General features: G+C 48.9%; 55 protein-coding genes and 1 riboswitch (2 of these 56 cut by a window edge). Of the genes, 25 read left to right on the forward strand and 30 right to left on the reverse strand.

The annotated features are described in order from the left end of the window. Window positions 1-776, forward strand: the 3' portion of a protein-coding gene (locus WCN91_RS07385) for an SLC5/6 family protein (protein ID WP_342677744.1). It extends 481 nt beyond the left edge of the window; the window shows 776 of its 1,257 coding nt (coding positions 482-1,257); the start codon falls outside the window, past its left edge; its stop codon occupies window positions 774-776. 76 nt (window positions 777-852) lie between these two features. Here the strand turns inward: WCN91_RS07385 and WCN91_RS07390 are convergent, their stop codons facing one another. From WCN91_RS07390 to WCN91_RS07430, 9 genes are all read right to left on the reverse strand, one after another. Next, window positions 853-2,853 carry a S8 family serine peptidase gene (locus tag WCN91_RS07390; RefSeq protein WP_342677746.1) on the reverse strand — a complete coding sequence of 667 codons (2,001 nt, stop codon included), beginning with the start codon at window positions 2,851-2,853 and terminating at the stop codon, window positions 853-855. A gap of 251 nt (window positions 2,854-3,104) precedes the next feature. Next, entirely contained in the window at window positions 3,105-3,800 is a 696-nt protein-coding gene (locus tag WCN91_RS07395) for a hypothetical protein (protein ID WP_342677748.1), read from the reverse strand. Window positions 3,801-3,814: 14 nt separating this feature from the next. After that, complete coding sequence (locus WCN91_RS07400; protein WP_342677750.1) at window positions 3,815-4,270, reverse strand: hypothetical protein; 456 nt, start codon at window positions 4,268-4,270, stop codon at window positions 3,815-3,817. A gap of 51 nt (window positions 4,271-4,321) precedes the next feature. Then, a complete protein-coding gene (locus WCN91_RS07405; RefSeq protein WP_342677752.1) occupies window positions 4,322-5,467 on the reverse strand; it encodes a hypothetical protein in 1,146 nt (381 codons plus the stop codon). Between the two features lie 239 nt (window positions 5,468-5,706). Continuing rightward, window positions 5,707-6,051: a hypothetical protein gene (locus WCN91_RS07410; RefSeq protein WP_342677754.1), complete on the reverse strand. Its 345-nt coding sequence runs from the start codon at window positions 6,049-6,051 to the stop codon at window positions 5,707-5,709. Window positions 6,052-6,339: 288 nt separating this feature from the next. Next, entirely contained in the window at window positions 6,340-7,104 is a 765-nt protein-coding gene (locus tag WCN91_RS07415) for a hypothetical protein (protein ID WP_342677756.1), read from the reverse strand. 100 nt (window positions 7,105-7,204) lie between these two features. Continuing rightward, the gene (locus tag WCN91_RS07420; protein WP_342677757.1) at window positions 7,205-8,413 is read right to left on the reverse strand and encodes an ABC transporter permease; all 1,209 of its coding nucleotides are present in this window, start codon (window positions 8,411-8,413) and stop codon (window positions 7,205-7,207) included. Next, the gene (locus WCN91_RS07425) at window positions 8,406-9,197 is read right to left on the reverse strand and encodes an ABC transporter ATP-binding protein (RefSeq protein WP_342677758.1); all 792 of its coding nucleotides are present in this window, start codon (window positions 9,195-9,197) and stop codon (window positions 8,406-8,408) included. Before WCN91_RS07425 ends, WCN91_RS07420 begins: the two co-directional genes overlap by 8 nt. Next, entirely contained in the window at window positions 9,194-10,006 is an 813-nt protein-coding gene (locus WCN91_RS07430) for a DUF3025 domain-containing protein (RefSeq protein WP_342677760.1), read from the reverse strand. Before WCN91_RS07430 ends, WCN91_RS07425 begins: the two co-directional genes overlap by 4 nt. A 107-nt stretch (window positions 10,007-10,113) precedes the next feature. Here WCN91_RS07430 and WCN91_RS07435 point away from each other — a divergent pair, with 107 nt between their 5' ends. Next, the gene (locus WCN91_RS07435) at window positions 10,114-11,742 is read left to right on the forward strand and encodes a M28 family metallopeptidase (protein ID WP_342677761.1); all 1,629 of its coding nucleotides are present in this window, start codon (window positions 10,114-10,116) and stop codon (window positions 11,740-11,742) included. Window positions 11,743-11,809: 67 nt separating this feature from the next. Here the strand turns inward: WCN91_RS07435 and WCN91_RS07440 are convergent, their stop codons facing one another. The 7 genes from WCN91_RS07440 to seqA form a co-directional block, all read right to left on the reverse strand. After that, a complete protein-coding gene (locus WCN91_RS07440; RefSeq protein ID WP_342677763.1) occupies window positions 11,810-12,175 on the reverse strand; it encodes a DUF805 domain-containing protein in 366 nt (121 codons plus the stop codon). A 162-nt stretch (window positions 12,176-12,337) separates the two neighbouring features. Continuing rightward, window positions 12,338-13,909 carry a dihydrolipoyllysine-residue acetyltransferase gene (locus WCN91_RS07445; RefSeq protein WP_342677765.1) on the reverse strand — a complete coding sequence of 524 codons (1,572 nt, stop codon included), beginning with the start codon at window positions 13,907-13,909 and terminating at the stop codon, window positions 12,338-12,340. Between the two features lie 9 nt (window positions 13,910-13,918). Then, the gene (locus tag WCN91_RS07450) at window positions 13,919-14,896 is read right to left on the reverse strand and encodes an alpha-ketoacid dehydrogenase subunit beta (RefSeq protein ID WP_342677767.1); all 978 of its coding nucleotides are present in this window, start codon (window positions 14,894-14,896) and stop codon (window positions 13,919-13,921) included. Continuing rightward, window positions 14,896-16,113, reverse strand: a complete 1,218-nt coding sequence (locus tag WCN91_RS07455; protein WP_342677769.1) for a thiamine pyrophosphate-dependent dehydrogenase E1 component subunit alpha — start codon at window positions 16,111-16,113, stop codon at window positions 14,896-14,898. Before WCN91_RS07455 ends, WCN91_RS07450 begins: the two co-directional genes overlap by 1 nt. A 289-nt stretch (window positions 16,114-16,402) precedes the next feature. Continuing rightward, window positions 16,403-17,437, reverse strand: a complete 1,035-nt coding sequence (astE, locus tag WCN91_RS07460; RefSeq protein WP_342677771.1) for a succinylglutamate desuccinylase — start codon at window positions 17,435-17,437, stop codon at window positions 16,403-16,405. Window positions 17,438-17,529: 92 nt separating this feature from the next. After that, window positions 17,530-19,167 carry a phosphoglucomutase (alpha-D-glucose-1,6-bisphosphate-dependent) gene (pgm, locus tag WCN91_RS07465; RefSeq protein ID WP_342677773.1) on the reverse strand — a complete coding sequence of 546 codons (1,638 nt, stop codon included), beginning with the start codon at window positions 19,165-19,167 and terminating at the stop codon, window positions 17,530-17,532. A gap of 10 nt (window positions 19,168-19,177) precedes the next feature. Then, window positions 19,178-19,744, reverse strand: coding sequence for a replication initiation negative regulator SeqA (gene seqA / locus WCN91_RS07470; protein WP_342677775.1), 567 nt, complete (start codon window positions 19,742-19,744; stop codon window positions 19,178-19,180). A 188-nt stretch (window positions 19,745-19,932) separates the two neighbouring features. Between seqA and WCN91_RS07475 the strand changes: the two genes are divergently transcribed. The 5 genes from WCN91_RS07475 to fur all read left to right on the forward strand — a co-directional run bounded on the left by WCN91_RS07475 (window position 19,933) and on the right by fur (window position 22,458). Further along, the gene (locus tag WCN91_RS07475; RefSeq protein WP_342677777.1) at window positions 19,933-20,709 is read left to right on the forward strand and encodes an alpha/beta fold hydrolase; all 777 of its coding nucleotides are present in this window, start codon (window positions 19,933-19,935) and stop codon (window positions 20,707-20,709) included. Window positions 20,710-20,833: 124 nt separating this feature from the next. Next, window positions 20,834-21,055 (forward strand): DUF2788 domain-containing protein, encoded by a 222-nt coding sequence (locus WCN91_RS07480; RefSeq protein WP_342677779.1) that lies wholly within the window; start codon window positions 20,834-20,836, stop codon window positions 21,053-21,055. A 2-nt stretch (window positions 21,056-21,057) separates the two neighbouring features. Then, window positions 21,058-21,336, forward strand: a complete 279-nt coding sequence (gene ybfE, locus WCN91_RS07485) for a LexA regulated protein (RefSeq protein WP_105199875.1) — start codon at window positions 21,058-21,060, stop codon at window positions 21,334-21,336. Between the two features lie 14 nt (window positions 21,337-21,350). Beyond that, window positions 21,351-21,878, forward strand: a complete 528-nt coding sequence (gene fldA, locus WCN91_RS07490) for a flavodoxin FldA (protein ID WP_342677782.1) — start codon at window positions 21,351-21,353, stop codon at window positions 21,876-21,878. 136 nt (window positions 21,879-22,014) lie between these two features. After that, on the forward strand, window positions 22,015-22,458 hold the full coding sequence (gene fur, locus WCN91_RS07495; RefSeq protein WP_342677784.1) for a ferric iron uptake transcriptional regulator: 444 nt from the start codon (window positions 22,015-22,017) through the stop codon (window positions 22,456-22,458). An 18-nt stretch (window positions 22,459-22,476) separates the two neighbouring features. On the opposite strand, the gene WCN91_RS07500 is transcribed toward fur, so the two are convergent. The 4 genes from WCN91_RS07500 to WCN91_RS07515 form a co-directional block, all read right to left on the reverse strand. Then, window positions 22,477-22,743, reverse strand: coding sequence for a hypothetical protein (locus tag WCN91_RS07500; RefSeq protein WP_342677786.1), 267 nt, complete (start codon window positions 22,741-22,743; stop codon window positions 22,477-22,479). 96 nt (window positions 22,744-22,839) lie between these two features. Continuing rightward, window positions 22,840-23,814 carry a transposase gene (locus tag WCN91_RS07505; protein ID WP_342677788.1) on the reverse strand — a complete coding sequence of 325 codons (975 nt, stop codon included), beginning with the start codon at window positions 23,812-23,814 and terminating at the stop codon, window positions 22,840-22,842. Between the two features lie 156 nt (window positions 23,815-23,970). After that, window positions 23,971-24,162, reverse strand: coding sequence for a hypothetical protein (locus WCN91_RS07510; protein ID WP_342677790.1), 192 nt, complete (start codon window positions 24,160-24,162; stop codon window positions 23,971-23,973). Between the two features lie 4 nt (window positions 24,163-24,166). Continuing rightward, window positions 24,167-24,466 (reverse strand): isoamylase early set domain-containing protein, encoded by a 300-nt coding sequence (locus WCN91_RS07515; RefSeq protein ID WP_342677791.1) that lies wholly within the window; start codon window positions 24,464-24,466, stop codon window positions 24,167-24,169. Between the two features lie 416 nt (window positions 24,467-24,882). On the opposite strand from WCN91_RS07515, the gene WCN91_RS07520 reads away from it, so the two are divergent. Both WCN91_RS07520 and WCN91_RS07525 read left to right on the forward strand, forming a co-directional pair. Beyond that, the gene (locus WCN91_RS07520; RefSeq protein WP_342677793.1) at window positions 24,883-25,581 is read left to right on the forward strand and encodes a lytic transglycosylase domain-containing protein; all 699 of its coding nucleotides are present in this window, start codon (window positions 24,883-24,885) and stop codon (window positions 25,579-25,581) included. 20 nt (window positions 25,582-25,601) lie between these two features. Continuing rightward, window positions 25,602-26,135 carry a DUF2937 family protein gene (locus tag WCN91_RS07525; RefSeq protein WP_342677795.1) on the forward strand — a complete coding sequence of 178 codons (534 nt, stop codon included), beginning with the start codon at window positions 25,602-25,604 and terminating at the stop codon, window positions 26,133-26,135. A gap of 1 nt (window position 26,136) precedes the next feature. On the opposite strand, the gene WCN91_RS07530 is transcribed toward WCN91_RS07525, so the two are convergent. The 3 genes from WCN91_RS07530 to WCN91_RS07540 all read right to left on the reverse strand — a co-directional run bounded on the left by WCN91_RS07530 (window position 26,137) and on the right by WCN91_RS07540 (window position 30,330). Then, window positions 26,137-26,697, reverse strand: coding sequence for a DUF922 domain-containing protein (locus WCN91_RS07530; protein ID WP_342677797.1), 561 nt, complete (start codon window positions 26,695-26,697; stop codon window positions 26,137-26,139). Window positions 26,698-26,807: 110 nt separating this feature from the next. Beyond that, complete coding sequence (locus WCN91_RS07535; protein WP_342677798.1) at window positions 26,808-27,221, reverse strand: GFA family protein; 414 nt, start codon at window positions 27,219-27,221, stop codon at window positions 26,808-26,810. A 193-nt stretch (window positions 27,222-27,414) separates the two neighbouring features. Further along, a complete protein-coding gene (locus WCN91_RS07540) occupies window positions 27,415-30,330 on the reverse strand; it encodes a UvrD-helicase domain-containing protein (RefSeq protein WP_342677799.1) in 2,916 nt (971 codons plus the stop codon). A 221-nt stretch (window positions 30,331-30,551) separates the two neighbouring features. On the opposite strand from WCN91_RS07540, the gene sbcB reads away from it, so the two are divergent. Continuing rightward, window positions 30,552-31,997, forward strand: coding sequence for an exodeoxyribonuclease I (sbcB, locus tag WCN91_RS07545; RefSeq protein ID WP_342677801.1), 1,446 nt, complete (start codon window positions 30,552-30,554; stop codon window positions 31,995-31,997). 31 nt (window positions 31,998-32,028) lie between these two features. Here the strand turns inward: sbcB and WCN91_RS07550 are convergent, their stop codons facing one another. Further along, complete coding sequence (locus WCN91_RS07550) at window positions 32,029-32,913, reverse strand: NAD(P)-dependent oxidoreductase (protein WP_342677803.1); 885 nt, start codon at window positions 32,911-32,913, stop codon at window positions 32,029-32,031. A gap of 95 nt (window positions 32,914-33,008) precedes the next feature. Between WCN91_RS07550 and WCN91_RS07555 the strand changes: the two genes are divergently transcribed. Both WCN91_RS07555 and WCN91_RS07560 read left to right on the forward strand, forming a co-directional pair. After that, window positions 33,009-33,521, forward strand: coding sequence for a glutathione peroxidase (locus WCN91_RS07555; RefSeq protein ID WP_342677805.1), 513 nt, complete (start codon window positions 33,009-33,011; stop codon window positions 33,519-33,521). After that, window positions 33,487-34,467 carry a 2-hydroxyacid dehydrogenase gene (locus tag WCN91_RS07560; RefSeq protein ID WP_342677807.1) on the forward strand — a complete coding sequence of 327 codons (981 nt, stop codon included), beginning with the start codon at window positions 33,487-33,489 and terminating at the stop codon, window positions 34,465-34,467. Before WCN91_RS07555 ends, WCN91_RS07560 begins: the two co-directional genes overlap by 35 nt. A 78-nt stretch (window positions 34,468-34,545) precedes the next feature. Here WCN91_RS07560 and WCN91_RS07565 read toward each other — a convergent pair whose 3' ends face one another. Then, on the reverse strand, window positions 34,546-35,868 hold the full coding sequence (locus tag WCN91_RS07565; RefSeq protein ID WP_342677808.1) for a sodium-dependent transporter: 1,323 nt from the start codon (window positions 35,866-35,868) through the stop codon (window positions 34,546-34,548). A 92-nt stretch (window positions 35,869-35,960) separates the two neighbouring features. Here WCN91_RS07565 and WCN91_RS07570 point away from each other — a divergent pair, with 92 nt between their 5' ends. Beyond that, complete coding sequence (locus WCN91_RS07570; RefSeq protein ID WP_342677810.1) at window positions 35,961-36,665, forward strand: 4'-phosphopantetheinyl transferase family protein; 705 nt, start codon at window positions 35,961-35,963, stop codon at window positions 36,663-36,665. Here the strand turns inward: WCN91_RS07570 and lysC are convergent. From lysC to nhaD, 3 genes are all read right to left on the reverse strand, one after another. Then, a complete protein-coding gene (lysC, locus tag WCN91_RS07575) occupies window positions 36,631-37,986 on the reverse strand; it encodes a lysine-sensitive aspartokinase 3 (RefSeq protein WP_342677811.1) in 1,356 nt (451 codons plus the stop codon). The two genes, WCN91_RS07570 and lysC, sit on opposite strands and share 35 nt — an antisense overlap. Window positions 37,987-38,066: 80 nt before the next feature. Then, window positions 38,067-38,239: riboswitch (Lysine riboswitch) on the reverse strand. 78 nt (window positions 38,240-38,317) lie between these two features. Beyond that, entirely contained in the window at window positions 38,318-39,307 is a 990-nt protein-coding gene (locus WCN91_RS07580; RefSeq protein ID WP_342677812.1) for a 2-dehydropantoate 2-reductase, read from the reverse strand. Between the two features lie 218 nt (window positions 39,308-39,525). Further along, entirely contained in the window at window positions 39,526-40,773 is a 1,248-nt protein-coding gene (gene nhaD, locus WCN91_RS07585) for a sodium:proton antiporter NhaD (protein ID WP_342677814.1), read from the reverse strand. A 492-nt stretch (window positions 40,774-41,265) separates the two neighbouring features. Here nhaD and WCN91_RS07590 point away from each other — a divergent pair, with 492 nt between their 5' ends. The 3 genes from WCN91_RS07590 to WCN91_RS07600 are packed head-to-tail and all read left to right on the forward strand — an operon-like array spanning window position 41,266 to window position 45,887. Further along, window positions 41,266-42,546: a hypothetical protein gene (locus WCN91_RS07590; RefSeq protein WP_342677815.1), complete on the forward strand. Its 1,281-nt coding sequence runs from the start codon at window positions 41,266-41,268 to the stop codon at window positions 42,544-42,546. Next, complete coding sequence (locus WCN91_RS07595) at window positions 42,543-43,097, forward strand: condensin complex protein MksE (RefSeq protein ID WP_342677817.1); 555 nt, start codon at window positions 42,543-42,545, stop codon at window positions 43,095-43,097. Before WCN91_RS07590 ends, WCN91_RS07595 begins: the two co-directional genes overlap by 4 nt. Next, window positions 43,098-45,887 (forward strand): ATPase, encoded by a 2,790-nt coding sequence (locus tag WCN91_RS07600; protein WP_342677819.1) that lies wholly within the window; start codon window positions 43,098-43,100, stop codon window positions 45,885-45,887. Window positions 45,888-45,945: 58 nt separating this feature from the next. On the opposite strand, the gene WCN91_RS07605 is transcribed toward WCN91_RS07600, so the two are convergent. Next, on the reverse strand, window positions 45,946-46,299 hold the full coding sequence (locus WCN91_RS07605) for a DUF1428 domain-containing protein (RefSeq protein WP_342677821.1): 354 nt from the start codon (window positions 46,297-46,299) through the stop codon (window positions 45,946-45,948). 279 nt (window positions 46,300-46,578) lie between these two features. On the opposite strand from WCN91_RS07605, the gene WCN91_RS07610 reads away from it, so the two are divergent. The 3 genes from WCN91_RS07610 (at window position 46,579) to WCN91_RS07620 (ending at window position 49,075) form a co-directional block, all read left to right on the forward strand. Further along, a complete protein-coding gene (locus WCN91_RS07610; RefSeq protein ID WP_342677823.1) occupies window positions 46,579-46,935 on the forward strand; it encodes a hypothetical protein in 357 nt (118 codons plus the stop codon). A gap of 134 nt (window positions 46,936-47,069) precedes the next feature. Further along, a complete protein-coding gene (locus tag WCN91_RS07615) occupies window positions 47,070-47,603 on the forward strand; it encodes a cytochrome b (protein ID WP_342677825.1) in 534 nt (177 codons plus the stop codon). Window positions 47,604-47,788: 185 nt separating this feature from the next. Further along, entirely contained in the window at window positions 47,789-49,075 is a 1,287-nt protein-coding gene (locus WCN91_RS07620) for a Glu/Leu/Phe/Val family dehydrogenase (RefSeq protein WP_342677827.1), read from the forward strand. On the opposite strand, the gene WCN91_RS07625 is transcribed toward WCN91_RS07620, so the two are convergent. Next, on the reverse strand, window positions 49,057-49,647 hold the full coding sequence (locus WCN91_RS07625; protein WP_342677829.1) for a TetR/AcrR family transcriptional regulator: 591 nt from the start codon (window positions 49,645-49,647) through the stop codon (window positions 49,057-49,059). The two genes, WCN91_RS07620 and WCN91_RS07625, sit on opposite strands and share 19 nt — an antisense overlap. Before the next feature lie 287 nt (window positions 49,648-49,934). Between WCN91_RS07625 and WCN91_RS07630 the strand changes: the two genes are divergently transcribed. From WCN91_RS07630 to mfd, 6 genes are all read left to right on the forward strand, one after another. Continuing rightward, complete coding sequence (locus WCN91_RS07630) at window positions 49,935-51,119, forward strand: efflux RND transporter periplasmic adaptor subunit (RefSeq protein ID WP_342677831.1); 1,185 nt, start codon at window positions 49,935-49,937, stop codon at window positions 51,117-51,119. Window positions 51,120-51,126: 7 nt separating this feature from the next. Beyond that, a complete protein-coding gene (locus tag WCN91_RS07635; protein ID WP_342677845.1) occupies window positions 51,127-54,300 on the forward strand; it encodes an efflux RND transporter permease subunit in 3,174 nt (1,057 codons plus the stop codon). A 113-nt stretch (window positions 54,301-54,413) separates the two neighbouring features. Continuing rightward, the gene (locus tag WCN91_RS07640; RefSeq protein WP_342677833.1) at window positions 54,414-54,992 is read left to right on the forward strand and encodes a PilZ domain-containing protein; all 579 of its coding nucleotides are present in this window, start codon (window positions 54,414-54,416) and stop codon (window positions 54,990-54,992) included. Between the two features lie 127 nt (window positions 54,993-55,119). Next, complete coding sequence (locus tag WCN91_RS07645) at window positions 55,120-56,160, forward strand: agmatine deiminase family protein (protein ID WP_342677834.1); 1,041 nt, start codon at window positions 55,120-55,122, stop codon at window positions 56,158-56,160. Further along, on the forward strand, window positions 56,160-57,065 hold the full coding sequence (locus tag WCN91_RS07650) for a carbon-nitrogen hydrolase (RefSeq protein WP_342677835.1): 906 nt from the start codon (window positions 56,160-56,162) through the stop codon (window positions 57,063-57,065). The genes WCN91_RS07645 and WCN91_RS07650 overlap by 1 nt, the downstream gene beginning before the upstream one ends. Before the next feature lie 13 nt (window positions 57,066-57,078). Continuing rightward, a protein-coding gene (gene mfd / locus WCN91_RS07655) for a transcription-repair coupling factor (RefSeq protein WP_342677836.1) crosses the window boundary here: on the forward strand, window positions 57,079-57,671 show its 5' portion. 2,881 nt of this gene lie beyond the right edge of the window; the window shows 593 of its 3,474 coding nt (coding positions 1-593); it begins with the start codon at window positions 57,079-57,081; the stop codon falls past the right edge of the window.

The raw sequence follows: 57,671 nt of genomic DNA on the forward strand, positions 1-57,671 counted from the left end.
TGATGCTGCGCGCCTTCGCATTCTTGGTTTACCCCCTGGTAGCTGTATTATTTGGCTTATCGTTATACTTAATTCCGCACTGGCAAATGCCTTCGATGAATATGGGCAGCGCTCCAGAGCTTGCGAAAAACCTTTGGTTAGCGGTGCCTGTGATCGTTTTTTCATTTAGCCATGCCGCAGCAATTTCCAGCTTCGCCAATGCCCAGCGCCGTCACTATGGCGAGCAGGCACGTAGCAAATCCGACAGAATCTTAAAGTACACCGCCATTATGCTAATAAGCTTTGTGCTGCTATTTGTATTCTCTTGTGTGTTTGCGCTCTCCAGTGAAGAGCTGTTAGCGGCCAAGGAAGCCAATATCTCTGTGCTTTCTTATCTTGCCAACACCTATAACAACCCACTGCTTGCCTATGCTGGCCCGCTGATCGCCTTTGTTGCCATTACCTCTTCTTTCTTTGGCCACTTTTTAGGTGCCCGTGAGAGTTTTAACGGTTTGGTAGTAAAGCATTCGTCACTAAGCTATAGCGGCGCCGATAAACTGGGTGTGGCGCTGATGTTTATAGCTATCTGGGTGTGTGCCATTTATAACCCCAGCATCCTGGGTATGATGGAAGCGATTTCCGGCCCTATTATCGCCATGATCCTCTTTATTATGCCCATGGTTGCCGTGTACAAGGTGCCGGCTCTAGCGCAATACCGAGGTAACCCCAGCACCCTGTTTGTCTTGCTGGTAGGCGCCTTAGCGGTATCGGCCTTGATGTATAGCCTGCTTGGTTAACCGCTAGGAAAATGAGCTTCACATAAAAAATCCACCCAATCATAGGGTGGATTTTTTATTTGAGTGCTGGGTGTAATTAGAAATTCACCGTCACTTCCGCCGAGCAGTTTGACGTGCCTGACTCACACACCTTATAGACAACGGAACCACCACCACCGAAGGAGTCGGTATGAGCGCCATCATTGGCCGTGGAAAAGGTCGCCGTATTACGTTTTTTGCTGCGATACACATCGACATTATTGCCGTTGGCGTTGCTCCAGGTTAAATCTACATAACGCGTACCTTTTGAAGCATAGCCGGATGCCTGTAGGCTAATGTCACTCGTTGAGCCGCCAGTTACTGTCAACACTTCTGTGCTGCTGTGCGAGTCACCATCATTATCGATGACCGTCAAGGTGACGCTATAACTGCCATCTGTGCTGTAATTGTGCGAGGTCGCCTGACCAGTGGCGGTGCTACCATCACCAAACTCCCAGCTGTAACTACTGATGCTGCCATCGCTGTCAGAGCTGGCGCTGGCGTCAAAATCACAACTTAGTTCGGTGCAGCTAAAGCTAAATGCACTGCTTGGTGGTGTATTCGGTGTACCACCTCCCTCATAATCGCCAACAAGCGAAGCACCTGAGAAGCTGTTATAACCCAGTACGGTTACATAATAGGAGCCCGTTTGTGGTGATTCGAAACTACAACTCTCGTTATTTCCTGCTATGTAGGGACGACAGTCATAGTCACTGCCGCTGGGTTTAGAGCCAAACTTCACATAAAGATCCGCATCCCCGAGGCCACTAGACATATTAAATTCCAGATTTGTTGCCCCCGCTGGCACAGCCAGCTTGTAGTCATAGGAGTCGCCACTGGCGCCGGAAAGATTTTCAACCGGCACGCCTTTAACTAAGCTCTCGGGCTCTGGGGGCTCAGGTAAATTGCCCACATCACAACCATCGGCGAACAAGTCAAACATCGCCTTAGCCTTGACTATACCCCAGCCATAGCTGTTATCTCTTCCCGCGCTGCCGCGGTCTTCAGCCGATATCGCCATAGCGGTACGTAGCTGATCATTGCTACAACTTGGATAGTGACTCCATACTAAAGCGGCAACGCCAGCGACATGAGGAGTGGCCATGGAGGTACCGCTCCAGGCCGCGTAACTGTTATTAGGCAAAGTGGAATTAACCGCCACGCCGGGCGCGGCAATTTCCACCTGGCTGTTGTACTGGGAGAAGCTGGCTTTATTGCCGTTAGAGTCCACCGCTGCAACCGAGACCACGGAACCATAAGAAGCCGGATAAGACATGCTGCTGTTACCGTCATTACCCGCCGCGGCGATAGAAAGCAGGCCATTAGCGTGAGCATTATCAAACGCAGCTTGCTCGGCACTGCTTGAGCCGCTGCCGCCAAGGCTCATGCTGATCACCTTGGCGCCGGCCGCCATACATTGATCGACCGCAGCAACCAGATCCGAGCCATACGCCCAGTTGCCGCTACTGTCGAACACCTTAACCATATGCAGGCTTAAATTACCGCTGGGGTTCACCCCCACCACGCCGGTGCCGTTTCCGCCCAAGGCTGCTATGGTGCCCGAGACATGAGTGCCATGACCATGGCCATCTTCATACCAGTTACCGGAATTATAGCTGCCGTAACCGTCATCCCCAGTAACGCCCGTGTTGGGCAGGTCTTCATGGCCCAAATCATAACCTGTGTCCATGATACAGACCTTCATATTACCGGTTAGGGCGTCACTGACTTGGTTTGCTTGTACCATAGAGATGCCATAAGGCATGCTTTCGGCCATCAAATAGCGCTTTTGATCGACCTCGACAAACTCTATGTCTTTTCTGTTTTTAAATTGTTTGGCCGCTTGCGCAGGAAGCGTAACCGCAACGAGGCGATGCTTGTCGAGCTCACGTTTAACCTTACCCCGATTATTACTCACAGCTGTCATCACCGAGGCTTTTTGCCCTGGTTTGAATTTGACTATATAGCGCTGCTCTTCGTTGGCCGCCTGTGCAGCGCCTGCGAGTGATAATGCAGACAGCACAGCTGTCGCTACCAGGGGTCGTTTTATTTTCAGCATAGATGGATTCCTAAGTTGGTTTATACCTTATCTTCCAGCGGGGCTGGATAGCTGGAACCACTTGCGCTGATCCGCCCCTGACTTTGCCCTCTTTTACTTTTAATTACGGCTTGCTGTTAATAAAAGGTGAACAAATACCAAAAAGAGTATAGCAGGCGATTTTATCGTCGGAAGAAATCGGTACACAAACGAGGGGGAATATAGAAATTGGCAGGTTATTTACATCCTTGTAAATTGTTAATTCTGGTTCGCTAAAAAACGCTCTTTAACGCAAATAATGCCTGCCCCAGTGCCGGAACATTGGCACAGATGGGGAGCAGTCGTAAAGTGAGGGGCCAAAGATGCCCAGGGACTTGGGCTATTGACTGCTTACTAAACTCCAAAGGATAGTCAAAATAAACCAGTAAATAGAGCACATTAGCCAGACCAAGGCGGTAGCCATCTAACTTATACTCACTTTGGTTCTCAAGCACTAAGGTAATCTGATTTACCGAGGCCCTCGCCCCTGAGCTGCCCACATCATGATCATGAGTCAAGGTGTAGCAAACCTTTACCTTGGCAATCTGCTGACGAGATAGCACGGCTTTTTCACTTAACTGAGCACATGCCAATGGGCTTATCTCAATTTGCTCGGCACTCAAAGTCAGCAACTTTTTCTTATCGGCGCCAAAGGTGCGCCAAAAGACAATGCGCTTAAGCATCAAGACACCGACCAAGGCCGGAAAATAGATAAATACAAAGCCTCTAGGGCCAAAATGGGGCTCAAGGATAAAAGGCAGCGGCGCTAACGCCAGTACCATAAGGGCAAACAGCCATTCCTTTTTTGGCGAAAGCGTCGCCAGCAGCCTAAGTAATGGCAGCTTAATAACACTGTGCGGGGAAAGCCCCTTTTGCCCTTTAAAATGGACGTAGGAAAACCATACAGGATCGGTAAGTTCTAGCTTCATAATTGAATTAGCAATTAATTTAATACATTCATCATGACCCAGCGGCCACCGATTTGGGCAAATTTACACTGCCCGCTTTTGACGGCATCCTTTTTATCAACACGGCTGGTATCGAACGAATAATTGACCCAAATCTCTTCGTCGTAATTATACTTTTCTGCATTTTCGCGCGTATCTTGATAGATGCTGGTTTTGGCATTTTCGATTACTTGTACGTCTTTGGTACGAAAGTTTCTAATACCCTGATAGCTACCCTTGGTGTAATAGGTATGGACTTTTGCCAGATACGGCGTCATGGCCTTTTCTTCTTCTGGATTCAAATCTCTTACCAGCGGCTTTAACAAGGCTGCATCATTATTTTTGACTGCCTCGGCTGCTTTTACGCAATTTTCAATTGGCACACTGTAATCCGATGCCTCAACGCCAAGGGATAAAAAAGACATTATCCCCAATAAGTTAATTGTCCTCATGCTTCTTCCTTAATCTAAATATAGTGAATCATTCTCAAGGGATTCACCCAGTTAAAAATACTTTATTAATGATGCAAGGATTACCCCAATAACCGCAATTACTGCGCCAATACGCACATGCACCATGATCGGCATCGCCAGTTTATTTGAACGCTCCAGAGATACCGGATAATGCCAATGTGTAAGAGCTAGCAATAATGCCTGTGCATTCACACTCATCCCTGTCAGCGCAAGGGTATCACCTTGATCAGTATAAAAGGTTACATCAACTACATAAGCATGTTTTAGGTTTTGCTGTCCTAAGCTTGCGTTTTCTATGTCTGGCTTACCAACAATATAGTAGTTCCATTTCACCACAATTCGTTTCACCTGCTCTTTATGCAGTTCCCGTGCTTGCCTGTCTGTAAACAACAGCGCAGGTAGAAATAAATGCTCTTCCTTAACAACAATATCACTACAAGGAGAAGCGGCTACAAAGTAATGCTTATTGCTGATATAGGCTCGTGCTAGCCAATAACTGAGGTAGGTTAAAGCGATAAATACACAGGCAGCAACCCAATTTCCCGAAGATGCTGTCAAGCCAATTGTCACCAAAGCGAAAATTCCGGCCGTCACCCAAGGGGTTAAAACTTTGTCTTGTGGTAAGGGCATGGCAAAGCGCGCTATGGTGTGTGTTGGTTTTATTTCCTTACCAAGAGCGCCTAATGGGAAAATATCCGTTACAGTCTCTTTTGTGTCATCGGCTTGTAGTCCCTTTGTGTTCCGAGTAGGTCTGTGAACGCTGTATTTAAGGCCCGAAGCGCTGAGCAACTCCATCGTCTGCTGTGCTTGGTGTAAGCATGAAAAAGATAAGATCTTAATTTCACCGTTTCCATTTTTATAAGTAATGGCGAGATCATTCTTATGTTGCCGTTGGCTGAAAGTTAGCTCTGTGATGGAGGTCAAGGGAATAGAGCGTTCATAAATAACACAGAAAGTCTTGCCAAAAAAACTAAACTGACTTCGAATCACCAATGCCTTTGCCTGCAACAATAATCGTTGTTGAAACGCAAATAAAACAGCCACAAATAGTGTATTAATCACAATTGCGGTTATATCTTGGCTGAGCACACTAAATAAAATCAACACAACGAAGGGGGCTGCAGCCCCCTTTGCTACCCATTCATTTATAGATGTTATTTGCTGGGTATTTTTCACTGCTACTCCTTAACTCTTAATGACATCCGCATGTTTTTTAATCGGTAAAAGAGGGGGGACGCAAAACAAACCGGCGGAATGCTCCGCCGGATTTATACATATATAAATTAAGAGACACGACGCCCCCTTAGCATTATTTTCTATATATCAAGTACCCACTTTGTGGTGCCTGGCAATTGCTCAAAAACACAGCTATCCACATAACCGATATCCTTACTTCCTGTCCCGTTATTATCCCATTAAACAATAACTTGGGCGGTATCACTTGGTGTCTCCTGAGACAAGGACACCGAGCGCTGTACATATGCTCCGGCCTCATCTAGGTGACGCCTATGCTTGGCGGCGACTTTCTTAAGTTTTTGTGCCATTTTTGGCTTAAGGGGTCCTTTGAACTTTTCTTCAACAAAGGTCCACATTAAGTCCATATCATTGTCACGCATAGCATTTCGCCACGTGTGGCATTTTTCGATAAAAACGTCGGCTTGGTTATTTTCGGCTGCAAACTCCACATTGGTACTGTCTTGGGCGGCCAAGCCCTGGCTCAAAGGTAGAAGCGCAACAAGGCTGAGTCGAAGTGTATTCATCTATTGCTCCGTGCTTATATATTCAAGTGAATAAAAACTAAAAGAAAAATCAAAAAATAATATCGTTCATCAAGCTCGCGGCTCATTTAAAGCTGCCCTTTTGCCAGATAAGAAACCATGGCTTTTTCTGCTTCAGGGCTCAAATCTCTCACCAGTGGTTTTAACGTGGCTGCATCATTACTCTTAACTACCTCGGCTGCCTTTACGCAGTTTTCGATGGGTGTCGAGTAATTTTGAGCTGCAGCGCTAAACGAAGTAACGGCCATCAGTGCTAATGTCAGTTTGTTATCAATCCAGGCTTTCTAAATATTCCACAATATCCAGCGTGGCTTGGGTTATATCTTTCGTGGCATATCCGCTTGGCAAGGCTAACTGGCTGTCCTGCGTCTTATCCCATTTGAGCTCTTTTAAGGTCAACATAAAACCCGCATCCAGATCTTCTATGCGTTGTGGAATAGCGTCATGAAAATAGGTAAATTGGCGAAGAAACTCATCCAGGTTGTCACTTAACCCCAGCCCAGACTGGGGTAACAGCATTTGCTCCTTTAAACGCTTTTTCAGCCAAACTAATTGAGCGGCGCTAACAGGTGCCTGGATGCCGCCTTGCGTCTCAACTTTGTACACCACAAAATCGTCACGAATACCATCAAACTGCCCAGCCTCGGTGGAATTAAACACAACCGAACTGGGATCAGTCCTTGGGTCTAATGACATTTCCCATATATCCTGCTTAGTAAGAGAGCCCGTTTGTGCCGCCATTAAGGTTAAATCTTGCTCACGGATAGCCGAAATGGCCGCATAATCGCGAAAATAGATGAGCTTACTGGCATGAATGACAAAATACGTACCTGTCGATGCCTTGGTGATTTGCGACAGATTAATATCCGCGAACTTGTAGTGATTAGCTATTTTTGTGTCACTGAGGTGCAGAGCAGCCTCACCAACTATTTGGTTTTCCTCGTCAGTAACAGTGTAAACCAGTGATAGGGACTCTGTGGCGAGTAAGTGGGTAGAAAAAATGAGTAAAGATATTAGAGCTAGAGATAGGCGCATATTCATAATCCTTTGATCCTGCAATCCTGTGACATTAGATGTTAACAAATTTATCGGGCTTGCAAAACCAAGCGAGCCACTAGGGCTCGCTCATAACTCCTTATCTGAACAACACTTCTTCGCGATTAAACCAGTAGGTACAAAAGGCCAGTAAGGCACCGGCAAGTACCACTGTGGCGACAAATATCAAACCGACCAGGCCCATATCTACGGTACCTTTAATGATTTCCTTAATCGCCAAACAAATATTAGTGATGGGGATCAAGGCGGTTTTCGTGTTTAACTCCATGTTCGGCATAATGGCGACGATGATGGGAATAAACACTAAAAACGACAAGGGCGACATATAGTTTTGCGCCTCTTTAAAGCTGCGCGCATAGATGGAGATGGTCAGTGCCAACGAGCCAAAAATAGCGGCAACAGGAATAAGCAGCAATAGAATAAGCAACAGATCCGATACCATAACGCTGCCAAAGGCTTCTTTAAGCATACCCAGCTCGATAAATTGCCCAGCCAAAGTTAACCAAAGGCCAAAACTGAGCACGGTTACCATGGCACTGGTGATACCACTGCAAAACACAGTTAAGAACTTACCCAGTACCACTTGGGTACGCGACAAGGGCGTTAGTAGCAGGGTTTCCAGCGTCCCGCGCTCTTTTTCGCCTGCGCCAAGATCGATCGCCGGATACATGGCGCCAGTCAATACCAGGGGTAAAAGCAGGTAAGGAATATAGGCACCTATTTTCTCACCAAGGTTTTCCCGTTGATCTGCGGTGTTCACCTTGGTTAGCTCAATGGGCTGAAGCAGAGCTTTTTGCGCCTCAATATCAACTCCGAGGGCCACCAGTTTGGCACTTTGCAGCTGTTTGGCGTATTTGTCGGCCACCGCTTTAAGGTTGGTAAATAAGAAATTAATAGTCTGGGCATCATTAAAGATCACCTGCCAGTTACTTTGCTCGCCTTTATCTAATGCGCTTTGAGCATCGGCGGGAATATAAATACCTACATCTATATCACCGGCTTCTACGGCTGCTTTTAAGTCGTCCACACTGGCATAAGTATGTTCTTCTTCGAGTGATTTAAAGCTCTTGTGAAAAAATACTTCCTTGGCAAAGGGTTCAGCGTATTGCGCATTAACTATGGCGTAAGTGTGTACCTTTTGCTCCGCTTCCAAGGCCGCCTTAGAGGCCAAAAAGCCGATTAGTGCAAAAATAATTGGGAAGATCAAAAGCGGCAGAGCAACAACAAACATCAGGGTTTTTCTGTCACGTAACAGCTCTTTTATTTCCTTTAAAAATACTTCAAACATGACGATGTTCCTCAAGAATATTCATAAACGCCTGGTTTAGCTCTTCACTGCGCCCTTGTTGTTTAAAGGCATCCAAGGTGCCATCAAAACAGGTGAGCCCTTGGTCAATCACAGAAACGCGGTCGCACAGCAGCGCTACTTCGTCGAGGTGGTGAGTTGAGAACACAACGGGTGTGCCCTGCTCTTTTAGGCTTTTAATAAAATTGATCACCGTTTGTGTGGTCATAATGTCCAGGCCCGTGGTCGGCTCATCCAGGATCACCACCTTAGGTCTGTGCACCACGGCACGGGCAATATTGGTTTTTTGCTTCATGCCAGTGGAAAGATTGTCGGCGCGCTTATCCAAAAAGCTATGCATGTCGAGCAGGGTGAACAGCTCATCGCAGCGCTGCTTAAGCTCGGCCCCTTTCATGCCATGCAATTTGGCAAAATATTCGACATTTTCTTTGGCGGTCAAGCGACCATAAAGCCCGGTTGAGCCGGATAAAAAGCCGATTGCCTTACGCCCGGCCAGCGGCTTTTTCACCAAGTCCACACCGCCTACCTCTATGCTGCCTTCATCCGGTTTCAGGGCTGTTGAGAGCATCCGCAAGGTGGTGGTTTTACCGGCGCCATTAGGCCCAAGCAGGCCCAAGACTTCACCCTGTTCACAATGAAAATGCACATCACGGACGGAGTGGAAGTAGTCTTTTTCTTCACGCGGGTCTTGCTGCGCCTCGGCGATCCCTTTTTTATGATCCTTGGTGAGCTTGAACTTCTTCTTAAGCCCGTTCACGCTTATCATTTGTTATTCTTCCTTCGTTTTGGCCTAAAGTAGTCGGTATTGACATAAAAATCGGCGTTATTATTGTCTTCATACCAATGCGGCACTCCCAGTAATGGCAGTGGCGACATGGCTGAATTATCCGCCAATACCCTATCTATCGCTATCATCTCATAGAGGCGCTCATCTAGGTAGTTGTATTGGCTCACTAAATCTTTACAAAATATATCAGGACTCACAGGCACAAACAGGGCTTTGCCGGTTAAGCCAATAAAAGGCTGGGTCAGCATTTCATAGTTCGCATGGCCAAAGGTGTAAACACGAATTTCGCTCTGCCACTGCTCACGGCGCGTCACGAACACCTCATGCCATTGGTGCTCGCGAAATGCCTCTATCCAACTTGTGTCCGTCACCGCTAAAATCACCGCGCATTCGTCGAACAGCGTCAGGGCATTGCGCATCTTGCTGCGCTGGGTGCCCTGCTGCGCCGCCATTTCGTCTATATGTAAGCGATTCAACAAGGCCTTGGTTTTAGGAAACAAGTGCCACATAAAGGCACCAAAAAGATCGTGCCAGTTATGCTGGCGCGTTGGCACCTTGCCGGTTTCATAAATAAATGACTCGTAATAACGGCCATCCTGTTCAAACTCAGCGTTATCAATAAACTGCAGCGGTTGGTTATTCGCATTAATAATTGTGTGGCGATTTAGCTCGTCCAAAGTCGGCCAATCCTTGTATTGGTCGAGGGCAAAAAGCGTATTTAAATGGGCAAAAGCGCCGCTTTGCAAACAAGTGGTTTGCCAGTGTTCAAAAGGGGTAAAACGTTTCATTACTGCAATTGGTAAGCGTAAATTTTGCGTAGTTTAGCGCAAAAACTGGTTTAATTTTACCGCTATCCTTATACTGGCTTGGTCTTATAGCAATGAAACCAATAATTATGAAACGCTATTTTCCTTTGACTCTAGTCAGCGCGGCTATTCTTGCCGGCTGTGCGAGCACACAGATCAGCAACCAGGATGTTATGGCTGGTTGGAACAGTATTAATGCCGAGCAATTGGCCACGCATGTCAAAACTCTAGCCTCAGATGAATTCGGTGGCCGTGCCCCTTCTTCTAAAGGAGAAGAGCTCACCTTGGCGTATTTAACCGAGCAATTTAAAGCTCTGGGTTATCAGCCGGGTAATGGCGACAGCTTTTTACAACAAGTGCCTTTGGTCTCTATCGAGGCCGACGCCAATATGGCCCTGAGCATAGGTGGCAAAGACTACCAATACAAAAAAGACATGGTGATGGGCACCAGCCGTATCAGTGCCAAAGAAAGCATTAAAGACTCGGAGCTAGTGTTTGTTGGCTATGGTGTGAATGCCCCAGAATACAAGTGGAACGACTACGAAGGCCTGGATGTAAAAGGCAAAACCGTGGTTATGCTGGTGAATGACCCAGGCTTTGCCACCAAGAATCCTGAGCTTTTTACCGGCGATGCCATGACCTACTACGGCCGCTGGACTTACAAGTTTGAAGAAGCCAGCCGTCAAGGTGCTGCTGGGGCCATCATAGTGCATGAAACCGCACCGGCTTCTTACCCTTGGTCTGTGGTTGAGAACTCTTGGAGTGGCCCACAGTTTGGCTTCCAAAAAGACAACAACAATATGGACCGCGTTGCCGTTGAAGGCTGGGTTACTGTAGATGTGGCCAAGGAGCTATTCACCAAGGCCGGTCTTGATTTCGAGCAGGCTAAGCAACGTGCTGCCGAAGGCGCCTACCATGTAGATATGGGCGATTTGACTGCCAGCGTTGAGGTAAACAGCGAAATCAAAAAGTCGGTGTCCTACAACTTTATCGCCACCTTGCCGGGCAGTAAAAAGCCGAATGAGCACATTATCTACTCGGCGCACTGGGATCACCTGGGTACGGATAAAAACCGTAAAGGCGACCAGATTTATAACGGTGCCCACGACAATGCCACCGGCACAGGCGGCATGATTGAAGTGGCCGAAGCCTTTACCAAGTTGCCAAGTCACCCTGATCGCTCCATCACCTTCTTGGCGGTCACCGCCGAAGAGCAAGGCCTGCTGGGCGCTAAATACTATGCCGCGAACCCAATTATTGCCACAGACAAAACCGTGGCCAATATCAATATGGACAGCTTAAACCTGCTAGGCAAGGTAAAAGATGTTAGTGTCGTTGGCATGGGTAAATCTGAGCTCGACGATATGCTAGGTGAGGCGGCAAAAATGCAGGAGCGCACCATTTCCGGCGATCCTAAGCCAAGCTCGGGTGGTTACTACCGCTCGGATCACTTCGCTTTTGCCAACATGGGTGTACCTGCCATGTACGCTGGCGGCGGCAGTGAAGCCCGCGACGAAGAAACCGCTCAATACCGTAAACGTATGAGCTTGGTACTGCGTGGTTGTTATCACCAGCCTTGCGACCGTTACCGCGATGAGTGGGATCTGTCCGGCGCAGTACAAGACCTGCAATTGTTCTATAAGGTGGGTTTTGATATCTCACAACAAGAGCAATGGCCAAAATGGTATGCCAATTCAGAGTTCCAGCGCACCAAATAGGTGTGCTGAGATACCAAAGACATAAAAAAGCCGGTTTTAAAACCGGCTTTTTTATTGCTTGCTCAGCTTAGATAGCAGCGCCTTCTAAACCAGCATCTTTTGGATTTGGACCGTGGTCGTTGTCACCGTCTTGGCTATCTTGTACGAAGAAGATAAGAAGTACGATAAAACCGATAATTGGTAGAAAGTAAAGTAACTGCCACCAACCAGAACGGCCAGTATCGTGTAGACGACGAGCACCGATTGCCAAGCTTGGGATCAATAACGCAAGCGAGAAAATCATACCTAAGAACGCGGTACCTAATACGCTATCAATCACTGTCACAACGATAGAGAAAATAAGGTAGAAAAGGATAAACATCCAATAACCTTTACGGCGAGTACGGCCAGAAAAATCAGCGTATCGCTTAAGCGCATCCATAAAATATTCCATAGCAGATCCTATATATTATTGTTAATTCCAATGTGCGAATTAGTTTCTAGCTCGCATATTTGCCTAAAGAACAGAGGCTTATGGAATGATAATTCAATCTTGGCATAAAAAAAACCAGCATACGCTGGTTTTTCATAACAGGAACAACTGGTTAGACCAGATTTAGCTCATGGCCATCAACATTTTTGTCGGTTGCTCTAGGTAGTCTTTCCACAAATTGTTGAAACGGGCAATGGTGCCACCATCGATAACGCGGTGGTCGCCAGACCAGCTTACCTGCATAATGGCACGGGCTTCAACTTCGCCCTTGGCATTAAAGCGCGGCAAATGCTGCAATTTACCCAGGGCAACTATGGCCACCTCAGGCTTGTTGATAATAGGCGTTGCCGTAGTACCGCCGATGGCGCCGATATTCGAAATCGAAATAGTGCCAGACTTAAGATCCGCTGGCGCCACACGACCTTCACGGGCGCTTTCCGTTAGACGCGTTACTTCGTTAGCCACATCAACAATAGACTTGTTCTGTACCTGCTTCACGTTTGGTACCAAGAGACCCAATTTAGAGTCAACGGCCATACCTATGTTGTGATCGTCAAAATACGTTAATTCGGTGCAATCATCATTCACCTGGGCATTAAGTATCGGGAATTCCTTCATCGCCAATGACAGTGCCTTGATGAAGAATGGCATCATGGTGAGTTTCACACCTTGTTGCTTATACTCTTCTTTTAGGCCACCGCGCAGGGCGATCAAATCGGTCAAATCGATTTCATCACTGTAGGTGAAATGCGGAATAGTCGACACCGAGCGCACCATCTGCTTGGCCATCGCCGCCTTCATGCCCTTAATAGGCTCGACGCGAGTACCACCGCTTGCCGCAGCTGCAGGCGCTGCACTTGTGCTCGTTGCTTGCTCTGCTGGTTTAGCGGATGCACTGCCAGCGATAAAGCGTTCGATATCTTCTTTAAATACGCGACCATTTTTGCCTGAGCCAGGAACCGTGCTGATATCTACATCCAGTTCACGGGCACGACGACGCACCGCAGGTGAAGCCAGAGCTTTTCCTTGGGCTACAGGTTCGCTTGATGGTTTATCGGCATTAGCTGTTTGTGCTGGTGCGGCTGCTTGAACAGCGGGAGCCGCATCTGTGCTTGCGGCATTCGCTGATGAACCGGCGATTTCCATCTGGAATAATGGGCTGTGCACCTTGGCAATATCACCTTTTTGGTAATACAACTTCATCACCTTGCCATCGTACTTGGCAGGGATCTGTACCAGGGCCTTATCTGTCATTACGTCACAAACGGGCTGATCTTCTTTGATCTCATCACCTTCGCTGATAAGCCACTCAACCACTTCACACTCAACGATACCTTCACCGATATCCGGGAGGATAAAGTCTTCAAGGGCGCTACCTTGAGAAGCACTTTGAGCCGCAGGTGCTGCTTCAGTCGCTTGTTGGGCAACCGGGGTTGCAGCTGCACTTGTTTCCTCACCGGCCACATTCATGGCAAACAAAGGAGCATGCACCTTGGCGATATCGCCTTTGCCATAGTAAAGCTCGGTGATCACGCCATCGTGTACCGCAGGGATCTGAACCAGCGCCTTGTCCGTCATTACGTCACAAATTGGCTGGTCTTCTTTAACCACATCGCCCACGGCAACAAGCCATTCAACCACTTCACACTCGACGATACCTTCGCCAATATCTGGTAGGATAAAATCTTTAGCCATGTCAGCCCCTTAAAACTCAACCGCGTTTTTAATCGCCTCGAATACCTTTAAGGCATCTGGGATATATTCTTTTTCTAATGCCAAGGGATACGGAGTATCAAGACCGCATACACGGGCAATCGGCGACTCCAGGTGCAAGAAACACTCTTGCTGTATGGTGGCAACAATCTCGGCACCAAAACCATTGGTGATAGGCGCTTCGTGACTGACCACCAAACGGCCGGTCTTCTTCACCGAGTTGGCTACAGTTTCGACATCCCAAGGCAAGATGCTGCGAAGGTCAATCAGCTCAACGCTAATGCCCTGCTCTTTGGCTTTCTCGGCGGCAACACTGATGATTTCCATCTGTGCACCCCAGGCCAGCACGGTTACGTCTTTACCTTCTTGCACAACCTCGGCCTTGCCAAGTTCGATGCTGTAATCCTCTTCAGGTACTTCACCCACTGAAGCGCGGTATAGGCGCTTAGGCTCAAAGAAGATCACTGGGTTATCGTCTTTAATGGCTGCACGCAGCAGGCCTTTAGCCTGATACGGGTCGCGTGGTACAACGATTTTCAGACCCGGAGTATGGGCAAAATAGGCTTCAGGTGATTGCGAGTGATACAAACCACCGGCAATACCACCGCCGTACGGAGTGCGTATGGTCAGGTTGCCCACATTAAATTCATTACCACTGCGGTAGCGGAACTTGGCCGACTCGTTAACGATTTGGTCAAAGGCCGGGAAGATATAATCGGCAAATTGAATTTCGGCAATGGCCGGCGCACCGAAAGCGGCCAGACCATTAGCAAAACCGGCAATACCCTGCTCGGTTAACGGTGTATTGAAAACACGGTGCTTACCGTATTTTTCCTGCAGGCCAGAAGTGGCGCGGAACACACCGCCGAAATAACCCACGTCTTCACCAAAAATACAGGCATGGTCATTCTCGGCCATGGTGATATCCAGGGCTGAGTTAATGGCATGGAGCATATTCATTGTTTTCATTATTTGATTCTCCCTGCTGTGATTGGGTAAGCGTCCGGGTATTTCTTAATATGAGATTTTAATTGCTCATATTGCGCCTGCAGGCTTGGAATTGGCGTGTCATAGACATCGCTGATCAAATCTTCAAGCGGTGGCTTAGCTACTTTCTCTGCAACCTTTAGGGCATCAAGAATCTGCTCACGTACCTGCTCTTTCACCTGCTCGTCTTCTTGCTCGTTTAACCAACCTTGAGCCACAAGCCAGGTACGGAAACGGGCAACCGGACAATTTTCGCGGTAGCTTGCTTCTTCATCTTTTGAGCGGTAACCACTTGGGTCATCCGACGTTGAGTGCGCACCCAAACGATACGCCAAAGACTCGATAAGCACAGGCTCACCGGTTTTAGTGGCGTGATCGCGCGCCGCTTTAGTCGCTGCGTATACGGCAAGGGCGTCACCACCGTCAACACGAATGGTTTTAATGCCATAACCCACACCGCGCGAGGCAATACCGTCACCGGCAAACTGCTCTTCTGCAGGCGTAGAAATCGCATAGCCATTATTACGGGCGAAGAAGATCACCGGCGCTTTATGCACCGCCGCCATATTCAAACCAGCGTGGAAGTCGCCTTCTGAGGCCGCACCTTCACCGAAGTAACAAATGGTGATGTTGTCAATTTCGCTATCAAGCTCGCCAGTTTGCTTGTTGATATGCTTAATTTTTTGACCGTAAGCATAACCGCTCGCTTGCGGAATTTGTGTGCCCAGCGGCGAAGAGATGGTCATATAGTTCAGTTCATTTGAACCATAGTGGATAGGCATTTGACGGCCCTTACCCAGGTCCAGCTCGTTAGAGAACATCTGGTTCATAAACTGTTCTAGGGTAAAACCACGGTAGCGCAGCGCCGCTTGCTCGCGGTATTGCGCCATGATCATGTCGTTATCATCCAAAGCCGCAGCACTGGCGGTAACGGCTGCTTCTTCACCTAGACATTGCATATAGAAGCTCACACGACCTTGACGTTGTGCCGCTTGCATACGCTCATCCAGGGCGCGGATAAAACGCATGGTGTCGTAAATTTTAAGTGCCGTATCTTGATCGATTTCAGGCAAAGTAGCGCCTTCGCTTAGGACACCTTGCTCATTAAGGACACGGTAAGTAGGTATATTAAGCGCGTGGCTGTCAATGAACGCGAGTTCGTGACTGATATTCAACGAAACGTTATTGGGGTTAGTCATAACCTTCCCTTCTCTTGTTGTCATGTCACTAGGCACAGGTTTGTTATTGTGACTTCTGCGTGGGCGTCAAATTGAAATAAACAATTCAACCGCAGTGAATATGCAGAATAATATTTCTACACATGGTGCCTAGTTTAAATTATGCTGCCGCCACTTTACGTCAACGTAAAGGCTTATTCAACTAATCATAGTCGAATAATTGCATCATTCATAACCTAGGGTTGGCAAGTTCGGTGTACGCCTCATAACATACTGAAATAGTTAGATATTATGAGGCGAAGTGGTCAGATCAGATGAATTCATCAGACAATTCGGTGGGGATAACGGTCAGTAATGCACGCTGCCCTAGCGCCACCTTGGCGTTAGGGAAAATAATGGCTTCACCCTCAACTTCGGCGCGTATTTCTTCACCACCGTCGTGGCCAAGTAACTCACCTTTAGCAAAGCCGGTGAAATTAGGCACATCGTCAGAAAAGGTGAAGGAGAAGTCTTCATGGTGGCGATTAATGGTGCGATACACGGAGAATAGCTCAACGTCTTGTGCACGCAGTGGCGGGTAGCTCACCTCATTTTGGCTGATCAAGTTCGCCAAGGTCACCTTGGTCTTTTCAAAGCGGGCCATATCGTTTTCACCGAATGGGCGCACTTTACCTAATTCTATGGTAAAGGCATCAGCACCAAAGTGGCGCGATGAGAAATAGCTAAAGGTAGAGGCTGGCTCGGCCATCAGCAATACGGTTTGCACGCCACAGCTTAATAAGAACTGCAGCTGTTCGCGTTTGTGCGGTTTGCCGTGTAGAAACGGGTAAACGGCAAACTTTTCATTTTTTGAGTCGCGAATAGCTGTGTGCAGATCATAATGGGCGCGATAACGGCCCTCGCCTGGGGCAGTAAAAAACCCTTCCACATATTCTTCAAGCTTTTTCGCCCGCTCACGCTCTGGGTTGGTTACCTCGCCAACACTGTGTTTGCCGCAAAACAGGCGGTTAAGGTTTTCATCAACAAAGCGCTCGCCAATATTAATGGACTTGGGATTGCCGAAAATAAACATTACGCGATGAGTTAATTCCAGGGTGCCGGCAATAATGGCGCGGATCAGCTGATCGCAGATTTCAATGGGTGCAGTTTCGTTGCCGTGCACGGCGCTGGAGAAGATAAAATCCTTGTGGCCGTAATTCTTCGGCTCGAATTGGATCACTCCAGTGTCAAGGACCTTTACCTGGGTGCCATTATCAAGAGTGAACTGCTCTGGCGCCAAAGTGAACTCATTCTCTCGGGTAATGCCAAGGAAGTCGCCACTTTGCTGAAGACGTTGTAAATACATAATACACCTTCTCAATGTGCTGCCACCGTGTGGTGGCAAAGTTTAGATAGCAAAAAGCCAGTCAAACGACTGGCTTTATATAAAAATTGGGATTAAGCGATACTGGCGTTAACCAGCTCAACGGCGGCTTGTTCTAATTGCGCCAAATGCTGCTCGCCCTTAAAGGATTCAAAGTAGATTTTATAGATATCTTCTGTGCCTGAAGGGCGCGCCGCAAACCAACCGTTTTCAGTGACCACCTTAAGGCCACCGATGGCGGCATGATTGCCTGGCGCTTCGGTCAACTTAGCTATAATAAGTTCGCCTGCCAACTCGGTGGCCTTGATATCATCACCACTAAGCGCTTTAAGTTTTTGTTTTTGCTCTGCATTTGCTGGAGCATCAATGCGTTTGTAAAGCGGCTCACCAAACTTGGCGACCAAGTCGCGATAATACTGTGACGGTGATTTACCCGTTACCGCCAAAATCTCTGCGGCCAATAAGCCCATAATAAAGCCGTCTTTATCCGTGCACCACACCGAGCCGTCGATGCGTAAAAACGCCGCACCGGCACTTTCTTCACCGCCAAAACACAAGGCGCTGCTGTGCAGACCATCAACAAACCATTTCATACCTACCGGCACTTCAACCAGCTCTTTACCATGACTGGCCACCACCTTGTCGATTATGGCACTTGATACCAAGGTTTTACCCACTTTAACGTCTGCCGGCCAGTCACGGTGCGTGAGCAAGTAGTCGATGGCCACAGCCAGGAAGTGGTTAGGGTTCATCAGACCGTCTTTGGTCACTATGCCGTGACGGTCATAGTCCGGATCGTTGCCTATGCCTATATCGAATTTATCTTTAAGGCCGATAAGATTGGTCATGGCGTAAGGTGACGAGCAATCCATACGGATTTTGCCGTCTTTATCTTGCGGCATAAAGGCAAAACGCGGGTCAACTACATCATTCACTACACTCAGGTTCAAGCCATAGTGCTTAGCGATTAGCGGCCAGTAATTGATACCCGAGCCACCCAGCGGGTCAATGCCTAAGCTGATGCCAGATTTGGCGATAGCCTGCATATCCACGACGTTAACAAGGTCTTCCACATACGGGGTTTGCAGGTCCACATACTTGATAAAACCGGAGCGCACCGCCTTTACATAAGGAAACAGCTCGACTTCGACCAAATCTTCCCTCAGCAGTTGATTCGCTCTGTCTTCAATCCATTTGGTGATATCTGTGTCCGCCGGGCCGCCGTTAGGTGGGTTGTATTTAAAGCCACCATCCTCTGGTGGATTGTGCGACGGCGTCACCACTATGCCATCGGCCAACTCGCCTGGGTGCGCCTTATTATAACTAACCACGGCGTGGCTTATCACAGGCGTTGGCGTGTAGTCTTCCCCTTCCTGGGTAATGATCTGCACTTCATTGGCAACCAAGACCTCAATGGCGGAATTAAAGGCCGCCTCAGACAAAGCATGGGTGTCTTTGCCCAGAAACAAGGGACCAAAAATATTATTTTGCTTGCGGTAATCACAAATCGCCTGGGTAATGGCAAGAATATGCGATTCATTAAACTGGGTATTCAAGGAGCAGCCACGATGGCCCGAGGTGCCAAATGCCACACGCTGTTCGGGGTTTTCCTCAACATCCGGTTCATGCAGATAATATGCGCTCATCAGTTTGGGCACATTAATTAGCTCTGACTGAGGAGCGGTTTTTCCAGCGTTTGGGTGAACGGCCATACTTGGTTCCTTATAAATAGTCGCGAATGATTTCAGCTTGTTCTTGGCTATAACCTAGTTCCAGGGCCACCTCGTGCAGCATCATTTTTTTGCGCGTGGTGTTGGAGTTGGTCATGACCCAATAAGGGCTGTCGTCTATATTCTTTGGATTTAGGCTGCTGCCGCTGGCTTGGAGTTCTTCTTTACTGGTCGCAAAGTAGCGACGATCACGACCTTGAACATTTAAGACACGCTCAAAGGTGTTCTTATGCGTGCGATGAAATGCCGCCAGAATAAATAAGAAGCGACCCACTACGCCTTTTTGCATCGCCAGCTCTTCTTTATTAAGAATATCGAATACCGAGCCCTGCTCACTGGCCTGGGCTTTTGCTGGTGCATTCACTGCGGCTGTTTCGGTTGTTGCTACAGCTGGCTTATCGGCCGGGGGATTCGTGGTTGCGGGCGCTGGGACCGAGTCGGCACCGGCATTGTGCAGATTCAATAAACGACGCAAAATAGTGGAGGCACTCTCGCCAATACTTTGGGTGTTACTGGCGATATATTGATATAGCTCGTCGTCTATTTCTATTTTTTTCATGATATTCCTGTCATTACTGCCGTGTCTTTCACGCATGGCAGAATTATACCCAAGTTAAGTGAATAAGCTAGGGCATACAGATCATCATATCGGCATTAACATGCCTGTTGAATAACCATCAAGGTTGCAAAAAGGCCCTTAGCTCGGGCACAATTCCTGCGTTTTTCTAAACCCAAATTGGCATATCTATGTTACTTAATTATGAACAAAGCGGATTAAGTGCCACACAGGCACCGAGCGTTATCGTTATCCATGGCTTGTTTGGCTCACTCGACAATTTAAAGGTGGTTGCCCGGGCGCTGGCCGAACACTTTCATGTGGTTAATGTGGATGTGCGTAACCATGGTCGTTCATTTCACAGCGAACAGATGAATTATCCGGCCATGGCCGATGACATTATCGCCTTGCTTACACACTTGGGCATTGAAAAGGCGCATTTGGTTGGCCACTCCATGGGCGGTAAAATCGCCATGCAGGTGGCGCTCACTAAACCCGAATGCGTTGATAAGCTTGTGGTTTTAGACATTGCCCCGGTTGCCTATCACTCCCGTCATGACGCCATTTTTAAGGCCCTGCATACGGTAGCACAGAGCTCCGTACACTCGCGCGGTGAAGCCGATGCGCTTATGAGTGAGCATATAGAGGCCATGGGCGTGCGCCAGTTTTTGGCCAAGAGTTTAAGTAAAACAGACGCCGGGACGCTGAACTGGCAATTTAACCTGCCAGTTTTGAGTGCAGAATATCCACAAATCCTCGGCGCTCCAGTTGCAAATGATTCTTGTTTGTGCGATACACTCTTTATCAAGGGCGGTGACTCGGATTATATCGAAGCCGCGCACCGCGATGAGATTATGCGCTTGTTTCCCAAGGCCAAGGCTAAGGTGATTCAAGGTGCCGGGCACTGGCTGCACGCGGAAAAACCGGTGGCGGTTAATAAGTCCATAGTTGATTTTTTAACTCGTTAATCCATATCAATAAATTAAAGTGTTAAAGGCACTATACTGATGTGAGTCGAAACGCGCATTATGCCTAAATTATTCATTTTTTATGTGCTACAATGCGCGCCGTTTTCCAAATAGGTAGCAGTAAATGGTCGACCAATTTATAAATGGACTAGATACCCTTGGGTTATATTTTGGCCTTGCTGGCATCTTCTTCTTTATCGGCATGGCTATTCAAGACGTTTTGAAAAAAGGCAATGTGCCTAAATTTGGCCGCTACATAGTATGGCTTGTATTATTTTTAGGCTGTTCCGGCTTTATCGCTAAGGGCCTGATCCAGGTGTTTTGGCAAGGAGCAGGTTTGGGTTAACCATGGCCAAGTCAGAGCAAGATAGAACGACACTCGATTTATTCGAGTATGAGCGACGTCCGGGTCGTCCGAAAACAAACCCGCTCCCTCGGGAGTTACAGTTAAAAGTAAATAAGCGAAATCAGCTTAAGCGCGATAAAGCGCGAGGCTTAAAACGCGTCGAATTTAAAGTTTCATCACAGCTGTATCAAGCACTAAACGATATGGCGGATGCGCAAAATATTAGCCGCAGTGCGTTGATTGAAACCATTTTGCAAGAACGATTGGCTATAGATACATAAAAGGTTATTTATTCATGGCAAGTGTAGGTATATTTTTTGGAAGCGACACGGGTAACACTGAACACGTAGCAAAAATGATCCAAAAAGAGCTCGGCAAGAAATTGGTGGCCGTGCACGATATCGCAAAAAGTAGTAAAGAAGAGATCGCAGAGTTTGACCTGCTGCTATTTGGTATCCCTACTTGGTACTATGGTGAAGCTCAGTGTGACTGGGATGACTTTTTCCCTGAACTAGAAGCCATCGACTTTGAAGGTAAACTTTGCGCCATCTTCGGTTGTGGTGACCAGGAAGACTATGCCGAGTACTTCCTTGACGCCATGGGCATGATCAACGACATCATCACCGAGCGTGGTGCCATCGTTGTGGGTCACTGGCCTACCGAAGGTTACGACTTCGAAGCCTCAAAGGGCATGATTGATGACAACCACTTTGTTGGCCTGGGTATCGACGAAGACCGCCAACCTGAGCTTACAGAGCAACGTGTGAAGCAGTGGTGCGCACAAATTCATGAAGAAATGTGCCTAGCCGAATTAGCAGACTAAGTCTTTGCTGGGCAAGTTTAACTTGGCTTTACACTTGCCCTCGAAGCACGTTATTGTTAATTTTTAAAATGCGTCGCGCGCGTCAGGGCAAAGCCTGCCTTAGGTGCACAAAAAATCATAATTGAGAACAAGTTAAATGACTGATCATAACCTAGAGCTCAAAAAAGCTGGCCTCAAGGTCACTTTGCCACGGATAAAAATCCTGGAGATCCTTCAAAGCCCTGATAACCAACATATCAGCGCCGAAGACGTCTATAAAATCCTGCTTGATAACAGTGAAGAAATCGGTCTGGCAACTGTGTATCGCGTATTAAACCAGTTTGACGATGCCGGTATCGTTACCCGCCACCACTTCGAAGGCGGCAAATCGGTATTCGAACTTGCAGGCTCGACCCACCACGACCACCTGGTGTGCTTGAAATGTGGCCGCGTAATCGAATTCGAAGACGAGATGATCGAACAGCGTCAGCTTGAAATTGCCGACAGCAATGGCATTAAATTAACCAACCACTCACTTTACCTGTATGGCGAATGTGTGGACACGGATGCCTGCAAGCAATACGCATTAGAAAACGGCTAAACGCCCTTTTCACTGAAATTAAGCCTGCCTCGCGCAGGCTTTTTTACGCCTGCTTGAAAAGAACATGGACATCCATTTTAAGAAAAGAAAATAGACACCCACTTTAAAATTGCGGACACCCACTTTAAAATTGCGGACACCCACTTTAAAGAAAAGAAAATAGACACCCACTTTAAAATTGCGGACACCCACTTTAAAATTGCGGACACCCACTTTAAAAATTAAGTTTTGGACGCGAGCTCTGGGTTTTATATTGCATCTCTCTCGATGCGAGCGTTTTTTCAACGATTTTCCTTTGGTTTTTATTGTTTTCGTGAATTTTAGACATGCGAAATCGACACTTTGGTTAAAAAGCTCAAACATAGGGAAGGAAAGTAACACTTAAGCGAATAAGCTTTGGCTGTTGCTTAAATCTATACGTCGTTTTCGGTGTTGATGCTGGCAATAGGTTGTTATTGCTTGCTCCTTACCCACAGCCACGTGAAATAACTTGGTGAATGAGGTTGTTAGCGCTAACCAGTTTTTAGGGCAAATATCGAGTCGTTCAAGAATGGGGGCTGTGTCAGATGAAATATGCCCTGTTTTATTTTCGCGCATACAGCGCCCTGTCCATTCAACCAGCTCTAAGTAACTCTGTAGTTCAAAAGGCAAGCCCTTAGCCATGTTTTTACGAGGATTACCAACAAAGGGCATTAATGCGGTGGGTTGCGAACCTTTCTTTGCTGATGCGATTCTAGCTTTCACGCTGGTATAGTCGGATTGCTCGGGTAAATCAGCGGCCTTTGCACGGATCGGATTTAAATCTACATAGGCTAAGCAGGCTACTAGGGCTGCTTCATCAAGGAGGGCTTGAGACTTAAAGCGCCCTTCCCAAAAGCGGCCGGTGCAGTCATCTTCGCGATTGGCTTGACGGGCTATCCCTTCATTGAGTACGCGCATAAACCAACTGATATCGCTCAGGCGCTCCCGATAAATCAAGATTCGCCCCTGTAGAGCAGTCAGCTCAGCCGTATCAAGCTGCTCTCCTTGCAAAAAGCGTTGGCAGAGCATGGTGCCTTTAAATAATTTATGCCACCGCAGCACTATGGCTTTATCCGTTAAGTCCTGCGCTTTAGGCTTATCCACATGCAGTACCACATGGGTATGATTGCTCATTACTGCATAAGCACAGACATCAATGCAGAAAATACGGGCCAGCTGTAGCAGTTTACTTTCAACCCAACCGCGGCGATGTTCATAAGAGCGGCCGGTCAGTGCATCTATGCCACATAAAAAGGCCCGCCGTACACAGCGAGAAATACAGTGGTAATATGAAGTATCAGCCAGGCTGATTTGGTTTTTCCGAGGCGTTGCCATGATCCACTCCTCCTTGAGTAGCACCTTCAAAGCGTAGCAGAAGGATCAGGGAGTGTGAAATATTGAAATGGGTGTCTAGCTAGTAGTTAAAGTGGGTGTCTGGATAAAATTTTGAGCCGACTAAAATTTTGAGCCGACCGTGAGATCGGCTAACAGTTAGTTTGCATAAAGCTCGCTTAAATAGACTTTGGCGGCCTCATGCCAGCTAAAGTGGCATTCTCGGGCGTTTGCACTTAGCTCTTGCCAGTGCTGGGGCTGGTTTTTATGCGTGTCCAGAGCGCGACTTTCATAGCTATGATATTCATAGCCAACGCCCATGAGGTAACAGGCCTGCGCGAAGACATCCACGGCACTAACCTAAGTAAGTCGAAACAACGCTGTTGTCAGTGCCAAAATCATTGGCGACATAGGCATCGGCCTGGTGGTCGTTATCCCATTGCTCTTCGTTGACTAAATAGCGAAAGTGAAACTCGTTTTTTTTCGGTAAGCGCAGCTTGGTACGAAATAACTGATCCTTCTTCGAATATTGCATCGTCAGCGGTTGCCACTGATTAAACTCGGCGACTAAGGCCACAGCTTCGGCATCCGGATGCATATATTCAAAGGTGACTTCAGCTTCTTCTTTGGTTTTAAAAAAGCGTTTTTTTAGCATAGAAGGGCTCCAAATAAGGTTAAATATTCGATCGCCACATCAATGTACTATGGATACTGCTAAGCAAATCGGTGTGTTTTGCAAAGTTTGAATTAGGCTAACAGCCTAATATGGACGCTTTATTACAGTGCAGGCCGAGCGGCAAAATAGTGCAATTTTGCCCGCCTTCCCCGAATTTACTGCGTCCTAGCAGAACCAATGCATAAATAATGCCAGCTGTAAGCAAGCGCAGAACACCTTTGTTAGATAAATGTACACAAAATGTGTTTTGGCTCTGTATATAAAAATTAAAAGTAAGGTGGGTAAAAAGCTAACTCTCTGTCCGTTAAGTGAAAATTCATTTACACTGCAATTTCCCATACTAAATCATGAGCCTGTGCTAGGCTTAAAGATGATTCTAAATGCGAGCACACCACATGGAAAGACCACTTTTGTTGAAACTTAATACCTTGAAAGTGTTTGTATTACTTGCCGTATTAGGGACAACATTGGCAGTTCAGGCACAATCCACCATCTATCATTACTACAACCAAGAAGGGATCGCGGTTTTTACCGATGCCAAGCCCAAGGTTAAAGGCTTTGAGGTTGTAGAATTAAAATGTGCCCAGTGCGATCAGCAACTGGCTGCTTGGCATAGAACGCCTCTTTATACGGACAAATATCATCAGCATCTTGTTGGCGCGGCGAAAGAGCACGGCATCGACCTAGCGCTGCTAAAAGCAGTCGTTCATGCCGAGTCCAACTTTAACCCCAAGGCCGAATCCCATAAGGGCGCTAAGGGGCTGATGCAACTTATGCCGCTGCTGGTGAAAGAGTTCAATATTAACGACCCTTTCGATCCTGCTGAAAATATCGCCGCAGGCAGTGCCTATTTGGCCCATTTGTTAAAACGTTTTAAGGGGAATGCCAAGCTTGCAGCCGCCGCCTATAATGCCGGCCCCAGCAATGTGGTGCACTATGGTGGCGTACCGCCGTTTAAACAAACCCGCGCCTTTGTGCAGCGCATAGATATTTTGCGAAATCGCTACCGCCAACATGTTCAAGAGCAAGCGCTGGCAGCCTCGCAATTAGTGGTGAAAAATGACACACTGGAGCAATCTGTTACTTCACCTTAAGCGTAAGCTCCAAAATATCTATGGTAAATATTCTTCGTTGGTGCCGGAATTATCTGCGTCTGTGCGTGTTTTTTATCGCCGCCCTTATTGGTCTGCAGGTGCCTGGATTTAAAGATGATTATGGCCATGCACTGCGTGCGGCCATGGTTGAAACAAGCGCTGCGGTGACGCCCTTTAAAGAGGATGCGGAGCGCTTTTTTCAAGGCTCTTTGTCCAAATTGCTGGCGCATTATCAACAAAGCACAGATCCCGTCTATGCCAAAGGTGGCGATAACCTCGCCACCTTATTGCAGCGCAGTGAAACCCTGGAAGTGGCCCTTGAAGAATTTACTCAACATCCCTACCTGCACCTAGTTCGCGCCCCGGTACAAAGCATAGGCACTCAGGTCTGGCATAATTATACGCCGCAAATCCAACTGAACCTGGAAGCCCTGGCCAGCGCGGTTATTTTTGCCTTAATAGTCAGCTGGACGATTGAGGCCTTGTTTGTGTTAATAGTGCTGGCACTTATGCGTGTCGGACGTATGCTGCGCCCAGCGCGGACTCAAACTTAGACTAGTTTAAATGATCCACCAGCCAGGCCTTTTCGGTGCGCCCAAACTCGGTTTCTTGTTGCAGTTGCTGCAGCGCTAAACTCAACTCCCCTTGCACCTGCTCACCAATTCGCTGCGCTTGTTTTTTTAAGATACGACAATTACCCACTTGAGGCAGCGCCGCTAATTGTTGGTCAAGTCGCTCGGCGGCGGCGATGATCATCAAGCCCTGCTTACGTTGATACTCGGCCAGATGCGGATACCAGCGCGACCAAAGCTGTTTCACCGCTTCACTGTAGCTATCGAGCCTGGGTAAGGTGTATTCAATTTCCACTGTCGTTGTGAGCTTATTCACCTGACACTGGCGAGTCCGGCCATTAAATAAAAACTCCCAGCCAATCTGATGCTGAATATGACCATGCTCTACCTTACCATCGCGCTTAACCGGGGACGCGGCATCCAAAGTATTCAGTAACTCACCAAGCACATCGGCGTAAACGGGATAATTTTGCGTACTCTGCCTGAGATCAAGTTTGCCGTAGGCTGGCAGAGATAAAAACATAACTACAAGAATAAGACGCACACTAATTCCTAGGTCACGGCCACTGCATACGACCGCAACACCATTCTTTATGCTAAAAAATTATGGAAGCTTATATCACGGCTTCATAACAGAATAATGACAGTATTCAGTTAGTTGCTCTCCTTGGGCGGATATTCCTCATAACCGGGTAGCAAGGCAATGTATTGCTGCCACCCTTGTTGGCGCGAAGTAAAAATATGGGCATTGGGCTGGGGCAGCTCGCCATTGTCGACACTGCCGGCGGGCACCATCACCACTCCCCGCTCCTCCACAAGCAAAGGCAATGATGAACCACATACGCTGCAAAAACACTTTTCATGGCGCGTGTCGTCAACACGATATCGAGTCAATAAATGTTCGCCACGTAACCAATCAAGCTGGGCTGCGTCCATAAAAACGATGGCACCATGAGCAGAGCCCGTACTTTTTTGGCAACGATGACAATGGCAAAGATAAAAACCGCTCACCTCACCGCTAACACTGTAGCTGGCACCACCACATAGGCAGCTTCCGTGTAATTCCATAGGTATCTCCTGGCTAATTATTATTCACGTCCTAGCAAAGTGTAGCCCAAGGTTTGCGGCTGTGAGTTAACATACCTAATCCAATAAAAAATTTTATAGTCCGTGGAAATACAGGAGGTTGTTCTAGTTATTTTTCGGGTTCGCCTCAAGTCAAAAGAGCCCCATGTACACAAATTTTTTTACATCCTAGCTCTTAGTTCGCCAACGCCGGCCATTGAATGCTGGATTTATCTTTTCCATTTCGACAGCTGAATTCCTCGTTTCCTTTGTAGTTTTTGCACCCCCAAAACTCCCCTCTGGGGCCATTTCTCAGGATCATTTCAGCACTGCATTTATCGCAAACAGGTACAATATGATTACAGCGGTTGTTAATACATAGCTTGAATCCTGAATATCGCGTTCGTGTCATTGAGCTCTCACATTGGCTACAAGGCTTCTCTATATGCCTGCAACGCGGAAACTTAGAACATGAATAGAATGCCCCAAAGCGCCCAGCTCGCTTTTTTAAGGTGCCCGTGTCACAACGCATACAACTCATATCTTGCACAAAAATTTGATCACATTCGCTTGTAAACTCATTAGTTTCAATTTCATGGTCTGCAATTAACTCATTCACAAAACAGCTGGAATTGGTCATATCAGCAATAATATAAACCCTATGCTTCGCTCGCGTCAGCGCTACATAGAAAAGGCGCCTTTCTTCGGCATGCGCAAAAGCCTCTTTTTGCGGCAAAATTGCATCTAATATCGGTGGAGTCGCTTTTTCACAAGGGAACCCATGCTTTCCCTTTTGCAATCCCAATACAATAACGTAGTCTGCTTCTTTCCCTTTTGATGCATGAAAAGACTGAGTATCTATGTTCAACAAAGGGTACTTTGCATGCAAAGCCTCTATATCAGCTTTGTTAGGTAACTGAAACCAAAAGCGCGCAAGTAGGTAGACCGTGACGGATTCTGTTACCTTATTTGATATTGAATGCAAAACGTCATCAATTGCACCGTTAGATAGTTCCACCAGCGAACTTTGGTAAGAATAGCCAGTTGACGCATCTCCCCTTCTTAAAAGAGATATTGCAGGCGCTGACTCCTCGCGCAGTGACGATATTTCCTTGTTTATTTGTGCTGGGTTTTTACCTATAAACTCAGAGGCTACCTGACCTATCTTATTATTAAAGCGGAAAGTTAAATCAAGTGCGGTCTCAGTGGTAAAGCCAAAGTATTGCTCGAATTGAGTAGTTAGTCGGATATCGGCACCGCTAAAACGATAGATGGCTTGCCAATCATCTCCAACCGCAAATACTGAGCACCCTTGAAGGGAGTCACGAAGAGCTTTTACTAAACGGGCTCTTGGCTCAGATATATCCTGGAACTCATCAACCATAATGTATTTCCAAGGGGATATAAAACGACCTGATTCAACGTAATCGATTGCTTTCACGATCATATCTTCAAAGTCGATTTCTTCACGTTCAAGTAAATACTGGTTGTATTGCGATAAGATAGGTTTAAGCAACTCTAATGCTTTCTCTGTCTGCTTGGCATCGGCAGACCTTTCGATAACTCCCCTCTCATCACTGTCGGTTAAATTGGCTCCTTTATACAATCCCAGCAACTGCCCAAAAAGTTCGGCCAACACGGTGATTCTGCCAGTTTCTTTAAGGCTTGCCAAAATAGATGCAACGGGCAAAAGCTCATAACTGATTTCGTGTTCGCTTAGAGCTTGCTGCAAGCATTGAAGTAGATGCCCTCTTTTATGCTGAGCATAGGTGAGCTGGATACATTTGGTGCCAAAACGATTATGGGTCTGAGCCTTCCACTCCATGGCATTGTGATATTCATCCTTGTCGATGTAGGGGGCGGTATTACCCCGTTCATCTATGCCGAAATACTCGATGTAGAGATCATATTCAGGTAAATAAAAATCTGGCTGATATTGCCTACGTTCAATCGTTTTCACATCGAACTGGTAAGCAGCCTCATATTCGTAGTCAATACCGTGGTAGAAAAGCCAATTGGCAATATACAGTTCGCCAAAACTTTTCACCTTATCGCCTTTTAAAGTGCGGATATCATTGTCTTCTAGATATTGGTAATAGTTACCTAAGGTGTCAAAATCAAAGTCATTTTTTTCTACGTAGTAATACTTGCTGAAGTAAGTGAAAACCAGGCTTCTATATTCAGCGTGATTATCAATAAGTGATTCAAAGCAGTCTTGCACCCACTTTGATTTAGCCTTCCCATCTTCTGCAAAATTTGAAAGACAGGGTTTTGCTCGTTCAACCTGCGAAATAATTTGCAGACCTAGGCTATGAAAGGTTGCCGTGTTGATCTTATCTGTTGCCAGCTTATCTCTGATTCTTTTATCCATCTCATCAGCGGCTTTTCGCCCATAGGCAAGCAAAAGGATATCCTTGTACTCAGATTGGTTACTTTCAACCAAAAAACCAGCCCGCCCCACCATAACACTGGTTTTTCCTGTTCCAGCACCAGCCAACAATAGGTTATTGTCATCATCAATGACGCACGCCCTTCGCTGCCTTTCTGTTAACGGGTTAGCTTCTACATTGTCGAAAAACAATTGATGCTGCTGTAACTGAATTTGAACGTACTGCTCTTGATAATGGCTGGTCAACTCATTGTCCCAACCCGCATACTTTTCCAACAGTTGAATTTGCCGCTCTATGGTTGAAAACAGTATGCTACTTCTTACCCATGGCAACCAACGACCATGCTCTTGTAGAACTAACTTTTTGAGCGTTTCTACCGTCGATTGACGTAAAAAGCGAGTGTTTACAACTTTCTCTATTTTGCCAAGCAGAGAGTCAAGTTGAGGCAGATTACCCCTTACCCAATAATTCTGGCACCGCGAGTTTAAAAACTTCTCGCTACTATAAGCCATCATAGAAAACTCATAGCTTTTATTGGAAGTAGAGAAGATGATGCGTTGGCCAAACAAACCAAACTCAAATACTATCGGCGCGTTTAGCTCGCTCCATTTTATCAACTGAGATGAATCACCTTCTGGTATGACTAAACCAATGTCATCAAATACAATCTGTGGCTGAGAAGTAAAAATACGACCAAATATACTTGGTGCCAAGAAACTCATTAAATGCAGAAATCCTAAATTAGCGTGGCTCAAAGCATTCTACTCGAACTATGCTTCTTAGTTAAAATCCCATTGCATCATTTTCTGGCACTTTATTTTTCAAAACCCAGCAAATCCAAGTACTAAACTTTGTTGCTATGACTTGCTATGTAATAATGGCGGAAATCATAAGTAACATGCAGTTACGCGGTTACAAGACAAGTTAGGCGAAAGGATCGACAATGGCGCATAACGGCGATGAGCAGAGCACAATCTACTGGCACGACTTCGAGACTTGGGGGGCCAACCCGCAAAAAGACAGGCCGAGCCAGTTTGCCGGTATTCGTACCGATCTCGACCTGAATATTATCGGCGAGCCGCTGATTGAATACTGTCGTCCGGCGCCGGATTATTTGCCTCACCCGGAGGCCTGTTTAGTTACCGGTATTACCCCGCAACATGCGCTGCGCCATGGCCTCAGCGAGGCGGAGTTTATCGCTAAGATCCACGAAGAATTTAGCCAACCCAATACCTGTGTGGCCGGTTATAACAGTATTCGTTTCGATGATGAGGTCACTCGCTACACCCTGTATCGTAACTTCTACGACCCCTATGCAAGAGAGTGGCAAAACGGTAACAGTCGCTGGGACATTATTGATTTGGTGCGCGCCTGCTATGCTCTGCGCCCTGAGGGTATTAACTGGCCGCGCAAGGAAGATGGCAGCGTCAGCTTTCGCTTAGAGGAGCTCACCAAGGCCAACGGCATAGAGCATGCCGATGCCCACGATGCTCTGAGCGATGTTAAGGCCACCATTGCTCTGGCCAAGCTGGTTAAAGAGCGCCAGCCCAAGCTGTACAACTTCTTTTTCGGCCTGCGCCATAAAAAAGCGCTGTTGCAGCTGGTGGACGTATTCAATATGACGCCCCTGGTGCATACCTCGTCGCGTATTCCGGCAACGCAGGGCTGCACCACCTGGATTGCGCCCATGAGCTTTCATCCGAGCAACAAAAACGCCGTGGTCTGCTTTAACCTGACGCAAGACCCTCAGCCCTTGCTCGATTTATCCGTCGAGCAACTGCGCGAATACCTTTATACCCGCCGAGACGAGCTGCCCGAAGGGCAAGCACCCATAGGCTTAAAGTTGGTGCATGTAAACAAGTGCCCTATTCTCGCGCCAGCAAAAACCCTGTTGCCAGAAAACGCCGAACGTTTGGGCATAGACAGGGAGCAATGCCTGGAGCATTTGAAGTTTTTAAAGGCGCATCCCGAGCTGCGTGAAAAAGTGGCCGAAGTATTTAGTGAAAGCCGTGAATTTGCCGCCACCACCAATGTGGATTATCAGCTATACAGTGGCTTTATCAGCAATGGCGATAAGGCCAAGTTCGATGTGATCCGCAGCACCTCACCAGTGGAGCTGGGGAATCTGGAGCTGGACTTTGAAGATCCCAAATTCGCCACCATGCTGTTTCGTTATCGCGCCCGTAACTGGCCAGAAAGCCTGACCCCGGCAGAGCTGGATTCGTGGCGTAAATACTGCCAGAACAAATTGATGCACGGTGAGGACAGCCCCTCTATTAATGCCCAGGACTTTATGCTCAGCCTTGAAAATCTGGTGCATGAAAACGAGGGCAATGAGCGCAATATGGCGGTACTCAAAGCCCTGTATCATTACGCCCAAAGCCTGTAAAAAACGGCCTGGGCGCAGAGGCAAACCCAGCTTAGTTGCTTGGGTTTAGCTTCTCCAAACGTGCCAACAGGCTGGAGGTGTCATAACGGTTACCACCAATGGCCTGCACATCGCCATAATACTGGTCAACCAGGGCCGTCAGTGCCAAGGTAGCGCCATTGTTACGCGCCTCATCCAGAGCAATGCCCAAGTCTTTGCGCATCCAGTCAACGGCAAAACCAAACTCGTATTCGCCCTGCAACATGGTTTTATAGCGATTTTCCATCTGCCAAGAGCCCGCAGCGCCTTTAGAAATAGTTTCAATCACCTTTTCGCCGTCTAAACCGGCTTTTTTAGCAAAATGTAAGCCTTCCGCCAGACCCTGAACCACACCGGCGATACAGATTTGATTGACCATTTTACACAGCTGACCGCTGCCGATAGGACCCAATAATTCGCTAAAACGGCTAAACGGCGCCATTACCGGCTGCACCGCGGCAAAGGCATCGGCATCACCGCCACACATAACCGTTAATACACCGTTTTCGGCGCCCGCTTGGCCACCTGAAACCGGTGCATCAATAAAGGCTACCTGTTTCTGGCTTGCCGCTTCACCTAGTTCACGAGCCAATAGCGCCGAGGTGGTGGTGTGATCGACCAAATAGCTGCCCGGTGCCATGGTCGCAAGGGCACCGTCGTCGCCGTAAATCACGCTACGCACATCATCGTCATTGCCTACGCAGACAAAGACAAACTCGGCACCGCTGGCCGCCTGCGCTGGAGTGGCCGCACTGCGACCGCCGTATTGCTCAACCCACTTTTGCGCTTTTTCGGCGCTGCGGTTATACACGCAAACATCGTATCCCGCTTGTTGTAAGTGACCAGCCATGGGATAACCCATCACCCCTAAACCGATAAAGGTACATTTTTTTGACATAATTCTGACCTATTTAGCTGCTAGCATCGAGTAAACGCACAAAGTATATCAAAGGCAAGGCTAAAAACGTCAGGTTTTCAGCAAGGGAGCACTCAATGGATAGTATTTACCATTTCAACGCCACACTTATCGATGGCCAACCCTATTCATTTAAACAATTACAAGGACGTGTGGTGCTTATCGTCAACACCGCCAGCAGCTGTAACTTCACCCATCAATACGGCGCGCTGGAGCGGGTTTATCAAGATTACAAAAATCAGGGACTGGTTATTCTTGGCTTTCCCTGCAATCAGTTTGGGCGCCATGAAATTGCCGATAACGCCACCATAAAACATTTTTGTGAAAACACCTTTAATGTGAGTTTTCCGCTATTTAGCAAAGTGATGGTTAATGGCCCGGACGCTCATCCGCTGTTTAATTACCTTAAAGAGCATACCCGCGGCATAGCCCAAAACCGGGCGATAAAATGGAATTTCACTAAATTTCTCATAAACTCTCAAGGACAGCTGGTAAATCGTTACGCGCCACGCACCAAGCCCGATACGCTTAGATCGGTAATAGAGAGTCAACTCGATGAAATTAGCCCTATTCAGCTCGCAAAGGTATGAACAAAGCGCATTTAATGAACTCTGCCCCGCGGATGTCGAGACCCAGTATTTCGATGTCAGCCTTAATGCCCATACCTGCTCCCTATGCAAAGGCTTTGATGCCGTTTGTGTATTCGTCAACGACACCCTGAGCGCCGAGGTTATAGCCAGGCTGGCCGATTATGGTGTCGGCCTTATTTTACTGCGCTGCGCCGGTTTTAATAATGTCGATTTGGCGGCGGCGAAAAAGCACAAGATTGCCGTGGCCCGAGTGCCCGCCTATAGCCCGGAGGCGGTGGCCGAGCACGCCATCGCGCTGATCTTAACCCTGTCGCGTAAAATTCATAAGGCCTATAACCGGGTGCGGGAGGAGAACTTTGACCTCAACGGCCTGCTTGGTTTTAACCTGCACAATAAAACCGTGGGTCTGATCGGTTGCGGTAAAATCGGCCAGGCCATGGTGAAGATTTTAAACGGCTTTGGCGCCAAGGTATTGGTGTGCGACCCGGCATCGCCTACAGGCGCCTTTACCCTGGTGGCGCAAGATGAGCTGCTGGCTAAAAGCAATATTATCAGCCTGCACTGCCCGCTCAACGAGCAAACCCATCACATCATTGATAAGCCTGCCCTGGCGACGATGAAACGCGGCGTCATGCTCATTAACACAGGTCGCGGTGCCCTGCTCGACACCAAGGCGTGTATCGAGGCGCTTAAAAGCGGCCGGCTCGGTTATTTGGGCTTGGACGTGTATGAACAGGAGTCCGAGTTATTCTTTAAAGATAGATCGGAAGAAATTCTCCAGGACGATGTGTTTGCCCGTCTACTCACCTTTAAGAACGTGCTGATCACCGGCCACCAGGGCTTTTTTACCCAGGAGGCGCTGGAACAGATTGTACAGACCACTTACTTTAATCTGCACCAATTCACCAAGGGTGACCCCCTCACCAACCAGGTACTGGATGTGTAGGCATTAAGCTTATCGGCAGGCACAAAAAAAGGGATATGACAGCATATCCCTTTTTTCGTTCTAGTTGGCTTTGTAGGATTATTTCATCGCTACATTGATAAACACAGCGGTCATCAAAATTGGGCACACTAAACGGATATACCATAACAGCGCTTTAATGCCCGGGTGGTTCGACTCGGCCAGTTTATTGCCGCGATTCCACACCCAGCCCAGGGTAAGGAAGTAGAACAAGCCCATCAGCGGCAACTGGTACTGGGTAAAGACCTGGATCACCAAGCCAAACAGCCAGTCAAAGTTCATAATGATGGTGCCCGAGGCGATGGCCACCACTAAGGTCACCAAGGCGGTCGCTCGCTTACGGTCCATTTGATGGTTTTCCACCAAAAAGGCCACTGGGATCTCGGTCGAAGAGATGGTCGAGGTCACGGAGGCGATGGACATCAGCACGAAAAACGCTAACGCAATCACCAAGCCCATGGTACCCATGGCTTCAAACAGTTGCGGCAAGACCGCAAAGATGAGCTGGCCTTCGCCGATCAGCTTGCCATTGGCAAACACTTCGACGCCGTTATGGCTGGCCACAAAAATGGCCGGTACGATCAGTAAACCGGCTAAAAACGCCACCGAGGTGTCGAGTGCGGCCACGCTCAGGGTCAATTTACCCAGGTTAGCACCGGGTTTAAGGTAAGAGCCGTAGATCATCATACACCCCACCCCAAGCGACAGGGAGAAAAACGCCTGTCCCATGGCGGCAATGATTAAGTCCGCATCCCAGACCTTATCAAAGTCGGGCTTTAGATAATGAGCAAAGCCTTCGGCCGCCCCATCAAGGGAGCCGATATAGAAGATAAGCCCTACCAGAAGCACCAGCAATAAGGGCATAAGACGTCGCGACCAGGCCTCAATGCCGGATTTCACCCCTTGTAAAATAATGCTCGCGGTCAACACCAGCATTAAGGGCGTAAACACCAGGTTTCGAGTCAAGGAATCATTGCTTAGGAACTCGGCCGCCGCTGGCATATCCAGCATTTGCGCAATCGGTGCCAAGGCATGAGCCAGCATCCAGCCGGCCACAATGGAATAGAAGCTCAGCATTACCACCGCACCGCCCAGGCCCAGGTAACCGGCGCCGGCGCCGAGCTTAGGTGCCTTATACTGCCAGGCACGCTTGAGTGCCTGAACCGGGTTGGCCTGTGCCGCATAGCCTAGATATAACTCGGTAAAGAGCGCGGGCAGTGCCAAGGCAAAAATTACGATAAAGTAAACAAGTAGGAAGGCTCCGCCTCCGTGGTTTGCAGCTTGAGTTGGAAACCCCCATATATTTCCTAAACCCACTGCGGCGCCGGCAGCCGCCAGCACAAATCCTATGCGACTTTGAAAGCCGTCACGTTTATTCGTCATTCTTATTGATATCTGTTATTGTTTTGCCGCTATTAAACCACACTTACCATTAACAAAGTAGTCACCGCCAACCATATCGGACCATTCATCCCATGTTTAATGCAGCTTATCGCTTTCCCGCATTACCAAAGACCACACCATCTGTGCCGATATCGGAAAAAGTCTTACTGAGCCTCAGTGCCGCCATTGATCTCAATGAAGCCCACCTGCACCCGAGTGAACTCGAGGTGCTCAACAGGCGTAAACAACCCCAGGCCAAACGCGAATACCTAAGCAGTCGCTATTGCATCAAGACCCTGGCGCAGAGCCTATTTCCACAATACGCACAGGTGCCCCTCGCACGCTGGCAGAGTGTGTTTAACGAACAGGAAAGAGCCCTGCAGCTGTTAATCGACGGGCAGTTATTGGATATCAATGTGGTGATCAGTCACTCCCACGGCCACATTGCCGTGGCCATGACTCAGGGCCGGCAATCTTTATTGGGCGTGGATATTGAAAAGCGTGATGCAAGCCGGCGCTTTGAAAAGCTGGCGGCGCATTTTTACCCCGAGGTGGAAGCCCGGGATATAGGCGACGATGTCGATACTTTTTTTCGGGTGTGGACGTTAAAAGAAGCCTATGCCAAGGCCGCCAAGCAAAGTATCAGCACGCTGTTAAGCCAACCCATACTGCCCTTGCTTGAGCGCTTCCCGGCCCAGGTTTATTGCCAGCCCTGGCGGCATTTCGATCTCAGTTTGATCACCGCCAAGGCCGAGGTCGACCTTATCGGCCTTGCTCTAACAACTGCTGGTGAATAGCCTGCACCACGGTATCCGATTGTGATTGCTCCACCAAGAAGCACAGATTGTGCTTCGACGCCCCATGACAAATCAGGCGAATATCAAAATCGCTGAGCACGCGCATCAGGTTCAATTCGCTTTGGCGTAACTGAATCTCGGAGCCGATCAGTGCCACCAAGGCAAGATTGGTTTCCACGCTGACATGACAAAACTCACCTAAACGCTCCAGGGCTTCCTGATCAAGCTCAGGGCGGCTGGCATTAGGCGCGTTATCCAGAGTAACGGCAACGCTTATCTCCGACGTGGTGACCAAGTCAACGGAAATTTTATACTCGCTAAGAATGGTAAATACTCGTGCCAAGAAACCGCTGGCGAGCAGCATTTCAGGACTCTTGAGCGTCAGCAACAGCTGATTCTTACGCTGGGTCACCGCGCGTACGCCGGCAATCAATTCACTGCTGGGCACTTTTTCAATCCAGGTGCCGCCCCCTTGAGGGTCTTGGCTGGAGCCAACGAATACACCAATGCCGCTGCGCGCCGCCGGTAAAATGGTCGCCGGGTGTAATACCTTGGCGCCAAAGGTGGCCATTTCCGCGGCCTCGTCAAAGGTCAGGTGGGCAATGGGCTTAGCCTTGTTACACAGGCGCGGATCCGTGCTGTAAATACCCACCACATCGGTCCAAATATGAATATTACGGGCACCACAGGCCTCTGCCAACAAGGCAGCACTGTAATCCGAACCACCGCGACCTAAGGTGGTAGTATCGCCGTATTCATCAGAGCCGATAAAGCCCTGAGTCACCACCACCTGCTCGCTTAAAAGTGGTACTAGCTCGGCCTGAGCTCGCGTCTTAGTTTGGGTTATATCCGGCTGCGCCTTACCAAACTGGCCGTCGGTTTTTAGTACCGAACGCACGTCGAAGCGACTAGAGGCGACGCCTTTATCGCGCAGCACCTGAGTAAACAGATACGAAGATAAACGCTCGCCAAAACTGAGCAATTCATCTCGGTGTGCATTGGTTTGTGCCGGGTGCTGGGCGGCGTGTTTAAAATCATTAAGGGTGCTATCGAAGCCATGGGCTAAATCCGCGTCCAGGCTCAGACATTCAATGATATTCAGTTGGATAGCGATAACACCATCGATATGTGCCTGACGCTCCTCAGTGCTAAGCCCGGTTTGACATAAGGCGACCAGATGATTGGTCACCCCGGCACTGGCACTGACAACCACGATGCGCACTTGCGAGTCGCTGGCGATAATGTCGGCGCAACGCATCATAGCTGCATGATCGGCCACTGAGGTGCCGCCAAATTTGGCGACGGTAAATTCCTGATTCATTTTTTCTCCGAGATGAAAAATAGGTTATTTTTCAAATACAATCAGGAGAACTTGGCAAGACTAAAAAGAAAGGTATGTCCATTGCCAGAAGCCCTCCACCCAAACAGGTGACAGTTCCGAGGATTCAGCCTCAAGAACCGAAAGCCATTGTGACGAGCAATGTACTTCCTCGGCGATAGTCTCCCTCATAAACGGTCATGGGCCTACGTCTGCCTCGCGTTTACTACCTAGCTATCGCACCTCTTCTGCTAAGGGTTTACGGTGTGAACCGCAAACCTAGGCAAGCAATTTAACGTTTGGATGGCTGGATGTCAACGCACTGTTCAACACTTTATTTTTGCTTGGCGGCCATCAGCAGATCCGCCAGCGCGACCTCTTCGCCGCACTCACGTTTTTCAATGCAAGTGACTATGGCCTGATTGACGGCAGTGGCCACCCCGTGCTGTTTGCCAAGCGCGACCACGGCGCCATTAAGGTAGGCAATTTCCGTTTTACGCCCCGCCTGAATGTCCTCCCACATGGACGAGCGCGCCCTGGGGTCAATATCCAGCATGGCCGAGGCAAGGCGCTTAAATAACCAGTTAGGTAAGCGCAACACAAGGGGCACCATGGCAGGTTTAACCTTGGTAAATTGCGCCAGCTCAATGTTCATGGCCTGACATACCGCCAGCCACTCTTTCATGGCCGCCGCCAACACACGTCTTAGGGCTTTATTTTCCAGCTCCTGCTTGATGGGCATATCCGCCACCGCATTAAGGGCGTTATTGAGGTTTAACAGCAGCTTGCCGTAGATGACAGGCTCCATCTGCGCCTTTAATTCGCAGTGAAAGCCCTGCTCCCGCAAAGTCTTGGCGATATGCTCAGTAGCTGGGGTTTTGGCAAATACAAATTCACCCTCGGTGCCCTTATGAAAATGCGCACCCTGTTGCAGCACATTGAATGGGGTGATACCAAACACACAGCTACGCTCCCCTAGCTGGTCCTTGATGGCCTCAAAACTGCCAAGGCCATTTTGCATAAATACCAGATTAGAAGACTTATGGGTTATAGCCAGCAGTTGTGCCAATGCGGCTTGCAATTGATGACACTTGAGGGTGACAAAAACCACATCAAACTGCTGCTCGCCGGGCTCGGTGATAAGCTCATACGGCATCACAGTTTTATCCAGCCCTTGGTAGTCACTGATATGAATGCCGCCGTTAGCAATAATGGCGTCTTTAATTCGTGGCCGACATATCAGGGATACATCAAGCTTTGCCGCGCTCAATAACGCGCCCAAATAGCACCCCGTTGAGCCGGCACCAAAAACCGCAATACGCATATGCCACCTTTTTCAATCAGGTCAATAAGTTACCTAATACGTTAATAGTGCTGCAAGTTAATGCCCGCAGCAATGCCAAGCACTGTTTTTATTGTACAAGGTGTATTTATCAGCCCTAAAGCCTTCTTAAGCGCTCAGCAGAAACAAAAAGACCACCTGAGTTTAAGCCCAGATGGTCTTTATAGAAAATGCAGATGCAGATGCAGTTGCAGTTGCCGTTACACGAGTGAGCCCATGTAAAACGACCCCACATAACCCACTGAATAAGCTATCAAAAGATAGAAGCTGTTACGCAGGTAGCTGCCGAAGGTCAAATCGCGCACCTTGCTCATGGCGATAATACCCGCAGCCGAGCCTATTACTAACATGGAGCCACCCACACCTGTGGCATAGGTAAATGCCAGCCAGTTTTGCGTATCCATATGAATATCGGCTTTAAGCAGCGCCGCAGTTAAAGGCACGTTATCAACCGCCGCCGACAGTAGACCCATCAGGTAGTTGGCCTGACTTGGCGCTAACACCTCATACAGATGAGTAAACTGGGCCAGTACGCCCAGTTCTTTTAGAGCGCCAACCAGTAACAATACACCTACGAAGAATAACAAGGTGTCGTACTCAATCTCGCGGATATAATCGATGATCTGCTTATTCACGTCCTTTTTGCGCATCAGGAATTGCGCCGTTAGGAACATCAAAGATAGGCCGAATAAAAACGTCAACAAGGGCGGAATTTGGAACAGCACACTCATGGTCAAAGTGCCGACTATGGTCGAAAGAAAAATCGCCGCTATGGTAATGTCGGTTTTTTCTATGGGTTTGCGCTCGCCCAGAGAAAAGGTCACAGTGCCGCGCATCTTCATAGATAACAAGGTCGCCAGCACAAGGACACTAAAGGCCGCAGGAGCAATCAATAGCAGTAGATTGCCTATGGTCACCTTATCGGCCAGGAAGATCATCAAGGTGGTTACATCCCCTGTGATCAGCGACACACCGCCAGAGTTAACCGCGAAAATAATCAAGGTCGCGTATTTTACCATCTTGCGGCCATCAAGTTTCAACGACATCACCACCGCCAGCGATACTAGCGTCGCGGTAATATTGTCGGAAATCGATGAGAATAAAAACGCAAAACCAGCGACCAGGAACATCAGCTTGCGCTCGCTAATTTCTTTCGGTAGCACCCTTTGCACCAAATTTTGAATGAACCCTTTAGAGTTGAGATAGGCAACAAAGGTCATAGCCGCCATTAAAAACAGCCATAGTGTCGCTATTTCTAAAATATTCTCATTAAGTTCTTCTTTGATGTGATCAAGGGAATGACCGTGAAGGGGCGAGATAAAGAGGATAATCCAGCACAAAGTGCCGAAAAAAAGCGTGGTTTTAGCCTTATTTACATGGATGACGTCTTCCACAACAATAAGCACAAACGCCACGGCAATGAGCGTCAAGATGAGCGCACTGACCATTTTGAGTATTATTCCTTGCGACAAGCGATTTAAAAAAGTACGGCTAAGTTTATTGGTGGTACAAATACACCCGAATGTACAAATAACAAACTTAGCGATACCATGGGTTAATTGCAGAACAATTACAGTCTGCAAGCGGCGCGAATTCTAACATTCATATGCTCAGGGGGCTATTACCAATTCGTTGTAAGTGAACTTTTTTTTACAGTTTTCTTGTCAACCAAAAATAACGCTTTTCGTAAAGATAAAGTAACAGCAAAAAGCTATTTTCCCCTTTTGTCCCCTATACCCACTCTGTTAAGAATGTGATCAGAAATAGCGCTGGATAAATGATGTGATCACAAGGCGGAATTTTTCTTATATGGTTACTCCCCATATCAAAATCCCAACGCTGAGAGCACGATATTTAGCCCACTAAAATGATTAGCTATTTAAGTGAATTGGTATTTAGTTATAATCCCTGCCAATTGCCAAGCACAAAGAAACAACATAATGATAATAGCGAAACGCGTGCTCAATACGCTGACTGAGCTATGGCCGGTGCTTGAGACCCTGATGAAACGTTTCAAAATGGGCGACTTTAGCATCAAGGAAGTGCAAAGCATCATAAAACAGCACTTTCCTCATTATTCCGGCGCTCAGATTTACAAAGAAACCAACCGCCTGCTCAGCCAAGACATTCTTGTTCCCTTAGCAAAATCATCGCAATTGGAGATCAACCGCGCGATAAGCGATTTTGCCGCCTACTTATTACAAGATGAAAGTCTCGGCGTGGCCGCTGAAATTCATGTTTTAGTGGACGACTTAGAGCGCTTAAGCGCTAAGCTCGCCAAGGCGGTCGAAGATGACGACTACGGCGATATTAGCCGTTACACCCGGATTATGGATGAACGGGTTCGTAAAATCGTCAAACTCTACCAACACAATGAAAACGCCATTTACAACCTGGTGGAGCAAGCCAAGGCCAATGGCTCAAGCATGTCTTTAAGCAAGCGTTATAAGGCGGTGATTGAAGCCTTTGACGAATACATAGAGCCCATGCTGGAAATGCTCGACATTAATGGCGCCTTTCAAATTTGCTTTGATGCCATAGAGCTTGGCCTTACCGAACACCTGTTGCATCTAAAACAAAGCGGCCGCGATGCCAATACCATTCGCATGTTGGAACAGCTGCGCACCCGTATTCTAGATATGCACCATATTGGCCGCGAAAGCCTGCGCCAAAGTGCCGATATGCTGATGCCACTGCGCGAAGAGCTAAGACAAAACACCCTAGTCACCCGTCAGGCCGCCAAGGTGCTGGGGCTTATTCGTAAGCGCGGTTTGGATAATGTGATGAGTGCTCACCAGCCGTTTTTTGCCAGCGACCCCATGCATCACCAACTCGGCAGTAATGCACAACTGGTGGCCTATATGGCCGGTTTAAGCGAATTTGAAGAGCATGACTTTGAAATGCCCGACGCCAGTGCCGCCGAGCCCTATCGCGCTCCAAATATTCCCAGCTTCCGGGATGTTCGCGCCCTGTTTAAACCCGCCAAGGGCAAAAGCAAGGCCCGTAAGCAACAGCTTATTGATGTGCTCGATAGCCATTATCCTGAGCTGGAGTCCGACGAGCTGTTATACCTGTATCAAAAACTGATTAACGACCCCTCGCTAACCCTGAGTCAAAGCGAGCAGCTTGAACATAAAACCATTGCCGGCAAGCGCTTTGCCTTGTATCCCTTTATTGATGCCGGCGATGCGACAACAACCAACAACAGCGAAGAATTATGACCAATATAGACTTAACCCAGCTTACCCAGCTGCACTACATCAATAAAAAACTGGTCAGCGGCTATCATATCAGCGAGCAGGATAACCTTGCCTGGCAGGAGCTTGACCAACAGCAAGAGCAATACACCGCCCTCTTTAGTGCCCTGGGTCACACCCTGGTACACGACGCCCGTGGTTTTTTCCATTTTGCCACCGATGAAGGCACCGCCAACATGGGTAAGATCTCCCGCGCCATAGCGCTCTTTATCTATACCCTGATTGAGCACTACGCCAACCAGGGCCAGGACCCTATGCGGGCGCTGTTCGACAAAGACGTTGACCTGGAGTTGTGTCAGGAGCTGGTGCTGCACAATAAGGTGCTCTATGACCAATTGGAGATCTTCTCCGGCACCGATTTGCGCAAGGACGTACTGATGCGCATGGTGCGCCTGGGTATGGCCAAGGCCAAAGACAAGGAAAGCGTGTTTCGTTTACTCGCCCCCATTCACCGCTATCTTGATGCCCTGTTAGAAGTAAATGAAGACGCGCTTGAAAGCGCCGAGGAGCTATAAATGCAGCAGTTACATGGTCTTAGTAAACTTGCCCTATTAAATACTGCGGGTTATGCCAAATGCGTGATCCCGCTCGATAAAAGCAGCTCTATTTGCGCCCCGAACAATACGGGTAAAAGCTCGGTGATCAACGCCCTGCAGTTTCCCCTTATCAATGACCTGCGCCTGACCGAATGGGATGGCCACGATTTAGAAGAAACCCGCAAATTCTACTTTAATTCCGACCAGTCTTATATCTTGCTTGAGGCCGACCTGCCCCATGGCAAGGTGGTGATCGGTGTGGCGGGCCTTGGCAAAATAGCCGGCTTTGCCCATCAGTTCTTTTGCTATAACGGCGCGCTGAACCTCGATGACTTTACCGATAACAAGCGCATCGTCAAATACACTCGACTGTTCAATCATCTTAAGGACAAGGGCTTTAGCCCCATCGAACTCAAGGCGCAGGAACTCAATGCCTTATTGATAGGCGGGGCAACGCCATTTGACGGCGATATTAATCTGCGCATGATCCCGCTCAATAATGTTAGCGATGCCGCCACCTATAAAGAAATCTTCCGTCGTATGCTTAACCTGCATAAGCTCGGCGCCAGTGATGTAAAACGCTTTATGATGCGCGTGTTTGAGCGCCATATGTCCAACGCCCACGTTGATTTTTATGAGGTTTGGCAGCGGGCATTCGACAAGGTTAATCGCGCCCGCCGCGAGCTTAATGCTCTGGAAACCATGCAAGAGCCCATTGCCGCGCTCGAAAGCATGTTGGAGCACCAAAGTGCCCTTAAAGGTAAGCTGGGTGCCTATGCGCCGAAAATCGATTTGGCATTGGCCGAGTTTGATACCTTTTATGAAGACCAACATGCCACCTTGGCCGAGCAGCTTGAAGATATCACCCAGGAAAAGGAAGAGTTCGAGCAAAAGCAGCGCCTCTATGTGCAACAATCACGGGATATAGAACGCAAGCTCACCGAGTTGACTGCCTGGTTTAACGATTTCGACGCCCTGCATGGCGAGTTTGAACTGGCCAATAGCGCCACCTTGCAAAGCGAGCTAAAAGCACTGAAACAAGAGTATGAAGCCCTATCCCACTCGCTGAAAAGCGCCGAGGGCCAAAGCCTGCATACTTTGGATTTTCGCATCAAGGAAACACAAAAGCAGATCAAGAGCCTGAAACTCCAGCTGAAGAACCTGGAGTACAACCTCTTTACCCGCATGCGCGAGGACTTATCACTTAAAGAAGTGGAAGAAATTTCACGCATCCTCAATCCGGATCTGCTGTCTTTTGCTACCAGCAATGGCGGCGAGATCAACATTGAAGACGAAGATACCTTTGGCGCGTTTTTATCCGAGCTAAGCCAGGCCGTGCGCGGCGGCGAGCTGGTTGTACCGGGCGCGACCATCTCCCTGAAAAAACTGCCGGTAGTTCAGATGCAAAGCGGCGCCGATAAGGCGCAACTAAGCGAGCAGCTGACATCCCTTGAGCGCTCACTGAATGACCTTAAGTCCCAGCGCGATGTTGCCGCCGATGTCGCCGGTAAACAGGCCGAGCGCGATGCCCTGTATGAGCAGCTTATGGCCCAGGAAGCGGCGCTCAAACGCTTTGAGCAATACCAGGTTATGCAGCGCTCCTGCGATGCCCAACAGGCCCTGCAGGAAAGCCTAAATGGCGAGCAGGAAGAAGTGGATGCCCATCTCAGTGAAGTGCAGCAAAATGCCGCGGGCATTGCCGATCGCCGCGCCATTATTAACTCCAAAAAAGAGGCGTTAGAGCGTCAAAAGGCCCGTTTGCAGCAGGTTAAGAGCGAGCGTTTAGATCACACTCTGGACTTTATCAGCGGCAAGGTAACCCCTTACCTTATCGATATCACCTTTGATCTTGATGCCCTGGCCGACACCATTCACGGCTTTAACAAGGATTGCCAGGAGCTGCGCAATTTCGATATTAATGTGCGCAACACCTATTTGCATATCTACAACGCCGGGATCACCAAATTCGATAACGAAAGCGACGAGCTAAGCAAATATCAAAAGCTGATCAGCGCCTATCACAACCTGGATAACGAGCGCGAAGCGGTCAATCGCCAGGCCCGGGTGGCACTCACCGATGTGGCCGCCACCATCAAGGGGCTGCGCCAAGACTTAAACCGCTTAACATCGGAAATGCGTCTGTTTAACCAAGGCATTAGCGAGCACCAGATCTCCAACCTCAAAGGCTTTAAGATTGAAGTGGTGCCAAGAAAAATGCTGGTGCAAAGCATAGATACTATCCTTGCTACCTCAGATCTCTATGAGCAAGGGGATAGCCTGGATTTATTGGCGGAGCAACATGTCCACGAAAGTGAGGTGAACGAGGCCAAAGATCTATTGATCAAGCTAGCTTCCGACAAGGCGGGACTGACGCTGAGCGATCTTTTCGATATTCGCTTTGAGGTGGTTAACCGCGCCGGCGACACAGAATATTTCGATAAAATCGACTCGGCCGGTTCAAACGGTACCCGTATTACCATCAAGCTGTTATGCGGCATGTTGTTTATTCGTCATCTGCTTTCGGATAAAGAGAAAAGCCAGTACCGCGTACCCCTGTATATTGATGAGGCCGCCGATATCGACCCGCAAAACCAGCAGGCCATTATCGAAACCGCGTTAAGCTTTGGTTTTGTGCCCATCTTCGCCTCGGTTAAGCCGCAGATCAGCTGTGACTACATAGTTCCTATTCGTACCTTGGGCGATGGCAAGCAAAACTGGGTGGATGAAAAAGACTGGATCCGCGTGGAAAACGAAGAGCTTATTTCTTAATTTCACAAACATAAAAAGGGGCATTTGCCCCTTTTTTGCATTCCTGATTTAAAAAAAACTACTCATCAAGCAAGGTTTCAAAACCACCATAAATTAGACGCTTACCATCGAATGGCATGGGGTTAAGCTGCTCCTCACAGCTGGGGTCTTTCATAAAATTTGCCCAGCCTTGGTCGCGCACTTCTTTTGATGGCCAGCTGATCCAGGAAAACACCACGGTTTCGTCGTCTTTGCATTGCACCGCCATGGGGAAAGACGTGAGCTTGCCATCAGGCACATCGTTACCCCAGGTTTCGACCACACGCTCGGCACCATACTTTTTAAATAATTGCGCCGCCTTGGCTGCATGTTCACGGTATTCTTCGCGTTTTTCCGTAGGCACAGCACAGACGAAACCATCAACATAACTCATGTTTATTCTCCTTGATATTGCTCTGTAGATCCGCCTACTCTCTTGTGACTTATTCAAGCAGGCGCTTAATTTACTCCCTTTACAGTATGTATGATGCGCGACAAAACGCTGGAAAAGTTTCCTCCCGCGACCGCAAAAATGATAATTCTCTACAATAAATTCAACCCCTTGCATATACTCACTCTACGTATGTGCGCGATAGTTATGGTAATAAACTCGCTTTTGTTGTCTATCCTTAGTCTTAAGCAACTTAACTAAGCGATAGGGGCATTCCCTTCTGTGCAACACCCACTCTTTTTGCTCACTTTTTTTATCGGCACCTTTATTGGTTTTCGTTTTGTCCTGGCTTATTTACGGGTGAAAGACGAAGTGAATAAAAGAGCCGCGGCACTGACAATAAGTTTTTTAGCCATTCAACTCGCCTGCGGCTGGCTGAGCAACCTGCTCAATCTTGTCGAACCCACTACCCTTGTCGCCTCGGTGATCCTCTTTGCTTTTGTATTAAGAAAAGTGCTGATCCTGAAACTATGGCAACTTATCGTCATTCCCATAGTGGTCTCTATGATCTCCACCTTGTTTATGGCCATCACCTTTATGCTGGCCATTCGCTTATTTGGGCCCATCGGCGTCAATTGAAAGCCAACGCCTTGGAAAATATGATCCAGATCTTCTTTGCGTAAAATTTACACATATTTACGCTGAATGCTGTCGAAATTGACACAAATCTCACCCATACTGGATTTTAGTTTCGCTCAACCTGAGACTTAAATATGAATAATAAACTCTCGACACCCACTATAGTATTGCACTGGCTCACCGGCTTGTTGTTTATCGGCGTATTGGCCTTTGGCCTATATGTTGAGGAGCTGCCCAAGGGAGCTGAAAAATTTGAGCTGCTGGCACTACATAAATCCTTTGGTATCACCGTCTTATGTATTGCCTTTGTGCGCCTGCTATGGCGACTTAAAGAAGGTGAAATTTCCCATGTGGCACAACTGACCAAGATGCAGGAAATACTGGCTAAAAGCGTACACATGGTACTGCTGATAGGCACCTTGTTAATGCCCATTTCCGGGTTAATGATGAGCATAGGCGGCGGCCATGGCGCGGCCTTATTTGGTTTCGAGCTCTACCCCAAGAGTGAAAAAAACGAATGGATGGGCAATCTTGGACACGATATTCATGCCCCGGCGGCCTGGTTGCTGCTACTGGCCATCATCATCCACATTGCCGCAGCACTTAAACATCAGTTTATCGACAAAGACGGCACCTTAAGTCGCATGCTCGGCAAGAATAAGAACTAACAACAAAATATGGGGGCCTAGGCTCCCTTTTATCGCCCAAAAGAAAACACACAAATAATAGCTCCACCAGCAATATCTCTTTGTCCGCTAAGTTGTTATTTTGGCAAAGGACAATCTAGTCTTAGATAAGTAAATAACGATAAAGCAAACCTCTGTTTGCAAAACAATGATACTAAGGGGAAAAAATGGCAAGTTCGGTATTTGATGATGCAATAGCACGCTTAAAGCGCATAGGCACCCTCACCCAATGCTCCACTCAGGTGATAAACGCACTCAGTCACGCCAATGCCATGCTCCATGTTAATGTTGAGGTACGCATGGATGACGGCCATATTCATTACTTTCCCGGCTATCGTTGCCAGCACAATAATGTGCTCGGCCCGACCAAGGGCGGCATACGTTTTCACCCTCAGGTCAACGCTGATGAAGTGCAGGCTTTGGCGCTGTGGATGACGCTAAAGTGTGCCGTGGTCGGTATTCCCTTTGGCGGCGCCAAGGGCGGCGTCTGTGTCGACCCAAAAACCCTATCCCCCTTTGAGCTCGAACGTTTATCCCGCTCTTATGTGCGTGCCATGGCCGACTTTATCGGCCCCGAGCGCGATATTCCCGCCCCTGATGTTTATACCAATGCGCTGATCATGGGTTGGATGATGGATGAGTACGAGAAGATTACCCGGGTAAAAAACCCCGCTGTGATCACTGGCAAACCCATAGCTTTGGGCGGCAGTTTAGGTCGCGATGATGCCACCGGCCGCGGTGCGTATCTATGCATCAAGGAGCTGGAAAAGCGCGATAAACTTATCCCAGAAGAGACCCGTGTGGCGATACAGGGCTTTGGTAGCGGCGGCTACCATGTGGCACGTTTGCTCGCCAATGACGGCTATAAGGTGGTGGCGGTTAGCGATTCAAAAGGGGCTATTTATCTCCATCAAGGCCTGAATATAGACAGCGTTTATCGGCAAAAACAACAGCATAAGGAGCTACAAGCCGTTTATTGTGAAGGCTCAGTGTGTGAGGCTCAGGTCCATCAACACCTGAGTAACGCCGAGTTATTAACCTGTGATGTTGATATTCTTATTCCCGCCGCCCTAGATGGGGTGATCACAGCTGCCAACGCCGCCGCCATCCAAGCCCGTTACATAGTTGAGATTGCCAACGGCCCGGTAACCAGCGATGCCGATGCTATTTTAAAAGATAAAGGAGTGATAGTGGTCCCGGATATTCTCGCCAATGCTGGCGGCGTTACCGTTAGCTACTTTGAGTGGGTGCAAAATCGCAGTGGTTTGCGCTGGCAACGGGAAAAGGTCAGCCATGAGCTGGCTCAGATAATGCAGCGCGCTTTTAAACGCGCCAATGATTTGGTAGAGCAAAACGGCATGGACTTTCGCGATGCCGTCTATGCGGTGGCGCTAAAACACCTCAGTGAAGGCATAGAAGCACACGGTACGCCAGATTATTTCAATGGCGGTTGAACAAACATCTTGCTGGTGAGCTCAACTAAAGCATTGAGCTTTTCCTTATCGACCGGTGGCTGCCAGGTAAAAAGCTGATCCCAAAAGGCCAGCTCTTTGAGGCCACCGAAAAAAACCACAGCAGCGATATCCGGGGCAACATCTTTGAGCGCCCCCTTGCGGTGGGCTTCATCAAACCAATGGTTAATCCCCTGCTCGCAATGCTTAAAGCGTTCATCAAGCATCACGGCGCGGGTTTTCGAGCGCAGCGACTCAATCATAATAATGCGCGACAGGGTTAAGTAATCCTTATCCTGAGTCAGCTTCAGTGCAACATCAGCAAGTTTCTGTAATTGCTCTTTAATCGGTGTTTGGGTGCAAAAGGGATTATCTTTGAGCGGGCGAATACGCTCAATCAACAAGTCAACCACGCCATCAAAGAGCTGCTCCTTGTTGCTGTAATATTTATACAAGGTTCGCTTCGAAACCTTGGCCTTAGTGGCCACCGCTTCCATGGTCGTGCCTGCCAGCCCGCGCTGGGCAAACAAGGCAATGGCCGCGCCGATCACCGCTTGCTGTTTTGTGCTACTCATGTGCTGCCCCTTATTTAACGTCCGGCAGTATAACTAAACTGCACTAAGAAGATAGCAGGTAAACGAAAAAGTATACCTAAATTAAAAAAATGTATACACTTTCGTTTACTTGGTGACCACTGGGTTACATAAATTACATTTTGCAAAGTGAAATCATCTACACTGAGATTGACACTCACCTTGCTGCTGGTGCTTCGATTGCTCCCGCGAATAACCTATAAATGCCAGGTACAGCGCCCCGATGGCGCGTAAATATCATTTAATTTGCACAGGGAAACGCTCGTCTTATGCTATCTAATCTCGTTAATTCTTTTCCTCGCGCTGCGTCTTTGACGCTCACCGCCAGCTTATTGTTAAGCGCCTGTGAGCAAGGGGCACCACAACAACAGCAGGCCATGCCGCCGGCACAGGTTGAAGTGCAATCCGCCACCCCCATAGATGCGCCCTTTGTGATCTCGCTGCCTGCCACTGTATCTGGCTCTAAAGAGGTTGAAATTCGCGCCCGCGTCAGTGGCGTGCTTGAGTCGCGCAACTTCTCCGAAGGGCAAAAGGTCAGCGCCGGTCAATCACTTTTCACCATAGACCTGGCGCCCTATCAGCTCGCCTATGAGCAGGCTTTAGCCGCTTTAGATGCCGCCAAAACTCGCCTGGAGCAGGCGCAAAGAGAAAGTAAACGTCTGGCCAAACTGCATGAAGATAAATCTGTATCTCAACGCGACTACGACAATGCCCGCTCCAGTGTCGATATCGCCAAAGCAGAACTGAGCGCCAGCGAAGTGCAGCTGCGCGAGGCTAAACTGAATCTGGACTATGCCCAGGTGAAGGCGCCGGTGAACGGTATCATGGGACGTGAGCAGGTCTCCGAGGGCACCTATGTGTCCGGCCCGGAAGTCCTGCTGACGCAGATCACCGCACTGGATCCGGTGCGAGTGCGCTTTGGCTTATCCGAGCGCGAACAACTGATGATGCGCCAGGCACAAAAACGCGGTGAGCTGACACTGCCCACCGATGGTCAGTGGCAAACCCAGTTAAGATTACAAGACGACAGCCTGTATGAGCATATGGGCGCGGTAAACTTTACCGATGTGCGTATCAATGCCAATACCGGCACCTCGGAATTTCAGGCCATAGTCGCGAACCCGGACTTTAGCCTGCGCCCGGGCCAGTTTGTGCAGGTTGAACTTATCGGTGCCGAGCGTAAAGGTACCTTCGCCGTGCCGCAAAAGGCGGTGCTCGATAATGGCACAGGCAAATTTGTTTACCTGGCCGCGACCAATGAGCAAGGCGTCACCATAGCCCGCCCGGCTCCTGTTAAGGTGGGCGAATGGTATCGTCATCAAAATGGCGACAAGGTGGAAAACCTCTGGATTATCCGCAGTGGCCTGAACACAGGCGATAAGGTAATTGTCGAGGGCATGGCCCGTATCTTCTTCCCAGGTATGCCGGTTAACGTCATCAACGAGCAAGGATAAGGACATGTTGTTTTCTCGATACTTTATCGACAGGCCTATCTTCGCCTTTGTGATCTCTATCGTTATCGTGCTTGCGGGTTTAGCCGCCATGCGCGCCCTGCCCGTGGCCCAATACCCGGAGATTGCCCCTCCCGTGGTGCAGGTCACTGCCAGCTATCCCGGCGCCGCCGCTGAGGTACTGGAGCAAACCGTGGCCGCACCCATAGAAAATGCCATTACCGGCGTTGAGGGCATGATGTATATGTCATCAACCTCCACCAGCGCTGGCACCACTACCATAGAAGTGACCTTTGAAATCGGCACAGATGCCGATCAGGCCGCAGTAGACGTAAATAACCGCGTTAAACAGGTGGAAGCGCGTCTGCCCGAGGAAACCCGACGTCAGGGCGTGGTGGTACAAAAAGGCTCATCGAGCTTTTTACAGGTACATGCCTTTTACTCCCCGGACGACAGCCGCTCGGCGCTGTGGACCTCAAACTATGTAACCTTGAATATACTGGATCGCATCAAGCGCATCCCCGGCACCACCAATGTGCAAATATTCGGTGCCAAAGACTATGCCATGCGCATCTGGTTACGCCCGGATCTAATGAGCCAACTTGGGGTGACGGTCAATGAAATCACCACCGCCATTCGTGAGCAAAACTCTCAGTATGCCGCCGGTAATATTGGCGCCACGCCAACCCATGCCACGGCGCAGTCTCTGGTCTACAGCGTTACCGCTCGTGGCCGTATGTCCGAGCCAAAAGAGTTTGAAAACATTATCTTACGCGCCAATGCCGATGGCAGCTCGCTGCGCTTAAAAGACGTAGCCCGGGTTGAGCTCGGCGCCAAGGACTATAACTTTGAGGGCAGTTTTAACGGCAAAGAAGCCGTATTGATGGGTATTTTCCTGCAGCCCGGTGCCAATGCCCTGGAGGTAGCCAAGGAAGTGGGCGCCGTGATGGATGAATTTAAGCCCCAATTCCCGGCGGGTCTTGAACATGTGGTTTCCTACGACACCACCCGCTTTGTTGAAGTGTCCATCCGCGAGGTATTAAAAACCCTGGTTGAAGCCATGATCTTGGTGTTCCTGGTGGTATATCTGTTCTTACAGAACTGGCGCGCAACGCTTATCCCTACCTTGGCGGTGCCCGTCTCCTTGCTTGGCACCTTCGCCGGCATGTATATGCTGGGCTACTCCATCAATACCCTGACCCTGTTTGGCATGGTGCTGTCTATCGGTATCGTCGTCGATGATGCCATCGTAGTGCTGGAAAACGTCGAGCGCATTATGCACGAAGAGCATGTTAACGCTCGGGATGCGGCCATTAAAGCCATGGGCGAGGTGTCCGGCCCCGTGGTGGCTATAGTCCTAGTGCTGTGCTCTGTGTTTGTACCCATCGCCTTTTTGGGCGGCCTCACCGGCGAGCTGTTCCGCCAGTTTGCCATTACCATCTCCATTGCCGTGAGCCTCTCAGGTGTGGTTGCCTTGACCATGACGCCAGCGCTGTGTGTGCTAATTCTTAAACATGAGCACAAGCAAACGGCGCGCTTCTTCGTCTGGTTCAATAACTTCTTCAGTGCCATCACCCATAAATACGTGGGTGCGGTGGGCTTTATGGTACGCCGTGGCCTGCTAGGTTTAGTGCTTATGGTGGCCATGGTCAGTGCCACTATCGGCATCTGGCAAAAAACCCCAGGCTCACTGGTACCCGATGAAGATCAGGGTTTCTACATAGTCGCGGTATTTTTACCCGATGGCGCCTCGTTAGAGCGAACCTCAGCCGTGGTCGATGAGGTGATAGCCGCGGTGCAATCAAACCCGGCCAACGAAAACGTTGCCGCCTTTACCGGCTTTGACTTTATCGGCGGTGGCTTTAAAAACAATGCCGCCACCATGTTCGTCACTCAGACCCATTGGGATGAACGTGAAGTGGATACCAAGGCTCTGGTCGGCGAGCTTTTTGGTAAAACCGCCCATATTAACGAGGCCCTGGTGCTGGCATTTAATCCACCGGCTATCTTCGGTTTAGGAAGCACGGGCGGCTTTGAGTTTTATATTCAAAATAAAGGAGCCGGCGGCGCCGAAAAACTGCAACAGGCCATGCAGCTGGTGATGAGTGAGGCGCAAAAAAGCCCCATAGTCGGCGGCGTACAAACCCTGTGGCGCCCGGATGCACCGCAATTAAAGGTGGATATTGACCGCGAGCAGGCCCGTGCCATGGGCGTTAATATCAACGAGGCCTTTAATACCCTGGCTGGTACGCTCGGCACTTACTATGTGAATGACTTCAACAAGTTTGGCCGCGCCTGGCAGGTGTTGATGTCGGCGGAAGCCCAATATCGTATGCAGCCTCAGGACATAGGCCGTATTTACGTTAAAAGCAGCTCGGGTGAGATGGTGCCCATGTCCGCCTTTACCACCATGGAGTTTAGTCGTGGCCCTGATAGCCTGAGCCGTTACAATAACCTGCCAGCGGTCAAGCTGCTGGGCGAGGCAGCGCCGGGATACAGCTCGGGTCAGGCCATCGCTGAAATCGAGCGTATCGCCGCCCAGGTTTTACCTGCAGATATGAGCTATGACTGGACCGGCACCGCCTTCCAGGAGAAGCGCAGCTCGGGTACAACCGGATTGGCACTGGGCCTGGCGGTGATCATGGTGTTTTTGATCCTCGCGGCGCTGTATGAGCGCTGGTCTTTGCCCTTGTCCGTGATGCTGGCCCTGCCCTTTGGCACCTTTGGTGCGCTTATTTCCATTTGGATAGCGGGTCTGACCAATGATGTTTACTTCCAGATAGGTCTGGTTACCTTGCTCGGTCTGGCCGGTAAAAATGCCATCTTGATTGTCGAATATGCCCTGTTGAAACATCAACAAGGCTGGAGCGCCGCCGCAGCAGCACTTGAGGCCGCACGCCTGCGTTTTCGCCCCATTATTATGACCTCCATGGCCTTTATCCTTGGCGTTGTGCCCTTGGTGCTCAGCTCCGGCGCAGGTGCAGGTGCCCGTCACAGTGTGGGTACCGGGGTCATGGGCGGCATGATGGCGGCCACCTTCCTGGCGGTATTCTTTGTGCCCCTGTTCTTCTACTGGCTGACTCAACGTCGCCTGAGGGAGCGTCGCTCTCGTCAGGAGCTGGCGGATGAAATTGCCAATCAGCATAAGAAGGAGCATGTGGATACCAAGGAAGGCTTGGTTTAAGCAACTCATAAAAAGGCGCCAATGGCGCCTTTTCTCAGAGACCACACAAATCTCGCTTTTAAATTTCCCGAATGCTCGCTACTATTGGAAAATCAGCGTGTTAAGAGATATGTATGGCTACCAGTAAAGACGAGTTGTTTGCCGAATTTTTTCAGGTGCAAGAAAGCATCGATGTGGTGGTAGAAACCATATCATCGGCGCAGCTGCCTAGCGACCTCGAGTCACTTGAGCGCGATATTCCGCCGCTGTTTCGCTTGGCCAATGAGGCCAACACCTTAGAGCAAAGCGCCCTTCGCCCCTTGCGTTTACTGGGCGAAACCGCCAGTGAACTGGCTCAATACTTATCCTTACAATCGCGCAAAATCGATCTTATTCTCAGTCATATTCTGATGCAGGAAAATGCCGACCATCCCAGTGAGCGCGCCCACAGCTATGGCGGCTCTGGCTTTACCCTGTGGCGTGAGTCTGCCTTTGAGTACGGCCAACGCTTACGTTGTAAACTGTTTTTAGAGCATGAAGCAGCGGCCATTTATTGTTATGCCGAGGTAATAGACGCAAGCGCCAGCGACCAGGGCTTTATGCACCAAGTCCTGTTTACGCTTATTCGCGAGCAAGACAGAGAGCTGCTGGTAAGAGCCAGTTTGCACGCACAGACCCGACAGCTCAAAAAGCGTCATCAGCAACAGCACTAAGTGCCTTGGGGCAACTTAGTCACAGGCGGCAAAAATTGCCGTCAATCCGCCTTCAATGCAGGATATTTAGCTGACATTCAATCTATTAATGCTAAACTAGCGGCTTGTTTTTCAGTGATTGACAGCAATGACCTTTAGATTACTTCCCGAGTGGCATCCACAGGATGCGGTAATGCTCACCTGGCCCCATCAAGACACTGACTGGGCGGCCAACCTATCTGCCGTTGAGCAGGTTTATCTTGAATTAAGCAAGCATATCAGCGCGCGCCAACGCCTGCTGATCGTCGCCGACAACGCCGAACTTAAAGCGCAGATCCGCAGCAAGCTGGTTGAGCAAAATATTGACCTGACTCAGGTATGCTTTGTTGATGCGCCCTGTAACGACACTTGGGCAAGGGATCATGGCCCGCTGACTCTCAGCGACGGACAAGAGCTTAAGGCCATAGATTGCCAATTCACCGCCTGGGGCGGCAAGTATGAAGCCGACAAAGACAATGCCATCAATGGCCAGTTGTTTGCACAGGCGCTCAATCAAGGCGTGCGCACAGAGCAGAGCGACTTTATCCTCGAAGGTGGCGCCATTGAAATTAACGAGCACGGCGTACTGCTAAGCACACGCGCCTGCGTACACAATAAAAACCGCAATGCCAGTATGAGCGCAGAGCAAATCGATGCGGCATTGGCCGAGTTGCTTGGCGCCAACAAGATTCTTTGGCTCGTTCACGGCTATTTGGCCGGGGATGATACCGACTCTCATATCGATACCCTGGTACGTTTTGCTCCTAACAACACCTTGGTGTATGTGCGCTGCGATGACCCGCAGGATGAGCACTATGACGAGCTTGGCAAAATGGCCGAAGAGCTGGTGGCGCTGCGTGGTCTTAATGACGAGGCCTATGAGCTGATCGCACTACCTTGGCCTAAGGCCGTGTACAACAGCGAAGGAGATCGTCTCCCTGCCACCTACGCCAACTACCTTATTATTAATGATGCTGTCTTGGTGCCGACCTACAATGACAGCCATGATCAGGTGGCAATGGCACAAATAGCCAAGGCTTATCCGGGACGTGAAGTAATTGGCGTGGACTGCTGCGCCCTGATTGAACAATTTGGCAGCCTGCACTGTATTACCATGCAGTTGCCCCATGGTTTTTTGGAGAATAAATAATGTCCTCTTCGAACTTAGCCGTTGCACCTTTAGCTGTGGCATTAATACAGCAGCAAAACACCGCAGACCGCAACTTTAATCTCAACAATTCCATCGCCGGCATACGCGAAGCCGCCGCCAATGGCGCCAAGTTGGTAGTGCTGCAAGAGCTGCACACCGGCCTATATTTTTGCCAAAGCGAAGACGTAAACCAGTTTGACCTGGCCGAAACCATTCCTGGTCCAAGTACGGATACCCTGGGCGCACTGGCCAAAGAGCTGAATATAGTTATAGTTGCCTCCTTGTTCGAGCGCCGCGCCGCTGGTCTTTACCACAATACCGCCGTGGTACTTGAGTGTGACGGCAGCATCGCTGGTAAATATCGCAAGATGCACATCCCTGACGACCCAGGTTTTTACGAAAAGTTTTACTTTACCCCGGGCGATCTGGGTTTCGAGCCCATTAAAACCTCGGTAGGCACCTTGGGTGTACTGGTATGCTGGGATCAGTGGTTCCCTGAAGCGGCACGTCTAATGGCCACCAAGGGCGCAGAAATTCTGATTTACCCGACCGCTATCGGCTGGGATCCTAACGACGATACCGATGAGCAAAAGCGTCAGCAAGATGCCTGGGTCATTTCGCAACGTGCCCATGCGGTCGCCAATGGCGTGTATGTGATAAGTGCCAACCGCACAGGTTTTGAAGCGGATCCCACGGGCCACAGTGCCGGTATCCAATTCTGGGGGCACTCTTTTATCGCCGGACCTCAGGGTGAGTTTTTGGCCACCGCCAGCGATGACAAGGCCGAAGTATTAAACGCCAACTTAGATCTTGCCCGCGGCGAGAATGTACGCCGTATCTGGCCTTATCTACGTGACCGCCGTATCGATCATTACGGCGACCTAACCAAACTTTATCGCGACTAAAACGGAGATTTCCATGCAGTTAGCGCAGTTCATCGAATTGCCTTGGGTAAAAACGCAACAAGATAAAATCAAATGGGGTCAGTTAAGCGGCAGCGCTCTGACCCTGAGTGTCGGCGAAGCGGTAAAGCAGCACCCGCAACTGGTGGTGCTAGTCACCCCGGATACACCCACGGCATTGAAACTTGAGCACGAACTTCATGCGCTACTGCCTCGCGAGCAGGTCATGGTGTTTCCCGACTGGGAAACCCTGCCCTATGATCACTTTTCGCCGCATCAGGATATCGTCTCCACCCGCCTAAGCACCTTGAGCCGCTTGCGCGACTCACATCAGGGTGTGCTCATTGTGCCGGTATCGACCCTGATGCTGCGCTCATCGCCGAAACAATTTATCTATGGCAATGCCATCGTCTATCACGTTGGTGACACCCTTAATATCGACAAGCTGCGCAAACAGCTGGACGATGCCGGCTATATAAACACCCAACAGGTGATGGCGCACGGCGAATACGCGGTGCGCGGCTCGGTTGTTGACCTCTTTGCCATGGGCCAAAATGCGCCGGTGCGCTTTGATTTATTTGATGATGAAATCGACAGCATGAGTCATTT

Origin of the sequence: Pseudoalteromonas qingdaonensis, from assembly GCF_038739665.1 — a bacterium.
GTDB classification, from domain to species: domain Bacteria; phylum Pseudomonadota; class Gammaproteobacteria; order Enterobacterales; family Alteromonadaceae; genus Pseudoalteromonas; species Pseudoalteromonas qingdaonensis.

Coding starts and splice junctions, on each gene's coding strand:
- WCN91_RS07390 (WP_342677746.1), bottom strand. CDS start 2,853: ATGCTGAAAATAAAACGACCCCTGGTAGCGACAGCTGTGCTGTCTGCA.
- WCN91_RS07395 (WP_342677748.1), bottom strand. CDS start 3,800: ATGAAGCTAGAACTTACCGATCCTGTATGGTTTTCCTACGTCCATTTT.
- WCN91_RS07400 (WP_342677750.1), bottom strand. CDS start 4,270: ATGAGGACAATTAACTTATTGGGGATAATGTCTTTTTTATCCCTTGGC.
- WCN91_RS07410 (WP_342677754.1), bottom strand. CDS start 6,051: ATGAATACACTTCGACTCAGCCTTGTTGCGCTTCTACCTTTGAGCCAG.
- WCN91_RS07415 (WP_342677756.1), bottom strand. CDS start 7,104: ATGCGCCTATCTCTAGCTCTAATATCTTTACTCATTTTTTCTACCCAC.
- WCN91_RS07420 (WP_342677757.1), bottom strand. CDS start 8,413: ATGTTTGAAGTATTTTTAAAGGAAATAAAAGAGCTGTTACGTGACAGA.
- WCN91_RS07425 (WP_342677758.1), bottom strand. CDS start 9,197: ATGATAAGCGTGAACGGGCTTAAGAAGAAGTTCAAGCTCACCAAGGAT.
- WCN91_RS07430 (WP_342677760.1), bottom strand. CDS start 10,006: ATGAAACGTTTTACCCCTTTTGAACACTGGCAAACCACTTGTTTGCAA.
- WCN91_RS07435 (WP_342677761.1), top strand. CDS start 10,114: ATGAAACGCTATTTTCCTTTGACTCTAGTCAGCGCGGCTATTCTTGCC.
- WCN91_RS07440 (WP_342677763.1), bottom strand. CDS start 12,175: ATGGAATATTTTATGGATGCGCTTAAGCGATACGCTGATTTTTCTGGC.
- WCN91_RS07445 (WP_342677765.1), bottom strand. CDS start 13,909: ATGGCTAAAGATTTTATCCTACCAGATATTGGCGAAGGTATCGTCGAG.
- WCN91_RS07450 (WP_342677767.1), bottom strand. CDS start 14,896: ATGAAAACAATGAATATGCTCCATGCCATTAACTCAGCCCTGGATATC.
- WCN91_RS07455 (WP_342677769.1), bottom strand. CDS start 16,113: ATGACTAACCCCAATAACGTTTCGTTGAATATCAGTCACGAACTCGCG.
- astE (WP_342677771.1), bottom strand. CDS start 17,437: ATGTATTTACAACGTCTTCAGCAAAGTGGCGACTTCCTTGGCATTACC.
- pgm (WP_342677773.1), bottom strand. CDS start 19,167: ATGGCCGTTCACCCAAACGCTGGAAAAACCGCTCCTCAGTCAGAGCTA.
- seqA (WP_342677775.1), bottom strand. CDS start 19,744: ATGAAAAAAATAGAAATAGACGACGAGCTATATCAATATATCGCCAGT.
- WCN91_RS07475 (WP_342677777.1), top strand. CDS start 19,933: ATGTTACTTAATTATGAACAAAGCGGATTAAGTGCCACACAGGCACCG.
- WCN91_RS07480 (WP_342677779.1), top strand. CDS start 20,834: ATGGTCGACCAATTTATAAATGGACTAGATACCCTTGGGTTATATTTT.
- ybfE (WP_105199875.1), top strand. CDS start 21,058: ATGGCCAAGTCAGAGCAAGATAGAACGACACTCGATTTATTCGAGTAT.
- fldA (WP_342677782.1), top strand. CDS start 21,351: ATGGCAAGTGTAGGTATATTTTTTGGAAGCGACACGGGTAACACTGAA.
- fur (WP_342677784.1), top strand. CDS start 22,015: ATGACTGATCATAACCTAGAGCTCAAAAAAGCTGGCCTCAAGGTCACT.
- WCN91_RS07505 (WP_342677788.1), bottom strand. CDS start 23,814: ATGGCAACGCCTCGGAAAAACCAAATCAGCCTGGCTGATACTTCATAT.
- WCN91_RS07515 (WP_342677791.1), bottom strand. CDS start 24,466: ATGCTAAAAAAACGCTTTTTTAAAACCAAAGAAGAAGCTGAAGTCACC.
- WCN91_RS07520 (WP_342677793.1), top strand. CDS start 24,883: ATGGAAAGACCACTTTTGTTGAAACTTAATACCTTGAAAGTGTTTGTA.
- WCN91_RS07525 (WP_342677795.1), top strand. CDS start 25,602: ATGGTAAATATTCTTCGTTGGTGCCGGAATTATCTGCGTCTGTGCGTG.
- WCN91_RS07535 (WP_342677798.1), bottom strand. CDS start 27,221: ATGGAATTACACGGAAGCTGCCTATGTGGTGGTGCCAGCTACAGTGTT.
- WCN91_RS07540 (WP_342677799.1), bottom strand. CDS start 30,330: ATGAGTTTCTTGGCACCAAGTATATTTGGTCGTATTTTTACTTCTCAG.
- sbcB (WP_342677801.1), top strand. CDS start 30,552: ATGGCGCATAACGGCGATGAGCAGAGCACAATCTACTGGCACGACTTC.
- WCN91_RS07550 (WP_342677803.1), bottom strand. CDS start 32,913: ATGTCAAAAAAATGTACCTTTATCGGTTTAGGGGTGATGGGTTATCCC.
- WCN91_RS07555 (WP_342677805.1), top strand. CDS start 33,009: ATGGATAGTATTTACCATTTCAACGCCACACTTATCGATGGCCAACCC.
- WCN91_RS07560 (WP_342677807.1), top strand. CDS start 33,487: ATGAAATTAGCCCTATTCAGCTCGCAAAGGTATGAACAAAGCGCATTT.
- WCN91_RS07565 (WP_342677808.1), bottom strand. CDS start 35,868: ATGACGAATAAACGTGACGGCTTTCAAAGTCGCATAGGATTTGTGCTG.
- WCN91_RS07570 (WP_342677810.1), top strand. CDS start 35,961: ATGTTTAATGCAGCTTATCGCTTTCCCGCATTACCAAAGACCACACCA.
- lysC (WP_342677811.1), bottom strand. CDS start 37,986: ATGAATCAGGAATTTACCGTCGCCAAATTTGGCGGCACCTCAGTGGCC.
- WCN91_RS07580 (WP_342677812.1), bottom strand. CDS start 39,307: ATGCGTATTGCGGTTTTTGGTGCCGGCTCAACGGGGTGCTATTTGGGC.
- nhaD (WP_342677814.1), bottom strand. CDS start 40,773: ATGGTCAGTGCGCTCATCTTGACGCTCATTGCCGTGGCGTTTGTGCTT.
- WCN91_RS07590 (WP_342677815.1), top strand. CDS start 41,266: ATGATAATAGCGAAACGCGTGCTCAATACGCTGACTGAGCTATGGCCG.
- WCN91_RS07595 (WP_342677817.1), top strand. CDS start 42,543: ATGACCAATATAGACTTAACCCAGCTTACCCAGCTGCACTACATCAAT.
- WCN91_RS07600 (WP_342677819.1), top strand. CDS start 43,098: ATGCAGCAGTTACATGGTCTTAGTAAACTTGCCCTATTAAATACTGCG.
- WCN91_RS07605 (WP_342677821.1), bottom strand. CDS start 46,299: ATGAGTTATGTTGATGGTTTCGTCTGTGCTGTGCCTACGGAAAAACGC.
- WCN91_RS07615 (WP_342677825.1), top strand. CDS start 47,070: ATGAATAATAAACTCTCGACACCCACTATAGTATTGCACTGGCTCACC.
- WCN91_RS07620 (WP_342677827.1), top strand. CDS start 47,789: ATGGCAAGTTCGGTATTTGATGATGCAATAGCACGCTTAAAGCGCATA.
- WCN91_RS07625 (WP_342677829.1), bottom strand. CDS start 49,647: ATGAGTAGCACAAAACAGCAAGCGGTGATCGGCGCGGCCATTGCCTTG.
- WCN91_RS07630 (WP_342677831.1), top strand. CDS start 49,935: ATGCTATCTAATCTCGTTAATTCTTTTCCTCGCGCTGCGTCTTTGACG.
- WCN91_RS07640 (WP_342677833.1), top strand. CDS start 54,414: ATGGCTACCAGTAAAGACGAGTTGTTTGCCGAATTTTTTCAGGTGCAA.
- WCN91_RS07645 (WP_342677834.1), top strand. CDS start 55,120: ATGACCTTTAGATTACTTCCCGAGTGGCATCCACAGGATGCGGTAATG.
- WCN91_RS07650 (WP_342677835.1), top strand. CDS start 56,160: ATGTCCTCTTCGAACTTAGCCGTTGCACCTTTAGCTGTGGCATTAATA.